A 57,671-nucleotide genomic window follows, 5' to 3' on the forward strand; every position below is an offset into this window, starting at 1 on the left:
ACTTCTTCGGCGGGTTCTCGGCGTAGGCGATGGTGCCGTCTGCGAGCACGGTGAAAAACTCGGGGTGCTCTTTCGCCCACGGGTGATCCGGCGCGGCCTGGAGCGCGAAGTCGAGGGCGACCTCGAGGCCGAGCTCGTCGGCGCGGGCGAGCAGCGCGCGCAGATCTTCCTCGGTGCCCAACTCCGGGTGGATGGCATCGTGGCCACCGTCTTTCGATCCGATGGCCCAAGGCGAACCGACGTCACCCTCTTCCGCGACGAGCGTGTTGTTCGGACCCTTGCGGTTCTTCTGGCCGATCGGGTGAATGGGCGGGAAGTACACCGTGTCGAATCCCATGGCCGCGATGCGCGGCAACGCTTCGGCCGTGGTGGCGAAGGTGCCGTGCACCGGGTGGCCGTTCCCGTCCCAGCCGCCGGTGGAGCGGGGGAACAGCTCGTACCAAGAGCTGAACAGGGCCTTCGTGCGCTCGACGAGGATCTCGCATTCCGGTCCGGCGGTCACCAGGTCGCGGACCGGGTGGCCGGCGAGCACCTCTGCAACCTCGGGGGAGAGCGCCAGTTCGAGGCGCTCGCGCAGCGGCGCGTCGGATTCGAGGGCATCGGCGGCGCGCTTGAGGGAGCCGGTGCCAGCTGCGTGTGCTCCTGCTTCGGATGCGGCGCGGCGCAGCAGCTCTGCACCGTGGGACAGGTCGTTCGCCATTTCGGCGGCGGACTGCCCGGCGGCGGACTTCTTGGTCACGGCGTTGCGCCACGTCGAGACCGGATCAGACCACGCTTCCACCCGGAAGCGCCACAGACCCGTGGTGTCCGGGGTGATGACGGCGTTGCAGTAGTCGGGGCGGTCGGTCTCCGGGGCCATGGGCACGGTGTACTCGTGGCCGTCCGGGTCCGTCACCGCAACGGTCGCCGCGATCGCGTCGTGGCCTTCGCGCCACACCAGGGCGGAAATGGGCACCACCTCGCCGACGACAGCCTTGGTGGGCAGGGCGCCGTCGGTGGTGCGGGGGCGGACATCGTCGATTCCAAGTCGGCCGATCACTGGGCTCACGTCGATACACCTCGTTGGATTGAGTGAAGTTGGATTAAGTGAAGTTGGATTGAGTGAAATTTGAACGGATGCGGTGGCCTCGCGGCGGCATCACCGGCATCTGACAAACCCCACAGTAGCGGAGGAAAGGGGGAGGGATTGGGCGGGAGAGTGAGCGCGTCAGTGAGCCGTCGTCAAGCAAAATGCGTCACAATGGGGGGCGTGACTGACCGAACTCCCGTAATTGAACCGACCGATCCCGACCTGCTGCTGGACTTCCGCGGCGTGGAATTTCGCCGCGGCGGAAAGACGCTGGTGGGGCCCATCGACTGGAAGGTAGAGCTGGATGAGCGCTGGGTGGTGATCGGCCCGAACGGTGCCGGCAAGACGTCGTTGATTCGGATGGCGGCGGCGCAGGAGTTCCCGTCGAACGGCACGGCGTTCGTGCTCGGAGAGCAAATCGGTAAGACGGACATGCGCGATCTGCGCGCCGTGATCGGTATGACCACCTCCGCGTTGGCGGACCGGGTGCCGGTGGATGAGCGCGTGGAGGACCTCGTGCTCTCCGGCGGCTACGCGGTCGTGGGGCGCTGGCGCGAGGAGTACGACGAGCAGGATTACGAGCAGGTGCACGACGCACTCGACCAGGTCGGCGCTTTCCACTTGCTCGGTCGGCGCTGGGGCACGTTGTCGGACGGTGAGAAGAAGCGCGTCCTCATCGCCCGCGCGATCATGGTCAACCCGGAGCTACTCATCATGGACGAGCCCGGCGCGGGGCTCGACCTGGGTGGCCGGGAGGATCTCGTCGCATACTTGGGTGAGCTCGCGCTCGATCCGGATGCGCCGGCGATCGTGATGATCACGCACCACGTCGAGGAGATTCCGTTCGGTTTCACGCATGCGCTGCTGCTGGACGAAGGTGAGGTCGTCGCGCAGGGGCTCATCGACGACGTGCTCACCGGTGAGAATTTGACCAAGGCGTACCACCAGCCGATCAAGCTGACGAAGGAAGACGGGCGTTTCTTCGCGCGGAGGGAGCGCCGGGGTGGGGCGCACCGTCGATAAGCGGAGGTGAACTGTGCCCACGCGTAATGAAGAGGACATGCTGGGGATCAACTACGGGCGTCTCGCGGCGACCGTGATCCTCGTGCGCGACGGCGCGGCGGGCCTCGAGGTGTGGATGCAGGAGCGCGTGCTCACGATGCGCAATTACCCGGGTATGACCGTCTTTCCGGGCGGCGGCGTGGACATCCGCGATTTCCCGCCGAATCAGGACGAGGCGAAGGAGTTGTGGTCGGGCCGTTCCGCGTCGGACCTGGCGAAGCAGCTCGATGTCAAGCCGCGGCAGGCACACGCGCTCATGTTCGCCGCCGTGCGCGAGCTGTTCGAGGAGACCGGCACGCTTTTGCTTGTCGACGACACCGGCGCCCTCCTCCGCGACGCCCGCCCCTTCCACCACGAGCGAAAACGGCTGGAAAGCCACGAGCTCTCCTTCACGGAACTGCTCGAAGAAACCGGCTTGGATGTCGACGCGACCCTGCTTAAACCGTCCGGCCGCTGGGTAGGCAAGTCGGAAAAGGGCACCTGGTTCGACACATTCACCTTTGTTGCGGAACTGCCCGTCGGCCAGGAACCCGACGTGGCCACCGGCGAGGCAAGCGACGCGAACTGGTTCCCGCCGAGCTTGCTTATCGACGGCTGGCGCCAAGGCCTCGTCCGCTTCGCCCCCTCCACGTGGGCGCAGCTGTACGACATCTCCGAGTTCTCTTCCGTCGACGAGGTGATGGAGCACGTGAAAGGCCTGCCGATCGAGGCCGTCGTGGGCGACCCCGTCGACATTCCGCGCTACGCTGAGCTTTTTGACCGCCAGCCAGTGAACCGGATGGGGAAGAAGTTTGAGCTTTAGCCCCGACGAGGTCCGCTTCCTCGCCGCCCGCGCCGACGACATCGCCCGTGTCGCCGCGAGCGGCGAGATCGCGTTGACCAAGAAATCCGCGATTTCCGACCGCACAGCACTGTCGAAGCTGTTCGGCGAGAACGCCCGCGCCGTGATGGAACTCCTGCAGGCGCGGCAGACGCTCGCTCCGAAGCTCGAGCTGCCCGCCGGTCCCGGTGCCGTCGCTGCCGGTGCCGCCGCTCCCGGTGCTGCTGCTTCCGGCGCCGCCAGTGCCGCGGTTCTCGCTGGTGCCACGGACGTCGCCGGCGCTGCGGGTTTCGCGGGGAATGCCTCGGACTGGCTGGCGGACAGCGATTCCGCACAGCAGGCCACCCCGCTCGCTGTCTCCCAGGTGCGCGCGGAGCGGATCGCCGCGGCGGGGGCTGCGCTGGTGCACGACGTGACATGCTCGATCGGCACCGAGGCACCCGCAGTGATCGCCACCGGGATGGACTGGCTGGGCACGGATCTCGACTACTCGCGGCTGCTGATGGCACGCGCGAACCTCGCGCAGGTGGGTGCGCAAGCTGGCGCGGGCGTGGTGAAAGCGGCGGCTGGGCGAGCATGGGTGGCGCAGGCCGACGCGCTCGCACCTGTGACCACCCCGGCGAGCAGCCCCGGGCCCCGGATCCGCGCGTGTTCGGGCACGGGCTCGCGTCCTGGCCGCGTCATTGTTGCGGACCCCGCGCGTCGGGCGGACGGGCGACGCATCACCGATCCCGCGAAGCTCATCCCGCCGCTACCGGACCTGGTCGACGCGCACCGTGGAGCGGCGATGGCCGTCAAGTGCGCGCCGGGCATCGACTACTCGGACTGGCACGGCCTGGTCAGCGTCGTCAGTGTCGGCGGGGGAGTGAAAGAAGCGTGCCTGTACACCCCTGACTTGGCGGAGCCGGGCCACACCCGGGAGGCAGTGGTGATCCGGGATGAGTTCACGGAGAGGGGGAGGGATGAGGGGGATGGGGTGGACGTCGATAAGCCGCGAAGCTTCATCGTCGAGCCGGACGGCGCCGTGATCCGTGCGGGGCTTGTGCAGCAGTGGGCGGCGCGGCACGACCTGAAGATGTTGGACCCGCACATCGCGTTCCTCACCGGCGACGCGCTGCCGCCGGGGTACTCCGGATTTCCATTCATTGAGGCGGTGCCGTTGAAGAAGCTTCGGCCCGCACTGCAGGCGCACGGCGCGGGGTCAGTGGAGATTCTCGTGCGCGGTGTCGATGTGGACCCTGACCAGCTGCGCAGCAAGCTGAAGCTGAAGGGGAAGCGTCCGATGGGCGTCGCCATCGCGCGCATCGGGGACAGCGCAACAGCGTTCATTTGCGATGCGCGCGTGCGCTAGGCTCGTGTGAGCGAATCTGATAGATGGAAGGTGAAACTTTTATGCCCACCATTGCCGTGCTGGTGAAGAACGTGCCGGATACGTGGTCGACGAAGTCGCTCGAGGCGGACAACACGCTCGACCGCGCGAGCGCCGACAACGTCATCGACGAGATCAACGAGTACGCCGTCGAGGCGGCGCTGCGTCTGCGCGAAGCGGGCGATTACCGCGTCGTCGCCGTCACCATGGGCCCGGAGGGGTGCGAGGAAGCGCTGCGCAAGGCGCTCGCGATGGGTGCGGACGACGCCATTTCGCTTATCGACGACGCCCTCGCCGGCTCCGACTCCATCTCCACCGCGTGGGCGCTGCACAACGTACTGAACACCATCGACGAACTGGCGTTGGTCATTGCCGGCAACCAGTCCTCCGACGGCGGTACCGGCACCCTGGCGGGACTGTTGGCGGAATACCGACAGGTCCCGGCTGTGACACAGGCGCACAACCTGCGCATCGAGGGCGGCGAGATTCTAGCCACCCGCGAGGACGAGCGCGGCACTTGGGAGATCGCGGCGCCGCTGCCAGCCGTGGTGACGGTGACCGAGCAGTCCGACAAGCCGCGCTTCCCCAACTTCAAGGGCATGAAGGCCGCGAAGAAGCACGAGATCACGCGCCTGACCATCGACCGGATCGGTGTCGAGCCGGGCCAGGTCGGCCTGGGCAACTCCGCAACATCCGTGACCAGCGCGTCCGAGGTGCCGCCGCGCGTTGCTGGCGAACTGCTCGAAGGCCCTGCCGACGACATCGCCGCCCAGGTGGTCGAGCAGCTGGCTGCCCGCAACCTTCTTTCCGACCTTCCGCAGCAGAATTAATTAAGGAGCCGATTCCTGATGCACGTATACGTACTGGCAGAGCACACCGGCTCTGAATTGAGCCCGATCACCGGCGAGCTGATCACGGCGGCGAGGGGGCTGGGGGTGGTGTCGGCGGTGGTCGTCGGCAAGCCTGGCGATGCCGAAGCACTCGCACCGTCGCTGGCGGCGCTGGGTGCCGCACAGGTCATCGACGCTTCCGCCGAGGACTACGGCGAGCGACTCGTCCTCCCCGAAGTCGACGCGCTGCAAGCGCTCGGTGCCGCGAACCCGGCTCCGATCGTGATCGCCGCGACCGTGACCGGCAATGAGATCGCCGGCCGCCTCGCCGCGCGCCTCGGTTCCGGCGTGCTCACGAACGTCGTGGGCATCGAGGACAACCGCACCGCCCACCACGAGATCTTCGGCGGCAGCTACACCACCACCGCGATCGCCGGCGGCGAGACCCCGATCTACACCCTGCGTCCGGGCTCCGTGAAGGCCGAGCCGCAGGAGGCTGCCGGCGAGATCGCTCCGATGCCGCTGCCTGCCGCGACCGAGCGCGATGTCCGCGTCACGTCGTTCACGCCGAAGGTCCGCGCCGACCGCCCCGAGCTCACCCAAGCCGCCACCGTTGTCTCCGGCGGCCGCGGTGTCGGTTCGGCGGACGGGTACAAGGAGTACGTGGAGAAGCTTGCCGACGTCCTCGGCGCCGCCACCGGCTCCACCCGCGACATCGTCGACCTGGGCTATGCCGACCCCGAGACCCAGGTGGGGCAGACCGGCGCGACCGTGTCGCCGGACCTGTACATCGCCCTCGGTATCTCCGGCGCGATCCAGCACACCTCGGGCATGCAGACATCCGGCACCATCGTGGCCGTCAACCAGGACCGCGACGAGCCGATCTTCTCCATCGCCGACATTGGAGTCGTGGCGGACATCGAGGAGTTCGTGCCCGAGCTGATCAAGGCTCTCGAGGCACGCCAGGGCTAGCGCAACTGTCTCGATGACGGACGTGACGGACCTGACGGATTCTGCTGCGGCGCGCTATTTCGACCACGCAGCCACCACGCCGATGCGCCAGGTGGCGGTGGACACGTGGGCAGAGCACGCTCACCTGCTCAACCCCGGCGGACAGTACGCGTCGGGCCGCGCCGCCAACGCCGTGCTGGCGCAGGCCCGCGAGACTGTTGCGGAGATTCTCGGCGCAGACCCCGTCGAGGTGATCTTCACCGGCTCCGGCACCGAGGCCGACAACCTCGCGCTCCGTGGCTTCGCCGGGGTGCCGGGTGCCCGCGTCATCTCCACCCCGATCGAGCACCCGGCTGTCCGCGAGACCGTCGCGGACTTGGCCACGTCCGGCGCCGATGTCGAGCTCCTTCCCGTCGGGTCCGATGGCGTCGTGAAGGCGACGGACGCTCTGGACACGCCCGCCGATGTTGCCACCTGCATGTGGGCGAACAACGAGACCGGTGCGATCCAGCCCGTCGAAGAGATCGTCGCCCGTGCTTCCGACGCCGGCACACCCGTCCACGTGGACGCGGTGCAAGTGGTCGGCCACATGCCAGTGGATTTCCACGGACTCGGAGCGACGACGCTGGCCGCGAGTGCCCACAAGTTCGGCGGCCCGCGCGGCGCGGGCATCCTGCTGGCACGGCGGTCTCCGGTGCCTGCCGCGGTACTCACCGGCGGCGGGCAGCAGCGGGGCCTTCGTCCGGGAACCGTCGACGTTGCTACGGCCGCGGCGACGGCGGCAGCATTGAAAGAGGCGGTCGCCGAGATGGATGCGGAGGCGGCGCGTCTCACGCGCCTCCGCGACATGCTTATCGACGGCGCCCTCCACTCCATCCCCAACTCCCGCCCCACCGTCCTCAGTGAATCCGCCGCCGAGCCCCAGTCCGTGCCCGGGTCCGTGTCCGGGTCCGGCGCGCGAGTGTTGCCCGGGCACGCGCACCTGACGTTCCCCGGCGCGAACGGCGACGCGATGATCATGCTGCTGGACACCATGGGCATTGAGGCATCGACGGGGTCGGCCTGCAACAACGGGGTGAATCAGCGCAGTCACGTGCTCGAGGCGATGGGGCTGCCGGACGATCACGTCGACGGGGCCCTCCGTTTCACGCTCGGCAGGACGACGACGGAGGAGGACGTTCAGTTCCTGCTCGGTAGGCTGCCGGAGGTGATTGGGAAGGCGCGGGACGTCGCAAAGCTGTGAAGCTGCGAAGCTGCGAAGGTGTGCAACGCCGAAACGCTTCAACGCCGAAACGCTGCGACGCCGAAACGTGAAAGTGGCGCGCGTGTCGCGTGTGACAGCTGTGACTAGTGTGAGTTACGGTGCGTACCATGACTCGTTCTTTGCGCCCTGCAGCCCTACTCGCGTCCGCAGCCATCGCCTTCGGCGGCATCATGGCGGCCGGCACCGTCAACGCCGACAGTCGCGCCGACTGGGTCAACGGTGTCGACGTGTCCCACCACCAGGACACTGGCGGCGAGGCCATCGCGTGGAACTCGGTGCGCGACGACAACAACCGCTTCGCCATCATCAAGGCAACCGAGGGCACGGATTACACAGACGACGCCTACGCTAAATTCGCGCAGGGCGCCCTGGATTCGGGCCTGACCGTCGGTGCGTACCACTACGCACGTCCTGCGAAGGACCCGGTGGCGCAGGCGACGAACTTCGCCAATGTGCTCAAGACCGGGCCGGCTACGACTCTGCCGCCGGTGCTCGACCTCGAAGTCGATGAAGGCCTCAGTCCCGAGGAGTTGCGCGACTGGACACGCACCTTCCTCACCGAGCTGGAGAACCAGACTGGCCGCCGCCCGATGGTGTACACCTACCGCTACTTCTGGCTCGAGCAGATGGGCAACACCGGCGAGTTCGCCGACTACCCGCTGTGGCTCGCCGCGTACCAGAACAAGGCGCCGGGCCCTGTCGGCGGCTGGGACAAGGTGGACATTTGGCAGCGTTCGGAGTCCGGGCGCGTGGCCGGCATCAACACGCCCGTCGACCTGAACCTGTTCAACGGTAACCACGGCCAGTGGGCGCGCTTCGTCGCCGGCGACCACAATGCTCCCGGCGGCCTGCTCGAGCAGTTCCAGGACAACGAGATCGAAAGCGGCATCGCCGATTCTTTGGCTGTCCTCGAGAAGAACAACAGCGCACTCGCAGCCGCCATCCTGGGGCTCGCCTCCGGTGTTCTCGCGCCGCAGCAAGTGGAGGGCGCCGCCGAGACCTTCGGCTTCGACGCCGGCGACGCGCACAACATCGCAGACACCGCACGCATCCAGATCGAGAACGGCACACTGCCTATCGACGACCTCAACAACATGATGGTCGGCGACAACTATTCCGTCGGCGACCTGCTCATCCTTTTGGACAACGCCAACAAGGCCAGTGGCGGCGCCGGCCAGGGGTCGAGCCAGTAAGCATCTGCGCCCGGGCCCGGGCCGGCTGCAGTAGCCGGCGGAGCGAGTCATGTCTGAAAATTAGCTCGCTGGCTCGTCTTGCCTCGGCGAGGCGGACGCGGCCATGTCGCGCGCCCACGCGTCGCCCTTGAAATGCGCCGGCACCCCACCCCCGAGCAACCTTCTGGTCAGCTCGGGGGTCTCGCATATCTCGGCGGCGGATCCGAGAAGGATGATGTTGCCGTAGCGCCGGCCTTTCAGCATCGGCGGGTCGGCGATGGCGGCGAGGTGGGGGAAGACTTCTGCCATTCCGGCGAGTTCCTCGCGCGCCTCCTGCAGGTCGCCGCGGGCACCGCAGTTGGCGACATAAAGGCCGTCTGACGAGAGGGAGCGGAGGCAGGAGCGGTAGAAGGGGAGCGTCGTCAAGCTGCGCGGCGTTGTCGCGGACTCGAAGACATCGCGGATGATCACGTCGCGCGATGCGTCGACGAAGCTGTCGCTGACCTCGCGCGCGTCGCCCACGCGGATCTTCACTAGCGGGGAGCGCGGGATGTCGAATTTCTCCCGCGCGAGCTGCGCCAGGTCCATGTCCCACTCGACGACTGTGTTCCGCGAATGCGGCCAGATGTGCGCAAAATAGCGCGGCAGCGAGCACCCCGCACCCCCGAGGTGCGTCAACCGCGGCTTTTCCCACGCGCGGGTCTCCTCGACGGCAGCCGCGATCCAGCGCATGTACTCGAAATCCAGCCGTTCCGGTTTGCCCGGCACGATGTGGGAGCTGGGCACACCGTTGACCATCAGAAGCATCGACCCGTCCGGCTCGTGGATGATTTCGGCGATGCCGGTGTCGATCTCGTGAATTTCACTGTCATGGGCCATAGAGGCTGAGACTACAGACGAACGTCCGTTTTCCGTAGATAGGTCACTGCCGCCAACCAGCCGACGAATGTGAACGCAGCCGAAATGAAGAGAACCTGAGCCGCTGTACCGAAGGTAAGCGCGTGGGCGTCGGCGACCGATGTACTGCCCAGCCACAACGTATCGGTCAGCAGAGCAGGTGGGAGGGTGAATCGGATAACTGGGGCTCCCGCGGCGAGTACACCGAAAGAGATAATGCTGCCGATCAAAGCGATTGCTACTGGGCCAGCGAAATTGCGGATGACCATGGACAGAAGAGACTGCCAGGCTGCAACAGCTGTTGCAGGGAGGAGCGCGAGCGCAGCCACAAGGAGGAGGTCTCGAGGCGGGGCACCGGGAAGCCCGAGTGATTTTCCTCCGACCACAGCGAAAATGACGAGTGCTGTGTGCATCGTTGCGGTGGCCAATGTGATCGCCCCGATCTTCGCAGCGATCAAACTTCCGGCGGACTGGGTCGAGGTGAGGAGGCAGAGCCAGTTGTGTCCGCGGTGCTCAACGCGCCACGCGGCAGAGGCGATGATCGCGATTCCTGCCGCCATGAACAGCATCCCGTAGAAGAGCATGATTTGGGAGAGGTAACTGTCCCAGCCTTCGGAGAGCTGTTCTCGGTTCCCGGCGTAATTTCCTGCACCGATCACAACCGCGATGAGTGGAACGAGCGTGATCACTGTCCACAGGTGCGACCGGCGAAATTTGAGCAGATCGTTGCGCAATAGCTCCATGGTTTAAAGCTCCTTCCGGTTAAGAGCGCGTGTAGCCGCAGTGAAGACTGCTGCGGAGACAAAGAGGTAGCAAGCCCACGCAATCCAATGAGGGGAGACCTGCTCTATGCCCGATTCGGCGAAAGTGAACGGGGTGAGCATGGAGAAGTAGCCGAAGGGATTGATCGCAGCCAGCCATGTCGGGGAAAGTAGCGCAGCGATGCCGAGGAAGCCTCCGACAATTCCGACTGCGAGGACAGCGATCTGGGATTCGGTCGCGGCCGCGAGCCACAGCATGACTGCGAGCATGGCGCAGCTCGTCCCCGTTGCGCCCAGGCCGAAAACGGACCAGGTTGTGAGCATGTCTGCATCAGGCGCAGCGGCTCCCGCGACGATCGGCAGGACGAGCACTGCCACGAATTCAACGATCTTGAGCGCAACCACGAACACTCCAGTCACGATGAATTTGCGCACGATCAGTGTGCCCGGCCCCGTTCCAGCAACAGCATTGAGACGCCAGCCGCCGTTCGCATGCTCGGCGTCAACTGCGCGGCTTGCGATGAGCGCCAACTGCAGGGGCGACAGAAACGCCAAGGCCATGCAGAATCCGACGAGGTGCCCACCCCACGAACCGTGCGGGTCCGCCCGGAATTCCTCGAGGTGGCCGCCCGCGAACAGATTCATGCTGGTGAACAGGATGATGCCCGCGGACAGAGCTAGTCCCAACAGCGCGACTTTCGAGTGGCGCAGTTTCGCGATTTCGACCATCATGCGCTCAGCCCCTCCCTTCCGGTCAGGCCGATGAAGATCTCTTCAAGGCTGCGGCGCTTGCGCACCACCTGGTGCAGGGGAACACCATGGCTGACGAGATGCGTGCATACTTCGGCGACCTGCTCGTCGGTCAAGCCGCTCAGCTCAACACCGCCGGCCGTCTCAGCTGGGTTCAGCGGCGCGAGCAACTCGGCAGCAAGGCGGGCAGACGGGGTCTGGATGTAGAGGTCGGGCAACTGGGCGTCGTAAAGCTGCTGCTGGGAGCCTTGGAACACCATCCGGCCGCGGTCGATGATGGTCAGGTGGGATGCCATCTTCTCAATCTCCGACAACAAGTGGCTGGAGACGAGGACAGTGCGGCCCTCATCGCGGGCGAGACTGACGATCAGCTCTCGGATCTCTTCGATGCCGGCGGGGTCGAGGCCGTTGGTGGGCTCGTCCAAAATCAAGAGGCGCGGATCACGCACGAGCGCCATGGCGATTCCCAGGCGCTGCTTCATCCCCAGAGAGTAGTTCTTGACCAGCTTGTCCATGTGGTTGCCCAAGCGCACGAGCTCGACCGCGTGCCGGGCATTTGCCGGGTCCGCGTCGAAGAGACGCGACGCAATCTTCATGTTTTCCGCGCCTGTCAGGTGCGGGTACGCGGAAGGGGCCTCGATGAGCGATCCGACACCGGCGAGGACTTGTGCGCGTGTATCGCGGTTCATCGGGTGCCCGAGCATGCTGATCTCGCCGCTGGTGGGAGTGACTAGCCCCAACAGCATCTTCATGGTGGTGGATTTGCCTGAGCCATTCGGGCCAAGCAGACCGTGCACGGTGCCCGCCGCGACGTCGAGGTCGAGCGAGTCGACGACGGTGGTCTTGCCGTAGGTCTTAGTCAACCCTGTGGTCCTGATTATCGATGGTGTGTCCATGCCTTCGAGGTTCCCGCAGGGTGGGGGCAGTTCGCGTCGCCGTCGGGAATGATTTCTGGACTGGTACCCGGGTTTGACGTCAGGGCGCGTTCCAGCTAGGAATCAAGCAAATCCGACCGCTCAACGAGCCCGGTGCGGTACGCGAATAAGGCGGCGTGCACCCGGTCGCGAGAATTCGTTTTCGCGAGAACTCGTCCGACGTGGGTTTTGACCGTGGGCATCGAGATGAACATTCGCTCAGCGATCTCCGTGTTCGTCCATCCGCGGCCGACAGCGACGAGGACCTCAGTTTCCCGCTCGGTCAGTTCGTCCAATGCGAGACGATCGGCGGGGGAGACTGGCACGGTTTGTTCAGGGGTCGAGCTCAGCTTTGCCACGATCCGGTTCGTCGCCCGCGGCGAAATCACTGCATCGCCGGCCGCGACGGTGCGGATCGCCTCGAGAAGCGTGTCGGGCTCAGCGTCTTTGAGTAGGAACCCACTCGCCCCGGCGCCGAGACCGCCCATGACATAGTCTTCGTCATCAAAAGTGGTCAAAATGATCACCCTCGCGCCGGGGAAGCGCTGGGTGAGCTGGCGGGTAGCGGCGATGCCGTCGAGCACCGGCATCTGAATGTCCATGAGCACGATGTCGGCTGGCTCGCTGTTCATGGCGTCGAGTGCATCTGAACCGTTTGCGGCGAGCCAGCAGACCTCCAAGTCGGGTTGAGAGTCGATCACCGCGCGAATGCCGTGAAGGAATAGCGGCTGGTCGTCGGCCAGTCCCACCCTGTGCATGGTCATGGCTCGACCCTATCGTTTCGGTGCAGGGGCAACCGTGCTTCAGTCACCCAGGTGTGGTTGTTGGAGGGTGCGGCGGTAACGGAGCCGTCGATAAGCGATGCGCGTTCCTGCATGCCGTGCAGACCGTGGCCTGGGTGCAGTGAGCGCTCGGAGCCCGGCGCGAAGCAATTGGACACGCGGAGTAGAACTTCATGCGGTCTCCAGTCCACCGCGAGCTCGGCGTGTCCGTTGCCGTGCTTGAGGGCGTTGGTCAGTGCTTCTTGCACGATGCGATGAATGGTCAGCGTCGTGCCGGCATCCAGGACATCAGGTTGAGCTCCGCGGACCTCGTATTCGATGTCGAGCCCGCCCGCGCGACTGTTGGCGATCAACGAATCGATGTCGAGCTCGGCCACCAGCGGCTCGACTGTGCGGGACTCAGGTCCCCGCAGAAGACCGACGACGCCGCGCATTTGGCGTAAGGATTCGCGGCCGACCGTGCTGATTGTGCGCAGTGCCTCGTCGGGCGAGGAACCGTAACGTGCGCCGTCGGCCTGGGCGACAATGACCGTGAGCGAATGGGTGACAATGTCGTGGATCTCCCGCGCCAAGTGAGCGCGCTGTTCCGCCGCGGCGCGTTCGAACTCCTCGCGTTGACGCTCCAGCTGCTGACGTACTTCCTTTGCGGCTGTTTCCTCCGCGCGTCGGCGCAGCTCGCCGGTGAGGAATGCGACCACGAGCAGTGTGACGCTCCAGGCGATATACGGTGCACGTTGGGCCATAGGCAGGGCTGACAGCGTCGGGTTGATGAAGGTCGTCGCCACGACATCGCCTGCGAAGAGGACGGCTGCGGCAAGGTAGCGCATGGGCGACCGCACATGCCGGGTGAGCACGTAGGCGGAAAGCATTGCGATTCCGATGGCCCCAGTCGGAAGGGTCGTTGCAAGAGCACTGGCTGCGAGCACAATTGCACAGACCGCCACCGTCGCGAGCGGCCACCGCCTGCGGGTGAATGGTGCGGCGATGGAGCACGCAATGAGAGCCGCGTCGATAGCGCTGAATCCCGCCGCGAGCGGGCTGAACAGGCTGAAAACCACGAGCGCGCACGCCATACCCGCGTCTCGGTACACGGCGGAAGAGGCGCGTACGCGGGTACCTAGTTCATCACTCATGACTGGCAAGGGTAATTTCTGGGCGGAGGAAATACGTCGTACCGGGGTATCACTGTTGCCGTGCCGAAGACGCATTTTCCGTCCTCGGCTTCCACGACTACACTCACGCCACGTGCGAGTTCTGGCAGCAATGAGCGGCGGCGTCGATTCCTCTGTGGCGGCGGCGCGTCTTGTCGATGCCGGCCACGACGTCGTCGGCGTCCACCTCGCCTTGTCGAAGGACGCGCAGCAGACCCGCGAGTCCGCGCGCGGATGCTGCTCGCTGGAGGACTCCGCCGACGCGCGCCGCGTGTGCGACAAGCTGGGCATTCCGTTCTACGTGTGGGATTTCTCCGACCGCTTCAAAGAAGACGTCATCGACGATTTCGTGGACAGCTACGCGCGCGGCGAGACCCCCAACCCGTGCTTGCGCTGCAACGAGAAGATCAAGTTCGCGGCACTGCTCGAACGCGCCGTCACGCTCGGCTTCGACGCGATCGCGACAGGGCACTACGCGCTTATCGACGACGCCGGCAACCTCCGCCGCTCCACCGACTCCAACAAGGACCAGTCCTATGTTCTCGGTGTGATGACTCGCGACGAGCTGGACCGCTGCATATTCCCGGTGGGCGACACCGAGAAGCCGCAGATCCGCGAGGAAGCCGCCGCCCATGGTTTCTCCACCGCGTCGAAGCCGGACTCCTACGACATCTGCTTCATTCCGGACGGCAACACCCAGGCGTTCCTGGGCAAGTCGATTGGGCTGCGGCCCGGCATGATCGTCGATCAGGACGGTGCCGAACTCAAGGAGCACGACGGGGCATTCCAGTACACGATCGGCCAGCGCAAGGGATTGAACATCCGGGTGCCCGCTGCCGACGGCCAGCCGCGCTACGTCACGGACATCGACGCAGCGACCGGCACTGTCACAGTCGGGCCGCGCGCCGCGCTCGACGTGACCACGATTCACGCCGACCGCCTCAAGGTTCTCCACCCCGCGATGGACGGCGACTTCGACGCGCACGTGCAGATCCGCGCTCACGGCGGAGTCATGTCGTGCCGTGCACGCGTCGACCGTGACTCCGACAACGGTGGCTCGATGACGCTGGAACTCTCCGAGCCGCTCTCCGGCGTCGCCCGCGGCCAGGCTGCTGTGCTGTACCTCCCGGACCCGGACGGCCAAGGAGACATCGTCCTGGGGTCCGGCACGATCTGCGGCACTGATTAGTAGTGAGCAGTACTGGGCTGTACTAGGCAGGACGAAGTAGTTCGGCGCGGCGCGCCCGCTATCATCGCTGACGTGAACGAGCACCTCACCTGGACCAACCCATTGGCGCTGCCGTGGCGTATCGGGCTGCTCTGTGTGGTTGCGCTCATCGCTGTCGGCGTCGTGGCAGGGATGGCCACGGGCGGCGTGCACACGTGGATCGGTATTCTCCTGCTCTTGGTCATTGCGGCGGCGACGACGGTGGTGCACCGGATCGGCACCTTCATCATGGTCTCAGGCGACACGCTGCGTTTCGGCCGGTACCCGCACCCGCAGCACGAGGTCCCGCTTGGGAACATCACCGCCGTCAGTGTCGAGGAACTGCCGGAGCACCACCGCACCGCGCGTCCCTTCGGCGCACTCGCCGACGCCGCAGATCCCACGACGTCCGTCGTGGACGTGAATGGTTCCGCTCACGCTGTGACGCTTTCGCTTACCGACGGCCGCACCGTCAAGATCGGCACCGGCCCCCACCTCGCGAATGCCGAGGGGTTCGTGGCCGCACTCCGGAAGAAGCACAGGGGGATTCGTGGCTGATTCGACCACTCGCGAGCCGTATCCGCCGACGGCCTTCGGACTCGGACCGCTTCCGGGGACGGATCTCACCGCTGCGGCGGACGTCGTGCTCTCCGAAAGTCCGGTGCCCCACATTCCGCAACTGCCCGCACGTGGCGCGGGTTCGGACCTCATCGGGCGGACAGCCGCGTTGCTGCCGCTCAATCTCGATATCGGCCCGCGCTCGTGGCGAGTCACCCGCCGCCCGCAGTTGGCCACCATGCGTGCCCGCGACCAGTTCGAACGCGACCTAGACGCGCTCGAGGAGCTGTGGGCGGGAAAGCTCGCAGCGGATTCGGTGCTCAAGGTGCAGCTCGTCGGGCCGTGGACGCTCGCAGCCCAACTGGAGATGGGAAACGGCCACCGCATGCTCACCGACAGGGGAGCCACGCGGGATATCGCCGAAGCCCTGGAGTATGCGGTGGGGGAGCATCGGAGGGACGTCGAGAAGCGGTTCGGAGTGAATACGCTGTTGCAGCTCGACGAGCCGTCGTTACCCGCCGTGCAACGCGGCGACGTGAAGGGCGCGACCGATTACGAGGAGATTCCCTCGGTGCCCGACGAGCGTGTGCTGGAGGTGCTCGGGCAGTTCGGCGGCCACCTGCTGAACAGTCCGGAGCCGCTATACGGCGCCGACTGGTTCACTGTGGACCCTGCCGGTTCGATCGACCTCGACGCATTCGCAGGCGCGCTCGACCGGGGTGCCCGCATCGCCGTGCCCGTCATGGAGCCGCGCGAGGTGTTCGACCTCTTCGACAGACTGCAGATAGACCCGGCGGAGACCACGATCGACGTGTGCGCGCAGACCGGGCCGACGCTCATGGCTACGGCTAGAAACTACCGCGCCGCGGCAGAAATGGCAGATGCCTTGAAGTCCGATAGCTAACCCTTATTTCACCTAGGCTGGGGGTATGAGCACTGGTGACCGAGAACTGAAGTGGGAGAAGAAAAACAACACGTGGTGGCTGTCCCTACTCGCCGCAGTGATGATGGCGGTGGCGATGTCGTTCATCTTTGAGGGGGCACTCGGCATCGCGATCGGCATCAGTCTCGGCATCCCGTTCCTCTTCCTCGGTGAGACCTATTCTGCGGCCATTGACGGGGAGACTCTCGAGTACCGCGACGGGGAGGACCCGGCGACCATGCCGCTGGCAGAGGTCGCGGCAATGACGCAGGAGCCGGCGTCCGGCGCTCTCCTCATCGAGCGCACCGACGGAGCGACGCTGACTATCGGCTCGGCAGGGGACAACGACGGCGTCGCGGACTTCGTTTCACAGGCGCAGAAATTCGTGCACCACGTGTAACGGCACGCCCGGTAGAGACGGTCTAGCTGATCATCGGCCAGGCGGTGGCGATGCCGGATGTGTCGCGGCCGCGGGATTCGCAGTATTTGCGGAAGTCCGTCTGAATCTCAAAATTCTTGACGGCTTGGAATTCCATCAGTTCGTCGAGCTCCTTCTCGGCGAGCTCGGGCCAGACCTTCTTCACCTGCTTCCACGCGATGCGGGCGGCGGCCATGGCATCGGCGGTGGCTTCGTGGGCGTTTTCCAACTGGACACCGTAATAGTCGGACAGCGCACCCAGGTTGCGCTTGCCGCCTTTGCGGTAGCGGTCCATGGCGCGGTCGATGAGGAGGGGGTCGTACACAGGCCCGGTCACAGTGAAATCTCCGGTCAAGGCACGCAGCACAGTCAGGTCGTACGGGGCGTTGAACACGATCAGGGTGAAGCCTTCGTCCCACGCCTGCTTGATGGTCTCCACGGTCTCCCGCAGGACGTCGTCGTGCGGGCGGCCTTCGGCGCGGGCTTTCTCGGTGGAAATGCCGTGGATCGCGGCGGCCTGTGGCGGGATCTCCACACCGGGGTCGGCGAGGTGCTCGGTGGCGGAGACAGAGGAGCCGTCGATACGCACGAGTGCCGAGGTCACGATGCGGGCCTCCCGCGGGTTCGCCGACGTTGTCTCCAGGTCGAAGGAGAGCATCCGGGAGGCGTCGAAAGTTGGCATGCCCATCATTCTAATGAGCACCGCGACACGTCTTCGCGCAATGTGCTTGACCTTGCCCCGACGGCAACGTTCACACTGTGAGCATGGGCGATTACACGATCGGAGAGGCCGCCGCGATGCTCGGAGTGACCACTAAGGCACTGCGGCATTGGGAGACGCTCGGCTTGCTCGAGCCGCGGCGCACGTCGGCGGGATACCGCACGTACGGCGACGCCGATATCGAGCGTGGGGCGGCGATCGCGCTTTACCGCGGCGTCGGTGTCCCACTCGATACCATTGCGCGGCTTATCGACGCCCCCTCCCACACCCTCCGCACCGCCCTCGCCCGTCACCGCGCCGAACTGGCTGCGCAACTGCATGCAGTGGCCGAGCAGCTCGACGTGGTGGATGCCTTGATAGAGCAGACTGAGAAAGGACACATCGACATGGACGCGATGAAGAAGTACCTCGGCGACGAAATGCCGGAATACCAGGCGGAAGCCGAAGAGCGCTGGGGCGATACCGCTGAGTGGGCGCAATCCCAGGAGAAGCTCGCGCACATGGGGGAGGACGACTTCGCCCAGCTGCAGCGCGAGCAGGATGCGTTCGCCGATGACCTGGTTGCCGCGCGCGATGCCGGGGTCGAGGCCGGCTCGGACGAAGCCGAGGCACTGGTTGCACGCCACCGCGAGATGATCGGGCAATGGTACGACGTCACCCCAGCCCGCCAGCTCATCCTGGCGCGCATGTACGTCGGAGACGAGCGTTTCCACGATGCGTACAACGGGGCGCAGGAGTACTTGCTGGGGATCGTCGAAAAGCATGCTGCTGCCCAGGGGGTGGATACTGCGAATCCGCAGTGGTGATGCCGCTGTCCTCTAAAGTGGGGCAGCGTGACTGAGAACAACGGCAGCATCGACAAGGACCTGCTCCGCGAGTGGACCGACCTGGCCAAGGACGTCCGCCACCACCGGGACCTGTACTACAACGGCGATCCGGTGATCACCGACGCGGAGTTCGACGAGATGTTCCGCGCGTTGCAGAAGCTGGAGGACGAGCACCCTGAGCTCGCGGTGCCGGATTCTCCGACGAAGGAGGTCGGCGCCCCGCCGACGAGCGCCGGGTTCGCGGACGTGGAACACCTCGAGCCGATGACCAGCCTGGACAACGTCTTCTCCGCCGACGAGCTCGCCGAGTGGCTGGCCAAGACACCGGGGCCGTACCTGACGGAGCTGAAGATCGACGGGCTGTCGATCGACCTGGTGTACGAGAACGGCACGCTCACCCGGGCTGCCACCCGCGGCGACGGGCGAGTCGGCGAGGACATCACCGCCAACGCGAAGGTGATCGAGGATATCCCGCACCAGCTGACGGGAGACGCGCCGGCGCTGCTCGAGGTCCGCGGCGAGGTGTTCATCCGCCCCGAGGACTTCCCGGAGCTCAACGAGCTGCGCCAAAAGGAGGGCGGAAAGCCGTTCGCTAATCCGCGCAACACGGCGGCGGGCGGTCTACGGCAGAAAGACCCGGAGGCTGTGCGCAAGCGCAAGCTCCACATGATCTGCCACGGCATCGGCGCGCGCGAAGGCGTCGAGTTCGACTCGCAGCACGACGCGTACGAGAAGCTCGCCGCGTGGGGCCTGCCGGTCAGCGAGTACACCAAGCGCGCGGAGACAGCCCAACAGGTGCAGGAGGCCGTGACTTACTGGGCGGACCACCGCCACGACGCGGTCCATGAGATGGACGGCGTGGTGATCAAGGTCGACGACTTGGGTGCGCAGCGTCAGCTCGGGTTCACGTCGCGGGCGCCGCGCTGGGCGATCGCGTACAAGTACCCGCCGGAAGAAGTGACCACGAAGTTGCTGGACATCGAGGTCTCCATCGGCCGCACGGGCCGCGCGACGCCGTACGCGATCATGGAGCCGGTGTTCGTGTCCGGTTCGACGGTGTCGATGGCCACGCTGCACAACCAGACAGAGGTCAAGCGCAAGGGCGTGCTCATTGGCGACACGGTCGTGGTGCGCAAGGCTGGCGAGATCATTCCGGAGGTGCTCGGTCCCGTGGCCGATCTGCGCGACGGAACGGAGCGCGAATTCGTCTTCCCCGAGAACTGCCCGGCGTGCGGCACGACACTCGCCCCCGCGAAGGAAGGCGACGCGGACTGGCGTTGCCCGAACACCCGCTCGTGCCCGGCGCAGCTCGGCGCGCGCTTGGAGTACATCGCATCGCGCGGGGCGTTCGACATCGAGGCGCTCGGCGAGAAAGGCGCGCACGACCTCATCGCGTCGGGCGTGCTTATCGACGAATCCACCCTCTTCGACCTCACCCCCGAAGACCTGGAAAAATCCAGCGTCTACACCACCCAGAAGGGTGCGGTGAATGCTTCCGGCAAGAAGCTTCTGAGCAACTTGCAGGAGAAGAAGAACACCGAGTTGTGGCGGGTGCTGGTGGCGCTGTCGATCCGCCACGTCGGACCGACAGCTGCGCGCGCGTTGGCGGCCCGCTACAAGTCGATGGACGCGCTTCGCGCCGCCACGGTCGAAGAGCTCGCGGAGACCGACGGAGTGGGCACCATCATCGCGGAGTCTTTCAAAGACTGGTTCGGGGTGGACTGGCACGCGGAGATCGTGGATAAGTGGGCTGCTGCAGGCGTGACCATGGAGGACTCGGCTGAAGACGCGGCACCCCAGACCCTCGACGGGCTCACTGTCGTGGTGACCGGCACGCTGGAGAATTTTTCCCGCGACAGCGCCAAGGAAGCGATTCTGTCGCGCGGCGGAAAAGCGTCGGGCTCGGTGTCGAAGAAGACCGATTACGTCGTCGTCGGCGAGAACGCCGGTTCCAAGGAACAAAAGGCCCGGGACTTGGGCATCACGATTCTGGACGAAGCCCAGTTCGAGCAGCTGCTCGAGACCGGGGAAGTCTAGCCGGAAAGTCCAGTCGGGAAGTCCAGCCGGGGAGCTACCGCACGAGGGCACCGACAATCGTGCCCAGGTCGCCGATGTGGGTGACCTCCGAGGCCAAGAAGTCGGGGCCACCGGTGCGGCCGACGACCATGTACAGGCCGGTCGTGCCTAGGGGAGTGACGGCCAAGGTGGAATCGAGGAGCCACCAGGCTTCGGGCACCCACGTATCGGAGTCGTCGCGGAGGATGCGGGCCTCGGAGACGTCGATAAGCTTGGGTGCGGAACCGTCGTCTCCGGGTGCTGCCTGGGATGCGGCGACGCGCTCGCTGCCCTCGCCCGTGTCGCGGAGCACGACTGCCCACGAGGAAGTCAAGGCCAGCGGCATGACGGAGACGAGCTCCTGCATCGCGGCGGGGAGGTCGCGGACCTGGTTGGCCACGCGGGCGAGCATCTGCACTTGCTCGCGGCGGTCGACCCGGCCGGTGAACGGGCGGATCGAATCGACCTCGACTCCCTCGACGGACGCGGCTGCGGTGATCAGCGAATCGACCATCGTGCCGGTGGGCAGCTCAACCACAATGTCGTCGGTGACCATTGCTCCGTCATCGGTGAACGTGGTCTCCACGATGTCCACCGACTGAATATTCGCGTCGACCATGCCGAACGCCTCGGCGAGCTCACCGAGGCTGCCGGGGGTGTCGGGAAGGACCACGCGGATCAGGTAGGACATCTCGTCTCATCTCGTTGAAAGTCGTTGAGTGTGCTGCCGTAGTATAAGGGCGTTGAAGACTGTACCCAAGGATTTTAAGAAGGTGGGACAACGTGGCTGAAGCCTCAGGAATCTCCCGTGAGGAGGTCGCGGGCATCGCGCGGTTGGCGCGCATCGCCGTCAGCGACGAGGAACTGGACCAGCTCGCAGGTCAACTGGACACCATCGTGGAGGCTGTCTCCGCGGTGCAGGCAGTGGACACGGACGGCATCGAGCCGATGAGCCACCCGCACAGCGTCGAAGCCGCAATGCGCGAGGACGTGCAGCGCACCACCCTCACCCAGGAGCAGGCGCTCGACCAAGCGCCCGAGGTTGAGGACAACCGCTTCATGGTTCCGCAGATCCTGGGGGAGGAGGACTAATGACCGACTACACCATTCCCGCAGACGGGCTGACCAGCCTGCCGGCGCACGTGCTGGCGGAGAAGATCCAGGCCGGTGAGGTGACCTCCCGCGAGGTCACCCAAGCGTTCCTGGACCGCATCGCGGAGACTGACGAAACGATCGGCGCGTTCCTCCACGTCGGCGCCGAGGAGGCGCTGAAGACAGCAGACGAGGTGGACAAGCAGGTCGCGGAGGGTCACGAGCCCGCGTCGCCGCTGGCGGGTGTGCCGCTGGCGCTGAAGGACCTCTTTGTCACCACCGACGCACCGACGACCGCCGCATCGAAGATGCTCGAGGGCTACATGAGCCCCTACGACGCGACGATCGTGACCAAGATCCGCGAGGCCGGCATTCCGATCCTGGGCAAGACGAACCTGGACGAATTCGCCATGGGTTCCTCGACGGAGAACTCCGCCTACAAGGTCACCCGCATGCGCGAGAGATCGGAAGAGCGTCGTGTAGGGAAAGAGTGTAGATCTCGGTGGTCGGCGTATCATTAAAAAAGATAAATACCTCGCGGGCAAGGACGAGGTCGAGCACGTGAACTTCGCGGGCCTGCCGGATTCGCCGCACTACGCGACGAAGGAGAAGCTCGGCCTGAAGTACACCGGTNCCTGGACCAGTGCGGCCCCTGCGCGAACAACGTGCTGGATACCGCGCTGCTGCACGAGGTCATCTCCGGCCACGACGAGTTCGACGCCACCAGCGTCGACCGCCCGGTCAGCCCCGTTGTCGCCGCGGCCCGCGAGGGCGCGTCCGGCGACCTCACGGGAGTGAAGGTAGGCCGCGTGAAGCAGTTCGGCGGGGAGGGAACGCAGGACGGGGTGGCGGAAGCCGTCGATAAGGCGATCGCGCAACTGGAATCCCAGGGCGCGGAGATCGTCGAGGTCGACTGCCCGAATTTCGCGCACGTCATGGGCGCGTACTACATCATCCAGACCTCCGAGGTCAGCTCGAACCTCGCGCGTTTCGACGGCATGCGTTACGGCCAGCGCGCCGGCGACGACGGCAAGCACTCCGCTGAGGACGTCATGGCGCTCACCCGTGGCGAGGGCTTCGGCGACGAGGTGAAGCGTCGCGTCATCCTGGGCACCTACGCCCTGTCCGTCGGCTACTACGACGCGTACTACCTGCAGGCTCAGCGCATCCGCACCCTCGTGGCGCAGGACTTTGCCCAGGCCTTCGAGCAGGTGGACATCATCGCTGGCCCTGCGACGCCGACTACGGCGTTCAAGCTCGGCGACAAAGTCGACGACCCGCTGGCAATGTACAACTTCGACCTGTTCACGCTGCCGCTGAACCTCGCTGGCCTGCCGGGCATGTCCGTTCCGGCGGGCACCGCGTCCGACACGGGTCTGCCGGTCGGCCTGCAGCTCATCGCACCGGCGTTCGCCGACGAGCGCCTTTACCGCGTGGCCGCCGCTTTTGAAGCCCGCCGTTAACCCTTGGAATACCCTCGCAGCCCTCGCTGCAGGGTATTTTCTGGTTCTGATCGACCAGGGCTTCATGCCCGTGATCACGCCGCTGCTGCCTTTCGACGTCGGCAACGCCGTCTGGCTCACCAGCGTGTACCTGCTGTGCACCGTCGCCCCCATGCCGGCGACCGGCAGGCTCGGCGATGCCTTCGGGCAGCGCCGCGTTTTCCTCATCGGGCTGGCCGTTTATGTTGCGGCGCTCGTGTTCGCGGGCGCGTCGTGGTCGTTCGGCTCTCTGGTTGCGGCGCGCGGCCTGCAGGGCTTCGGCGCGGCTGTGTTCCTGCCGCAGGCCTTCGGACTCATCCCGCGGGTGTTCGGCGAGGACACACAAGGCCGTGCCTTCGCGGCGTGGGGCGTGATTGGATCGGTGGCATCCCTCATTGGACCTGTCGCCGGCGGCGCCATCGCGGATTTCTCCGGGTGGCGCGCGGCGTTCTTCGCTCAGGCCGGTCTCGGTGCGGTGGCGTTGGCTGCAGGCCTTGCCGCGCTACCGCAGCTCGCGACGGGGGAGCAGCGCGTGCACCTGCTGCCGGTCCTGTTGTCCTTCGGCGGACTGGGGTGCCTCGTGTACGGCATCCAGTTCGGGCAGTGGCTCAGCATTGTGCTGGGCGTGATCTTCCTCGCTTTGCTGGTTACCGCGGCGCGCAACGGCGAGGACCACGGTTTCCTGCCCCTCGAGCTCGTCCGCGACCGTTCCTTCGCGCTCGGCGCCGTGGGTGTCGCCGCAATGGGCTTCACCGTGGCGTCCATGTTCATCCCGTTGATGTACTGGCTGCAGACAGTGGCCGGTGCGTCGCCGACGGCATCCGGTCTCGTCACTGCGCCAATGTCAGTGTTCGCGCTGCTGCTCACCCCTGTAGCCGGCTATCTCACGGACCGCCGGGACCCTGGGAAGCTGTGCGTCGCCGGTTTCGCGGTGTGCGCGGCCGGGCTAGGCCTCGCCATCGCACTCATCGCGGCGGACGCGGGCGTGTGGTGGTTCACGGCTGTCACGTCGCTCCTCGGCATCGGCGGCGCGTTCGTGTGGGCACCGAATGCCGCAGTGACTATGCGCGGCATCGCGGAGAGCCAGACCGGCGCAGCGTCGGGCCTGTACAACACCGCACGGCAAGTGGGCAGCGTGCTCGGCGTTGCGCTGGTGGGCACGGTGTTGGCAGCCGGGCCGATCGAGGCGACCGCGGGCACCGCGCTCGCGCTGCCGCTGGGTGCGATGCTCGTCGGCGCAGCTGCGTCGGTGCCGCTGCGGGCCCGCGTCGCGGCTGTCTGAAGCCTCCCTGAACGCACGCGCGAACCTGCGACTCCGGACAGCGTCACGCAATCGCGCTAGTCTGGGAGACATGCGTCTTGCCACACTCACCTCCGGCGGCGATTGCCCCGGCCTCAACGCTGTCATCCGCGGCATCGTCCGCACCGCGAGCTCCGAGTACGGCTCCACGGTGGTCGGGTACCAAGACGGCTGGGTGGGTCTCATGGAGGACCTGCGCCAGGACCTGTACGACGACGCCTTCATCGACTCGATTCTGCTTCGCGGCGGCACCATCTTGGGCACGGGCCGTTTGCACCCGGACAAGTTCAAGAGCGGTATCGACCAGATCAAGGCGAACCTCGAGGACGCCGGTATTGACGCGTTGATTCCGATCGGCGGCGAGGGCACCCTCAAGGGCGCGAAGTGGCTCTCCGACAACGGTATTCCCGTCGTCGGTGTGCCCAAGACGATCGATAACGACGTCAACGCGACGGACTACACCTTCGGCTTCGACACCGCGGTGTCGGTGGCCACCGACGCGATCGACCGCCTGCACACCACCGCCGAGTCCCACAACCGCATCCTCATCGTGGAGGTCATGGGCCGCCACGTCGGCTGGATCGCGCTGCACGCGGGTATGGCTGGCGGCGCGCACTACACGGTCATCCCGGAGGATCCCTTCGACATCGAGGACATCTGCAAGGCCATGGAGCGCCGCTTCCAGATGGGCGAAAAGTACGGCATCATCGTTGTCGCCGAGGGCGCGGTGCCGAAGGAAGGCACGATGGACGCGGGTCTCGGGAAAGAAGACGAGTTCGGCCACAAGACCTTTACGGGCATGGGCCAGATCATCGGCGACGAGATTCACCGTCGCTTGGGCTACGACGTGCGCACGACGGTGCTCGGCCACACACAGCGCGGCGGAACGCCGACGGCGTACGACCGCGTTTTGGCCACCCGTTACGGTGTCCACGCGGCGCACGCCGCGCACGAGGGCAAGTTCGGCACCACGGTGGCGCTGCGCGGCGAAGACATCACCCTTGTTCCGCTTGAGGACGCAGTGGAGAACTTGAAGCGCGTTCCGGACTACCGGATCAAGACCGCGCGCGCCATGTTCGGTTAAAATCTCCGCGTGCGCACTCTCGTCACCGGCGGTGCCGGCTTCATTGGTTCCCATCTCGTCGATCGGCTCATCGAGGAGGGCCATGACGTTGCCGTCGTGGACAACCTCAGCAGCGGCCATGTGGAGAATCTCAGCCACCAGCCGTCGGTGGAGTTCGTCGAGGGGGATATCGGGGGCGAGGGGATGGCGGGGGTCGTCGATAAGCTTGCCCCCGAAGTGATCTTCCACCTCGCCGCCCAGATCGACGTGCGGAAGTCCGTCGAGGATCCGGTTGCGGACGCGGAAGCCAACATTGTGGCCACGATCAAGCTCGCAGAGGCCGCGCGGAAAGCAGGCGTGCGCAAGATCGTGCACACCTCATCCGGCGGTTCGATCTACGGCACGCCGAGCACGTTCCCAGTCGACGAGTCTTTCCCCGTCGATCCCCATTCGCCGTACGCGACGTCGAAGCTCGCGGGGGAGCAGTACCTGGGCACATTCCGCCACTTGTACGGAATACAAGCCAGCTTCATCGCGCCCGCGAACGTGTACGGGCCGCGTCAGAATCCGCACGGGGAGGCCGGTGTCGTAGCGATCTTCGCGGAGAACCTCCTGCGCGGAAACCCGACGAAGATCTTCGGCGGCGGCACGAACACCCGCGATTACGTCTACGTCGGCGATGTGGCCCGCGCCTTCGTCCTCGCGGCGGGGGAGGTCGGCGACGGGCAGCGCTTCAACATCGGCACCTCCGTTGAGACGACCGACCGCGCGCTGCACAGCTTGGTGGCCAAGCACGCGGGTGCGCCGGATACGCCCGACGATTTCCCGCCGCGGCTTGGCGACGTCCCCCGTTCCTCCCTTTCCTACTCCCGCGCCCAGGAGGTTCTCGGTTGGGAGCCGACTGTCACGCTCGACGAGGGCGTGGCCCTAACCGTCGATTATTTCCGGAGGATACAATGAATTTTTGCGACAACCCCACCCTGAGCAATCAGTGGGTGACACTTGAGCCGCTGAGCCTCGAGCACGCCGAGTCTCTGGCCGCCCACGTCGGCGACCTGTCTGACCTGTGGTACCAGGACCACATTCCGACGCCCGAGGGGGTGCCCGAATACATCGAGGCTAACCTCGCCGATCAGGAGCGCGGCGAGCGTGCCCCGTGGGCGATCGTCGACCCGGCTGGCAGCGCTATCGGCGTGACCACGTTCCTGCACCCCGACCCGGTAAACCGCAGCATCGAGATCGGCTCGACGTGGATCACCAAAGACGCCCAGGGAGCGCCGTTCAACAAGGCCGCGAAGCTGCTCATGTTGCAGCGCGCGTTCGAGGACCTTGAGTGCCTGCGCGTGGAGATCCGCACGCATTTCATGAACCGCCAGGCGCGCGCGGCGATCGAGAGCCTCGGCGCCAAACTCGACGGAGTGCTGCGCCGCCACAAGATCCTCAAAAGCGGTCTCGTGCGCGACACGTGCGTCTACTCCATCCTCGACACCGAGTGGCCCGAGGTGAAGACCTCGCTCGAGGCGCGGCTGGGAGCTTAGGGCCGCTGCCCGGTTGCTCGGGCTGAAACGTCCTCAACGGCCGGTGCGGAAGCTCCATGCGCGGCGGCCCCATTCTGCTGAGCCGTTTCCGCGATGTCCCGGCGGCCGATTTTCCGGGTGCGCAGGTAGAGCCAGGTTCCGCCGATCCAGGTGAACGCAATGACCGCGATCAACGTCACCAGCGGGGCGATCTCGCCGGGTAGTTCGGTCGAGGCGTTGAAAATTGAGTGCGTGGCAAAACCGAGGAAGTACCAGATGACCAGTTGGCCGATGCGCCAGCCGAGGGATTTGTCCGTGCGGCACAAGAAGGCGCCGAGGCCCCATGCCGAGAGACCGGCGTAGAGCGAGTGGCCCCACGGCCCAGGGACGGTCCGGGCGGCATACCCCATGAGCGAGCCCTCGACATCGGAATTGAGGTTGTCGAGCGCCGCTTTCAGGATGTAGGTGGCGTTTTCCAGCGCCGCGAAGCCGAAACCGACGGCAATGGCGATGGTCACGGCCTCAATGGGGCGGCGGATGCGGAAGATCATGGTGCTCAGGATGAACACCGTGGCGAATTTGAATAGCTCCTCGGCTGTGGGGGTCAGCAGAGTGAATTCCAAACTGCCCAAACCCAGCCAGTCCTTGAAGGCGATGATGGATTCATTCGTGGTCACCGAAGGGGCGCACAGCGCCATACCTGAGACGAACCCCGCGAAGATGAAAGCGGGGGACGATTGAACAGGACGGCCCGGGTGGTTGCGCAGCAGAAGCCACGCGAGCAGCAGCCACAGCGCCAGGTGCAACGCGCTCATTGCTGCGATCGTCACATTGAAGGGGAGTTGGCTGAAGTAGATCGTCGTCCAGACCGCGGAGGCAAGGAGAATCAGGATCCCCGTGATGCGGAGGATGAGGTTCATTTTGTTAGTCACTTGTCGCCCTCCGTTTCCTCGGATTCGTCAGCGGAACTATCGGTGTTCACGTCGGCGGAGTCGATCAACCGCTTAGCGAGCTCTTCGGCGTCGTCCCCGCCGAAAGAGAAGTAGCGGGTGGTCTGCCCGTCGGCTATGGAGACGGCTACAAGCGTCCGCTCGGCGTTTGCGTCGGTGCGCTTCACGTGCACGCCTTCGCGCGGAGACTCGACGTTGCTGGTCTCAACGTTTCGGGCGAGTGTCACTCTGCGGTAGAAGCGGGCGAGGGCTTTCCCCGCGTTTTTGGGTGCGGGTTCGGAGCGGCCGAGAATGCGCGTCGAGTCGCAATCCCAGGTCTTCGTGCTTTCCGCGAAGCCCGAAGGGTTGCTGCACACGAGCTGCCCGCCGTTCTCGTCGGGCACGCCGATGCTGCCCAACTCCACTGGGTTGTCGGGCACCTGGGACTCTTCGGGGGTGGTGGTGGCGTCGACGACGCGCGGGAAGACTAGCGCGGCGGCGACCAGGACAAAAAGAATGAACCCGAGCACGACGGGTGCCCGGGAGGATTTCAGATGATTCATAACGCCGATCACGATACATGACGGCGGCTATCAGTTCGGGTCGGCATCCAATCCGATGTCGAGGATGGTCACCGAGTGTGTGAGCGCGCCGACCGCCAGGAAATCCACGCCGGTTTCGGCGTAGGCGCGGGCGACGTCGAGCGTCAACCCGCCCGAGGACTCCAGCTTCGTTCCAGGCGACATCGCATCGCGCTTATCGACGGCCTCCCGCGTCCCCTCCACCCCGAAATTATCCAGCATCACTAGATCCGGGGAGAACGCCAGGACTTCTTCGAGCTGGGCGAGGTCGTCTACTTCGACCTCGGTGGGGAGCTCCGGGAAGGCAGCGGTGGTGCGTCGATACGCTTCTACCACGGAGCCGACGCTGGCGACGTGGTTGTCCTTGATCAGCACGGCATCGCCCAGGCTCATCCGGTGGTTGACACCGCCGCCGCACCGCACCGCGTACTTGGCTAGGTCGCGGTAGCCGGGCAAGGTCTTGCGGGAGTCGCGGACTTTGGCTTTAGTTCCCGCGAGCTCTTGGGTCCACTCGTGGGTGAGGGTGGCGATGCCGCTGGCGTAGGTGAGCAGGTTCAACGCCGTGCGTTCCGCCGACAGGATTGCTCGTGCCGGGCCTTGGATTGTGACGAGGCGGTCACCCGGCGCGACGCGGTCGCCGTCGGAGGCGTGGACTGTCACGTCGATGGCAGGGGAGACCTCGTGCATGGTCCACACGACGGTTTCCAAGCCCGCGACAACGCCGGGCTGGCGCGGGACTACGTGGGCGGTCAGCATGGCGGCGGCGTCGACAGTCGCTTCCGACGTGGCGTCGGGTCCGTGCGCGAAGTCCTCCTCGAGGCCGAGACGGATGAGACGCAGCGCGGCGTCGAAGTTCAACGGTGCATTCATGCTGCTCACTCCCCGCTGCCCGGGTTGCCGATGGCGATCATGCGCTCCAGAGACTGCCGCGCCTTCGCGGCGGTGTCCTCGGGCACGGTGACCTCGTCGCGCATGTCCCGGAGACTAGCCACGAGCTTTTCCGGGGTGATCATCTTCATGTACTTGCAGGAGGCCTGGGGGTTGACGGGCTGGAAGTCCGCCAGCGGCGACTTCTTCTGCAGCTGGTGGAGCATGCCCACTTCGGTGGCCACGAGGACGGTGCCGTGCGTGTCCCGGTCCGCTTGGTCCAGCATCCCGCCGGTGGAGAGCATGTGGACGCGCTCAGGCGCGATGACGCCTTCGCTGGCCAGATAGATCGCCGAGTTGGCGCAGCCGCACTCCGGGTGGATGTACAGGGGAGCGTCCGGGTGCGCGGCTGCCTGGTCGGCGAGTTCCTTGCCGTTGATGCCGGCGTGAACGTGGCATTCCCCTGCCCAGATGCGGATGTTGTCGCGGCCGGTCTGGCGCTTGACGTGGGCGCCGAGGAACTGGTCGGGGCAGAAGAGGATCTCCCTGTCCGGGTCGATGGAGTTCACTACGTCGACGGCGTTGGAGGACGTGCAGCAGATATCAGTCAGTGCCTTCACGTCCGCTGTGGTGTTGACGTAGCTGACCACTAGCGCGTCCGGGTGCTCGTCTTTCCATTCCTGCAGCTGGTCGGCGGTGATGGAATCAGCCAGGGAGCAACCGGCGGCCTCGTCCGGAATGAGCACGGTCTTGTCCGGGCTGAGAATCTTCGCGCTCTCCGCCATGAAATGCACGCCGCAGAAGACAATCACATCTGCATCCGTGTCCGCGGCGATGCGGGACAACGCCAGCGAATCACCGGTGAAGTCCGCGATGTCCTGGATCTCCGGGATCTGGTAGTTGTGCGCCAGGATGACGGCGTTTCGTTCCTGCTTGAGCTGTTGCACTTCATCGGTCCACATACGTTCAATCTAGCGCTCGGTCCTGGCTGTACTACTGAAATTCCGCGCTATGGTCGGAAAAATGCACGACCGAATTCCTCATCCCTGCCGGCTGCTCATCGTGGGCATCAACCCGGGCACGCTGTCCGAGGAAATGGACGCGCCGTTCGCGCACCCCGGCAACCGTTTCTGGCCGGCGCTCGCCACTGCCGGAATCACGCCGTACCGGGTGAATGCGAGCGCGGGATTGTCGGAGGAGGATTCGGCGATGCTCGCGGAGCGGGGCATCGGCTTCACCAACCTGGTCGCCCGGATGACACCCAGAGCCTCTGACCTGACCAAGGACGAGTTGGTGGAGGGAGGAGAGAGGTTGAGGGGGATCGTCGATAAGCATCGCCCCGCCGCTGTGATGTTCGCTGGCGTGGGTGCGTACCGCGACGCGTACGGGAGGCGGAAAGCCGGTCGGGGGCTGCAACCTGAGACGATCGCTGGCGTGCCCGTGTGGGTGGTGGGAAATCCGAGCGGGCTGAACGCGCACGAGACTGTCGAGTCGCTGGCGGCGAGCTACCGCGAAGTGTGGGATGCGACGGGGTAGACCCCGTGAAAGTGTCCCGCAGGGTGGGCACTATAGTCCACAGTATGGAATCGACGGCTACCGCACAGAACAATCAAGCGGAAGAACATTCCGCATTCGTTGCCACCCTCGGCTTCCCGCTCTTGGTGATCGCCGGCGGAGTGATCGGCTTTGCCGCGCCGGCCGTCGTGGAGCCGATTTCGGGCTGGACGACCTGGCTGCTCGGCATCGTCATGTTCGGCATGGGACTCACCTTGACGGGCAGTGACTTTGTGTATGTGGCTAAAAAGCCGCTCCCCGTCGTGATCGGTGTCGTCGCGCAATTCGTCATCATGCCCCTGGCGGCCGTTCTGCTCACGTGGATGCTGCATCTTCCGGCAGAAATCGCCGCCGGCGTGATCCTCGTTGGTTGCGCGCCGGGTGGAACGTCGTCCAACGTCGTGTCGTACTTGTCCCGCGGCGATGTCGCGCTGTCGGTGACCATGACATCGGTGTCGACGCTGCTCGCGCCTATCCTCACCCCGCTTCTGACCCTGTGGCTGGCCGGTGAGCACATGGATGTCAGCGCCGGCCCGATGGCGTGGTCGATTGTGAAGATGGTCGTTGTCCCTGTCGGCCTCGGGCTCCTGGTCCGCCTGCTCGCCCCGCGCTTCGTCGCGGCAATCCTGCCGGCGCTGCCATGGGTCTCCGTCATCGCGATCGCGACCATCGTGGCCATCGTCGTGGCCGGATCACGGGACAAGCTGGCGCAGGCGGGACTCATCGTCCTGGTCGCCGTCGCTTTGCACAACATCATCGGCTACACCCTTGGCTATGTCACCGGCAAAGTGACCGGCCAACCGGAGGCAGCTTCGCGCACGATGGCCGTGGAAGTGGGCATGCAGAACTCCGGCATGGCCGCAACACTGGCCACAAACTACCTCAGCCCGCTGGCTGCCCTGCCGGGCGCCGTGTTCTCCGTCTGGCACAACCTTTCCGGTGCCGTCCTCGCCCTGGTTTTCCGCGGGAAGGACCGCAGGGCGAAGGTGGGGACGCAACCGGGGCCGGAGCCTGTGTCGCAGTAACCGGAGCTATCGTCTCGGCTACCGTGCACGGGCACTACACTTGGCAAGCATGACTGCGTACGACCTGATGGATTACAGCGACGTCCTGGACAAGTACGACCCGGTGATGGGTCTTGAGGTGCACGTGGAGCTGGCCACGGAGACCAAGATGTTCTCCACTTCGTCGGCCCATTTCGGCGCTGAGCCGAACACCAACATCGACCCGGTGTCGCTCGGCCTGCCGGGCGCACTCCCCGTGGTCAACGCTAAGGGCGTCGAGTGGGCCATCAAGATCGGCCTTGCACTGAATTGCAAGATCGCGGAATCCTCCCGCTTCGCGCGCAAGAACTACTTCTACCCGGACCAGCCGAAGAACTATCAGATTTCGCAGTACGACGAGCCGATCGCGTACGACGGATACCTCGACGTTGTGCTTGATGACGGCACTGAGTGGCGCGTCGAGATCGAACGCGCCCACATGGAGGAAGACACCGGCAAGCTGACGCACCTGGGTTCCTCCACGGGCCGCATCTCGGGTGCGACCGCGTCCCTGGTGGACTGCAACCGTGCCGGTATTCCGCTCATCGAGATCGTGACCAAGCCGATCGAGGGCGCCGGCGAGCGCGCTCCTGAGGTTGCACGGGCGTACGTCGGTGCGCTGCGCGAGCTGGTCAAGGCGCTCGGTGTCTCCGATGCCCGCATGGACCAGGGCTCCATGCGCTGCGACGCCAATGTGTCGCTGCGCCCGAAGGGCCAGGAGAAGTACGGCACCCGCACTGAGACCAAGAACATCAACTCCCTCAAGTCCGTCGAGCAGGCGGTCCGCTACGAAATGCAGCGCCAGGCAGGCGTGCTCGACGGCGGCGGTGAGATCGTGCAGGAGACCCGCCACTACCAGGAGGCGGACGGCACCACCTCCAAGGGCCGCCCGAAGGAGGAGGCGAGCGAGTACCGCTACTTCAACGATCCGGACTTGCCGCCCGTGATCGCCAAACCGGAATGGGTCGAGGAGATTCGCGCGACGCTGCCGGAGCTGCCGTGGGTGCGCCGCGCACGCATCCAGGAGGAGTGGCAGCTGCCGGAGAAGGAATTCCGCGATCTGGTCAACGCCGGTGCACTCGACCTCATTGTCGAGACCGTCGAAGCTGGCGCCACACCGGGTGAAGCCCGCGCATGGTGGGTGTCCTACATCGCTGGTAAAGCCAATGAGCTGGGCCGCGATCTCGACGCGCTCGGTGTCACCCCGGCCGACGTCGCTCGTGTCGTTGAGCTGGTCAAGGACGGAAAGCTCACCACCAAGCTCGGCCGCCAGGCCATCGACGGTGTCATTGAGGGAGAGGGCAACGTCGACGAGGTCGTGGCACAGCGCGGCCTCGAGGTCGTGCGTGACGACGGCGCCATCGAAGCAGCCGTCGACGAAGCCCTCGCCGCCAACCCGGACATCGTGGAGAAGTACAAGGCCGGCAACACGAAGGTCACTGGTGCCATCGTCGGTGCCGTGATGAAGGCCACCCAGGGCAAGGCTGACCCGAAGTCCATCAACGAGATCATCGCGAAGAAGCTCGCCGACTAGATCCGGCGGGCCGAGCCCAACCAACGAGAACTGCCCCCGGTCAGCGAGACGGCTGGCCGGGGGCAGTTTCTATTGCGTCGATAAGCGACGGCGCTACTGCTTCTCGGGCTTGACGGCGGGGAACTCGCCGGTCTTGTACATCTGGTCGTAGGACTTCCAGTTGATCTCGTCGCCCGCGGCGTCGGGAGCGCCGTCGTAGGAATCGGACTCGGGGTCGAGAGCGGGGACGTCCTTCAAGCTGAAGTCGTTGGAATCATCCGCGTCGAGGTCCGCGGCGACCTCCTCCTGCACGGAGTGCCACAGGTTCTGGTCGCTGATATTGGAGTCGGAGGTGAGCTCGTCGACCTCTGCGCGCTCCTGCGAGGACAGGTCCTCAGTCTCGGGGTGGAGCTGGGTCTCGGCGAGTTCGGCGAGGCGCTCGCGGCGGCCAGTCTCGTCCTTGATGTTCTGGCGGTCGCGGAACCAGGCGACACCCATGACAATGCCGAGGATCAATCCCAAGTATCCCAGGACTGGGTAGACCCAGCTCACCAGGTCAGCGAAGCCGATGAAGGACAGGGCGAAACCGACGGCAACGACGACGAAGTAGTACGGGCGGAACTTGCCCGGCTTGTCGTGGCTGAGACGGCGGCCGAGGGCGTAGAACAGGCCGACGGCGGTGTTGTAGATCATCAGGTAGATCACGATGGACACTGCCGTGCCCACGGCCGGGTGCATCGTGTCGAAGACCATGAGCAACGGCAGGTCGCTGTCCAGGATGTGCTCCATGTTGAAGAACAGGATGAACACCAGGATCATCAGCAGGACGGCGAACATGATGCCACCGAGCAGCCCGCCTTTGCCGGTCTGTGCCGGGTTCATGTGGGAGCCGGCGAAGACGAGCATCATGGAGCAGTCCATGATCATCACCAGGGTGGCGTAGTTCAACGCGGTGACCAGCCAATTGCCGAAGGTGCCGGAAGCATGCGGGTTGGTCTGCGCGAGCTCATTGAGTTCGCTGAGATTGTCCGGCATGTTCATCAGTGTGATCACAAAGGCACCGAGGATGCAGACGATCAGCAGCGGCGTGATCAAGGAAATGACGTTGGTCAGTTTGTCGATGTCGAGGAAGCCGGAGAGCACCAGCAGAACCACCATGATCGCGGAACCGACCCAGGTGGGGAACCCGAACTGCTGCTCCATGTTGGAACCGGCACCGGCAACCATGACGAAGCCGATGCAGAACAGCGTGAACATGGTGGTGATGTCCATGTACTTGGCCAAAAACGGCCGGGACACGCTCTTGAACACCGCGCTGTGGTCTTCAGCGAGGTAGTAGGAACCGAGCTGGTAGACCCACCCGCTGAAAACCGCAATGGTGATGCCTGCCACCGCGGCACCGACAATGCCCCAGTAGCCGAAAGAGAGGAAGTATTGGATGACTTCTTGTCCGGAGGCGAAGCCGGCGCCGACTGTCAGGCCGACGAGAGCCATTGCCACCTTCAGAGTTTTCTTCATGGGAGAACTTTCTTCTCTAGAAAATCATGAGCGGATCGAGGGTAACAGAACTGTGGCACAATGGGCGGGCATGGATGCTTACACCCCTGCTCAGGACCGCTATGAGAGCCAACATGACGGCTGGTTCCGCCGCGTTGGCAATTCTGGATTGAAGCTGCCGCGGGTCTCTTTGGGTTTTTGGCACAACTTTGGTGACGACAAGCCGATTGAGACACAGCGGGCGATTATGCGCCGCGCTTTCGACCGGGGTGTCACGCATTTCGACTTGGCCAATAATTACGGTCCGCCGGCGGGTGCGGCGGAGAAGAACGCCGGCCGGATTCTGGCGGAGGATTTCGCGGCCCACCGCGACGAGCTGATCATTTCGTCGAAAGCCGGTTGGCACATGCATGACGGCCCGTACGGTTTCGGCGGTTCCCGGAAATGCCTGATGTCGTCCCTGGATCGTTCGCTGGAGCGGCTGGGGCTCGACTACGTGGACATTTTCTACCACCACCGCCCGGATCCGGATACGCCGCTGGAGGAGACGATGTACGCGCTGCGCGACATCGTGGCGTCGGGGAAGGCCCTCTACGTGGGCATTTCCTCTTACGGTCCGGAGCTCACCGCGGAAGCGGCCGAGATCATGGCGGGGGAGGGTTGCCCGCTGCTCATTCACCAGCCGAGCTACTCCATGGTCAACCGTTGGGTGGAGGAGCCAGGCGAGGACGGTGCGTCTCTGCTGCAGTCCGCGGCGGAAAGTGGCCTCGGTGTCATCGCGTTTTCGCCGCTCGCGCAGGGGCTGCTCACCGACCGCTATTTGGACGGAATCCCGGCCGGGTCCCGCGCGGTCGCAGGCAAATCCTTGAGCGAGGAGATGCTCAGTGAGCGCAACATCGGCATGGCGCGCAAACTCAACGACGTGGCAAAGCAACGCGGGCAGTCCCTCGCCCAGATGGCCATCGCGTGGGTGCTGCGCGACCAGGAGGATCAGACTGTCACAAGCGCTCTCATCGGTGCGTCGAGCGTCGAGCAGCTCGACGACAACATTGATGCCGCGCGAAATCTCGACTTTTCCGCCGAAGAGCTGGAGCTTATCGACGGCATCGCCCACGACGCCGGCATCAATATCTGGGCCGGTGCAACAGCCTCCCGCACCCGCGGCTAGAGCAGTTCTCCCAGCGTGGCAGCCGGAATGTGTGCTCCGGCTGCCTTAAATTTGGGGGCATGACTGACAAAGGCAGCAAGAAGCCCCTCACCAACCTCGAGGACGTGACTGAGCTCGACGACCTCGATGTGCCCACCACGAACGTGTACACCCGCACCGGTAAAGCCGCCCCGACGGAGGTCCTGCCGGCGGCGCCGAAGGCGGATAAGGCTGATAAGGCTGATAAGGCTGATAAGGCTAATAAGCCCGACAACGTTGGAAAGGTGGACCGCGTCGCAAAATCGGACGGCGATGACGACCTGCCTTCAACGGATGTGCCCTCCAAGAGAAGAGAAGTGAAAGTGGGCAAAGCGGCCAAGCGTAAACCTGTGGACATCGAGGTCGAGCGGGTAGATGATCCGACTCCTGCAGCCGGGACAACTGCGACGGGTGCGACCGCCGCGGTAGAAGAGCCTGTCGCTGCCAGCACTGTGAGTACTGCGGGCACGCTGCACACCACTGAGGCCGCCGAAAGCCTGAACGCGGAGAGCTCCGAGACCCCCGACACCACAGCGGATGCACCTCAGGCCCCGATTGGCCGCGGCACGATCGATGTGGGCCTGCTCATTTTGCGGCTGGTCTTGGGGGCTGTCCTGATCATCTCCTCACTGGCGATCCTGTTCCAGCTCGGGGGCAACGCCGGGTTGGCGGGTCTTGAGGATCGGCTTTCCGATTACTCGTACCCGCGTGCGCTCGCGATTGCACTGCCGACGATGGGCTTGGCCTCCGGGGTGTTCCTCGTGCTCGGTCTGCTCACACCGGTAGCAGCAATGATCGCGGTCGCGGCTACCGGCTTTGGGGCGCTTCACGCCGTGACCACCGTCGAGAATGCCTCTAATCTCTTCGCTTGGGATCCATCTGTGTGGCTCTCGATTTCGCTGTTCGGAATGGCGCTAGCGGTGCAGTTCACCGGTCCGGGAATCTTTGGCGTCGACTTCAGCCGCAGCTGGACGCGACGGCCGATGGTCAGCTCCTGGATGTGCGCTGCGATCGGTATCGCCGCCGCCGTCCTCATGTGGTGGTTCGCTTAACGTATCCGCGCTGAGGCGCCCGCCGAAGCAGAAAATCAGGTAGCCCACGAATATCGCGAGGCCCATCAGGCCGATGATGTTGCTGTTGAACCACAGCGGCCACGCGAATTCCTGGGCTTTTTCTTCTGCCACGAGCTCGTAACCGGGAACGATCCACGCCCCAGCGGCCACGGCGAGCAGGAAACGGAGGCCTTGCTCCTTCACTGTGAAGATCAGCGGGAGGGCGAGCACGATGCCGACCCAGTGGTGGGAGACAGCGAACGGTCCGCCGAGGGAGATCCCCAACACCACGATGAGAAGAGCTTCGACGCTGCGGCCGCGCTGCTCCAACCGGTAGGCGATGAAGATTGACGCCGCGGCGAACAGGATGAGAATTACGGGCGCTAGCTTCTCGACGACTCCTGCATCCACCAGTCCCCGCGACAGCATTCCCCCGAGACCCTGGTTGGGCGGGTAGTAGACGTCGCCGCCGCGATCGGTGGCGAAGAACTCTTCCGTCCAGAAATAGAGCGACTCACGCGGACGGAAAATGAAGCCGATGACGGCGGTGAGCAGGAAGAAACCGGCGGAGCGGGCCACTGACCACCAGTCTTTTCGGACGAGGAAGATGACGCCGTAGGCGGCAGGTGTGAGTTTGATGCCGGCCGCAATTCCGATCCCGATGCCGCGCACGGCCTTCGGCGTATACCCGAGAACATCCGCTGCCACCAGTAGGACCAGGAAGATATTGATCTGGCCGTAGTAGAGGTTGGACGACATCGTGTCCAGGCAGGTGGCAAAGCCCGTCAGGGCAGCTGCCCAGGCCCACCACGGACGTAAGCCCAAACGGTGGCACGCCATCGCCATGATGCCGAACAGTGCCGCAACGATGGAGCAGTTCCACAGAATGTCCATAGTCAGCTCCGACACCCACGTCAGCGGGACAAAGAGCAGAGCCGCGAACGGCGGATAAATGAACGCGAATCCGCTGCGTGTGGGGAAGCCTTCGTACAACGGGTCGCCATTTACGAATGCGGCGCCGGCGTCGCGGAACACCCCGACGTCGAGAAGCGTTTCGTGCGCGGCGAAAAACAGACTTTGGCCGAGATTGAGCGCGCCGAGCACGGCGCCGAGCAGCAGAAGAAGCGGCATGTCCTCATCCTGGTTCGATCACGTGAAAGGGTCGAACCAGGAGCTTAGTCGACGCGGCGGACAGCTCCCTTGTCGGCGGACGTAGCCATCTTGGAGTAGGCGCGCAGAGCCTTGGTCACGTGGCGGGTGCGGTTCGGCGTGAACGGGTTGTCGCGCTGCTCCATCTCGGCGCGGCGGCGGTCCAGGATCTCGTCGTCGACCTCGAGCTGCAGCTTGCGGTCGCGGACGGAAATGTGGATCGTGTCACCGTTTTCGATCAAGCCGATCAGACCGCCTTGTGCCGCCTCGGGGGAGATGTGGCCGATGGACAGGCCGGACGTGCCGCCTGAAAAACGTCCGTCGGTGATCAAGGCGCAGACCTTGCCCAAACCGGCGCCCTTCAGGAAGGAGGTCGGGTGCAACATCTCCTGCATGCCCGGGCCGCCGGCGGGACCCTCGTATCGGATGACCACGACATCTCCCGGCTGAACCTCGCGGGCCAGAATCATGGAGACTGCCTGCTCCTGCGAATCGACGACGCGGGCCGGGCCCGAGAACTCCCAGAGCTCTTCTTCAACACCCGCGGTCTTGAGGATCGCTCCGTCTTCAGCCAAGTTTCCGCGCAGCACGACGAGGCCGCCGTCGGAAGTGAAGGGGTGCTCGAAATCGTGGATGACGCCGTTCACCGGATCTGTGTCCAGCTCGTCCCAACGGTTGGATTGGGAGAACGCCTCGGAGGAACGAACGCCGCCGGGAGCTGCGTGGAAGAGTTCAATGGCTTCGTCGGTAGCTTTGCCGCCCCGGATGTCCCAGTCGTCCAGCCACTCCTGGAGGTTCGAGTAGGCGACGGAGTGGACCTCGGTGTTGAGCAGGCCAGCGCGGTTCAATTCGCCCAGGATGCGGGGGATGCCGCCAGCGCGGTGGACATCCTCGATGTGGGCGTCGCCGTTCGGAGCGACCTTGGAAATGCAGGCGATCTCGTGCGACAGCTCGTCGATGTCCTTCAGGTCGAAGTTCACTTCGCCCTCTTGTGCAGCGGCGAGCGTGTGCAGGATCGTGTTGGAGGATCCGCCCATGGCCATGTCGAGTGCCATCGCGTTGCGGAATGCGTCGCGGGTGGCGATGTTGCGCGGCAGGACCGACTCGTCGCCCTCGCCGTAGTAGCGGCGGGCGATGTCCATGATTGCCTCGCCGGCCCGTTCGAACAGGCGGCGGCGGGCAGTGTGGGTGGCCAGGGTCGTGCCGTTGCCCGGCAGCGACAATCCCAGCGCCTCAGTCAGGCAGTTCATGGAGTTAGCGGTGAACATGCCTGAGCACGAACCGCAGGTGGGGCAGGCGGACTCGACGATGCGGTCCAAGTCGGCGTCCGAGATCGCGTCATTAGCAGAGCTGGACATGGCGTCCACGAGGTTCGTCTTCGTTCCAGTCTGTGCGACGCCGTCGATGACGACGGCCTTACCGGCCTCCATCGGGCCACCGGAGACGAAAACAGCCGGGATATTCAGGCGCATTGCCGCATTCAGCATGCCGGGTGTGATCTTGTCGCAGTTGGAGATGCACACCATGGCATCCACCGTGTGGGCGTTGACCATGTACTCGACAGAGTCGGAGATGATCTCGCGGCTCGGCAGCGAGTAGAGCATGCCTCCGTGACCCATTGCAATTCCGTCGTCGACTGCGATCGTGTTGAATTCCTTGGGAATGCCGCCGGCCTCGCGGACGGCCTCGGCGACAATATCGCCGACATTCTTCAGGTGCACGTGCCCCGGAACGAACTGCGTGTAGGAGTTGACGATGGCAACGATCGGGCGGCCGAACTCGTTGTCCTTCGTGCCGGTGGCCTTCCACAGCGCACGGGCGCCAGCTGCTTGGCGGCCAACTGTGGTGACGCGGGAACGGAGCGGGATTGAGTTAGGCATGTGGTCGTACTCCTTGTTAATTACTGTGCGGTGATTTGAATAGTGTCGAACACTGATTAATAGGCGCCAGTCTTACTGCCCGTTGTCGTGGGCAGTATCCCTGCGAATGCGGGAGAGCTTCTCGCCGGCGGCGGTCCGTTCCTTGTACTCCTCGGGCGTGACTAGGATGGAATCACCGTGCTGGTCGGTGACCTCCATCATTCCGTCAGCGGCTTCGGAGGCCTGTGTGATCACATCGGCGATCCGTCCGGACGATGCTTCGGCGAGGTCCGGCAACGAGTTGAACGTTACTCCGGGCAACGTGTACTCCCTGCCGTCTACGGTGGCTACTTTCGCACTGGAACCCTCGAATCCGATGCCGCGAAGCTGGTCCCACGGCAGTTTCACGTTCTTCTTGAACAGGTAGGACACGCTAATACCGTTGTCATTTACGACAGTCTTGGCGGTGAGCACCCACGCGATGAAAATAATCGGGAAAATCAGGAGCCACCCGAGCTTCAAGGGAGCCCAGGAGATACCGATGAGTGCGATGCCAGTCATGAGCACCGCGGCGATAACGTGGGTGCGGTCCGGGGTGAACGTCATGGTGTCATGCTATCGGGCTTGCGCTCGGGCTCTGTTTCGGGGTGGACGCAGGCCCTGGAGCCTCCGGGCTCGCGGGCCCGTTGGTGGCGCTGGGGACGCTGGAGCCGGAGGGCTGATTCGCTGGCTGGCGTTGGTCGGAGTTCTTCGGCGATGGCGCTGGCGCGGGTGACTGAGTACCGGAGGACGCGGGCTGCTCCGGCTCAGACGTGGCGCGCTCGGTCGGGCTGGCGGAGGCGGGTTCGGAACGATTTCCGCTGCCCGGAGCAGGAGAAGATTCCGTGGAGGATGTGGAGGAACGCGGCGGGGCGAGGATACCGGACCTGGCTTCGCTCGCGTCGCCGGCATCCATGGTCAAGCCTCGGAGGATGAGCAGACCTAGAAGGAGAGTGATGAGCAGGCCTGTCGACGCCCTGATTCGCCCGCCGAACGTGCCGATGCCGGGCTTTTCTTCACCAGGATCCGGTGCCGCCGCCGGGTCTTCCTCAGCCGGCACTTCCTCCATGTCATTCAGCTCAGGATCAGAGTTGGTGCCCACAACATTGCTGCCGTGGGTTGAACTGCCGGCCGGAAGAGTCGCCGTCGTAGGGGCACTGGTGTCAGCAGCTGTGCTTGCGTTCCCATTCCAGGAAGTGGTCCCGGTCTCGTCGTCGAGCTCGTACGAGTCGCTCCAGCCGGTCTTGTACCGGCCGGGGGAAACAGCGGGGAAGGACTGCGTGGCGGCGTCGTCAAGCATGGGCGTTGCTGTCTCAGAACCGTATTCGTCGAAGAATTCCTCGAGGATGTGCACGCGTAGAGCACGCTCGATGGGGAACTGGTCGCCGGGGGAGCAACGGACCATGAACCTGATGTCCAGAGTCCACGGCATGCCCACGGTATTCGGCGGGTTGATCTCGATGCCGGGCTGCGACATGAGCTCGCCGCGGATGAGAGGCGCGATCTCCGGGTTGGCCAGAGCCTTGCGGGCCGCACGCTCAGCGCGGGCGATCACCTCATCCACGTCGTGCGAGCGCGCAAGTGGAACTGGAACCACGACGAGGGCCCGCGACCATACGTTGGAGTTATTGATGCACACCTGTGCCGTCGAGTTCGGAATGGTCACTGTGTATTGCTCGAGCGTGCGCACCTGCGTGGCGCGCATAGTGATCTGGATGACGTCGCCGGTGATTTCGTCGCCGCCGATCTTGAACGTGACCAGGTCGCCGACACCGTACTGCTTTTCCGAAAGAATGAAAAAGCCCGCAACGAAGTCCGCGATGATGTTCTGCGCGCCGAAACCGACTGCGGCCGAGACGACGGTGGCGGGGATCGCCGCGCCAGCGAGGGAGAACCCGACTTGCTGGAGGAAGAAGACCAGGATGAGGAAGTAGGCCAGCAGCTGGACGATGTAGATCACCACACCAGCGATAGCCAGGGACGATTTGCCCTCGTCCGGGTCCTTGGCATCGGCGACTTGGCGTTCTACGTACCGGTTGGCCAGGCGCCCAGCACGCGGAACCAGCATCGCCAAAACGATGAGAAGGGCGAGGTTAATGCCGGTGTCGGCGAACCAGCGCCACATGTGTTCGAGAATGAGAGTGAAAGGCATAACAGTGCCAAGAGTAGCCCCTAATGCACGTTAGATTCCTGAGAGATGTGTATGATCTAGGCATGATCTTGAATGGCCTAGTAGCAGTAATTCGCGCGGCGCTTGTCTCACGCGCGACGTACTCGTCTATGTAGCCGTCGCAAAGCAAGCGCCCCCGTCTCAGGTTGTAGAGCGGGGGCGCTTGTCATAGGAAAACAGGATCACCCAGAGTGCTGACAACTCACCAAAAGGAGTTCGGAGAATAGTGGCAGCGTCACAAAAGAAACAGGCGGAGCGGATGACAGGCGCGGAAGCCATCGTCCGCAGCCTCGAGGAGCTGGGCACCGAGGTCATCTTCGGCATTCCAGGGGGTGCGGTTCTGCCGCTTTACGACGCCCTGTTTGCCGCTAAGAAGCTGCGCCACGTTTTGGTGCGCCACGAGCAGGGCGGCGGCCACGCCGCTGAGGGATATGCTCAGGCGTCCGGAAAAGTCGGCGTGTGCCTGGCTACCTCGGGTCCCGGTGCAACCAACCTGGTCACCGCTTTGGCCGATGCGTACCTCGACTCGGTGCCAATCGTGGCCATCACCGGTCAGGTGGGCACACCCCTGCTGGGCACCGACGCGTTCCAGGAGGCAGACATTCGCGGCATCACCATGCCGATCACTAAACACAGCATCATGGTGACGGATCCGGAGGAGATCCCGCAGGCGTTGGCTGAGGCCTTCCACCTTGCAAGCACCGGCCGCCCCGGCCCGGTCCTCGTGGACTTTCCTAAGGACGTCCAGAATGCCGAGATCGATTTCCAGTGGCCGCCGGTTGTGGACCTGCCGGGCTACAAGCCAACGACGAATCCGCACGGCCGCCAGATCACGTCCGCCGCGAAGATGATTTCCCAGGCTGAGCGCCCGGTGATCTACGCTGGCGGCGGCATCATCAAGGCCAATGCTTCGAAGGAGCTCCTCAAGTTCGCCGAGGCTACTGGCGTTCCTGTGGTGACCACGCTCATGGCGCTTGGCGCCTTCCCGTCGCACCACCCGCTCAACATGGGAATGCCGGGCATGCATGGCACCGTTCCCGCCGTCGCTGCTCTGCAGAAGGCTGACCTTCTGATCACTATCGGCGCGCGTTTTGATGACCGTGTCACCGGTGACCCCGAGCACTTCGCTCCCGACGCAAAGGTGATCCACGCTGATGTGGACCCCGCCGAGATCGGCAAAATCCGTGCCGTCGACGTGCCGATCGTCGGCGATGCCAAGCAGGTCTTGCGCGAGCTGACCGAGCCGTTCCAGAAGGGAAAGAAGATCTCCGCCCCCGAAATCGGCGAGTGGAAGGACTACCTCGCCGACATGAAGGAGCGTTTCCCGCGCGGTTACGAGAAGCACGCAGACGGCACGCTGTCCCCGCAGTTCGTTATTGAGACCTTAGCTAAAGAGGTGGGGCCCGAGGCGATCTACGTCGCCGGCGTTGGCCAGCACCAGATGTGGTCCGCGCAGTTCCTCGACTTCGAGCATCCGCGTACTTGGCTGAACTCCGGTGGCCTGGGCACCATGGGCTACTCCATCCCGGCGGCTCTCGGCGCAAAGGCCGCGTGCCCGGACAAGGAAGTCTGGGCCATCGACGGCGACGGCTGCTTCCAGATGACCAACCAGGAGATCACCACCGCCGCCGTGGAGGGCTTCCCGTTCAAGATCGCCCTGATCAACAACGGCAACCTGGGCATGGTCCGCCAGTGGCAGACGCTGTTCTACGACGGCCACTATTCGCACACCAAACTGCACCAGGATGAGTCGTACATTCCGGACTTCCTCGCCCTTGCTGGTGCGCTCGGTGCCGAAGCCATCCGCGTAACCACTGAGGAAGAGGTCCTGCCCGCCATCAAGCGTGCACGCGAGATCAACGACCGACCAGTGCTCATCGACTTCGTTGTCGGCGAGGACGCCCAAGTCTGGCCCATGATCTCCGCTGGAAGCTCCAACTCCGAGATCCAGTACGCGCGCGATCTGCGCCCGCTTTTCGACGAAGACATGTCCGCCGGCGAATCCCCAGCCGACATCCACGAGACTGTGGCCGAATCAAAGAACGAATCTGCGGCTGAAGCGGAGGAAAAATAATGATGAACAACAACGAGATCTTCGACGATGTCACCCGTAGTGTCCTCTCCGTTCTGGTGGAGGATGTCGACGGCATTATCACCCGCGTTACCGCGATGTTCACCCGCCGCGGCTTCAACCTAGTTTCGCTGACTTCAGCTAAGACGGAGACACCGGGCATCAACCGTCTCACCGTCGTGGTCGACGCGTCCGAGCATGCAGTGGAGCAGCTGACCAAGCAGTTGAACAAGCTGATCCAGGTGATCAAGGTGGTCCGCCTCGAGGAGGAGAACACGATCGCGCGGTCGCTCATGCTGGTCAAAGTCAACGCCAACAACAGCAACCGCCCGCAGGTAGTCGACGCCGCCAACATTTTCCGTGCCCGCGTGGTGGATGTCGCCCCGGATTCCGTGGTGATCGAGGCGACCGGTACGCCGAGCAAGCTGCTCGCGTTCCTCGAAGTGCTCGAGCCGTTCGGCATTCGCGAACTGGTGCGCTCCGGCCAGGTCGCACTGAACCGCGGGCCAAAGACAATGGCACCGTCCAAATAGGTGCCCTCATCCCACAATGGACGACAAGCGTCCCGTATAGTGAAACTTGTCGCCCAACATGCGGGACGCGTTCCGGCCCCATAAGCCCTTTGCGTGTCAACCGCATGTTCAAGGCGCTTAAAGTGCGCAGATACAAAGAAAGGTGAGTGCTCAGCTCATGGCAATTGAAGTTTTCTACGACGACGACGCTGATCTGTCCATCATCCAGGGCCGCAAGGTCGCAGTCATCGGCTACGGCTCCCAGGGCCACGCGCACGCTCAGAACCTGCGCGAGTCCGGTGTTGAGGTGGTCATCGGTCTGCGTGAGGGCTCCAAGTCCGCGGAGAAGGCACGCGAAGCTGGTTTCGAGGTCAAGTCCAACGCGGAAGCATCCAAGTGGGCCGACGTGATCATGCTCCTGGCTCCGGACACCTCCCAAGCCGAGATCTTCACAAACGACATTGAGCCCAACCTGAACGAGGGCGATGCCCTGTTCTTCGGCCACGGCCTGAACATCCACTTCAAGCTCATTGATCCGGCCGACAACATCACCGTCGCCATGGTTGCCCCGAAGGGTCCGGGTCACTTGGTCCGCCGCACCTTCGCTGACGGCAAGGGCGTTCCGTGCCTCATCGCCGTCGAGCAGGACCCGTCCGGCAACGGCCAGGCCCTCGCTCTGTCTTACGCGGCAGCGATTGGCGGTGCCCGTGCCGGTGTCATCCCGACCACGTTCGAAGCTGAGACCGTCACCGACTTGTTCGGTGAGCAGGCGGTTCTCTGCGGTGGCCTGGAAGAGCTGATCATGAACGGCTTCGACGTCCTCACCGAAGCCGGTTACGAGCCGGAGATGGCGTACTTCGAATGCCTCCACGAGATGAAGCTCATCGTGGATCTGATCTACGAAGGCGGTATTGCCAACATGAACTACTCCGTCTCTGACACCGCTGAGTTCGGTGGCTACCTCTCTGGCCCGCGTGTTGTCGATGAGGGTGCCAAGGACCGTATGCGTGAGGTGCTCAAGGACATTCAGTCCGGTGAATTCACCAAGCGTCTGATCGCAAACGTTGAGGGCGGCAACAAGGAGCTCGAGGGCCTGCGCGAGAACATTGCCCAGCACCCGATCGAGAAGACCGGTGCCCAGCTCCGTGACATGATGAGCTGGGTCCAGAACCCGCTCAACGACACCGCCCGCTAAGCCATCCCGGTACGGCCCGGGCAGTACAAGCCCGCGGTAGAAAATAGACCAGCCGCCCAGAGCCATCGTGGTTCTGGGCGGTTTCTCTATGCCCGCTTTAGCGCCCAGCAGAGAGCGAACGGTAACGATCGACCGTAACCACCGACGTGTATGTCTGCGCAGTTTGGCATACGGGCCATTTCAGCGAAGTTCCCGTTCGATTGTTGCCGATCAGGTTCGCGCTACTCAGGCTGTGGATGCTTCTGCCCTTGCTCGCCTTTGCACCGGTCTTCCTCCGGTTCGTCTGCCAGCGCCGGTCCTCCCATTGCCCCGGCGCCAGCCGCCTGCCGTGCACTTTGGCATTAACTGGTTGGCATGAACTGAGAAGACGACTCCCAAGCCTGACGGGACTGTCAATGGGTGAATGCGCCATCACGGATATGTGTGACGCGGTCGAAAAGGGCTGAACGGGGTAGGGGACGGCTCAGTTCCTGACCGCGGCGTGGCGGCGGTGGCGCAAACTGGCACAGTCAAGGGGTGTGGAGGCGATGGTGCCGGCCACTGCCGATGTGTGAGAAGAGTGAGCACAGGAAAACCCCGCATCCCTGTGCGGGAATGCGGGGTGAGTGGCTGCCGTGTGGTCCGGCGATAACCGGACTTAACGGCGAGCGACTAATTAGTTGGTGGCGTTCTGAACGGCCTCGCCAGCGTTGCCGGCAGCATCGCCTGCAGCGTCGGTGGCGTTGCCTGCAGCGTCGCCGATGGCGTCGCCAGCGTTACCGGCTGCATCGCCTGCGGCGTCGGTGGCGTTGCCAGCTGCATCGCCAGCAGCGTCGGTGGCATCGCCTGCGGTACCGGCGGCATCAGCGGAAGCGGTGGCTGCCTCGGTGGTGGTGACATCGACAGTGGTGGTGCCGGTGACGGAGGTGGAGTCGGTGGACTCGTCGTCGCCGCCGCTGACCAGGGACCAGATCAGCAGGCCCAGCAGGACCAGAGCCAGCAGGCCGAGCAGCCACTTCCACCAGCCGTTGCCGCCCTCGCCCTCTTCAGCGACTGTGGAGCCGCCGGTGGTTGCCGGACGGGTCTCGGTGCGGACCTCGCGGGTAGCGGTGGTGTCGGCCGGCTTGATGCGCTCCTCGTTGACGCGGGTCTCGTTCAGCTTGTCGTGAACGCGGGTCTCGTCAAGGTTGTCGGTGACGCGCTCGCCGTGGCCGAGACGGTCAGCAGCTTCCTTGGGCAGGTTGTTCGGATCGTTCGGGGTCTTGCTGGTCATAATGCGACCACCTTTCTAAGTAAGGTTTCCTAAGTAATAGACCGGTTAATCAGTCAGCGCCCCACAGTAACAGGATTTTCAGAGTCGCGACGCGGAGCTCTCATGGCGGTCTTGCGCGGCCAACGAGGGAAACCAAGGTCTATGCAGGTGAGCGAAGTGGTGTTGAGGCGCGGCATTTTCAATAAGGTTGCATTAAGCGCCAATTTGTTATAGAGTGGTGACCATGACGGAACACGCGCACGGTCGCCACGCCCCCCACGGGCACGGTCACGCGCACGATCACCACGATCACCACGATCACAGTGTGGGCGACGCGCCGTTTTGGGCGTTGGGCACTGCGCTCGGCATCACTGCGGTGGTTTTCTTTGCGGAGCTGATCGGTGGATGGCTGTCGGGATCGATGGCGCTCATGGCCGACGCGATGCACATGCTTTCGGACGCCACTGGTCTGATCATCGCGCTCGTGGCGGTGTCGCTGGGGCGCAGGCCGGTGTCGCAGTACGCGACATTCGGGTACCGGCGTGCGGAAGTGCTGGCTGCGGCGGTCAACGCTGTAACGGTGGCGCTTATCTCCGTGTGGATCGTGGTGGAGGCGGTCCAGAGGATTGGTAGGCCCGAGCCCATCGACACCCGGACGATGATCATTGTGGCCGTGATCGGTTTGGTAGCTAACGCTGCATCGGCAGCTGCTCTGCAAGCTCAGCGGAAGCAGTCGATCAATATCGAGGGCGCTTTTCTGCACGTTTTAGTGGACCTGCTCGGATCGGTCGCTGTGATCATTGCCGGCGTGGTCATCGCCGTCACTGGATTCACCGGGGCAGATCTGGTGGCCTCGCTGATCATCGCCGGGTTGGTGTTGCCAAGGGCGTGGGGGTTGCTGAAGACGTCGATAAGCGTGCTCTTGGAACGCGTCCCAGATGGTGTCGACCCGGAAGCGGTCGGGGACGAGCTGGTGGCGCTCGAAGGCGTGGATGCGATCCACGACCTGCATCTGTGGTCCGCGGGCGGAACGGATGTGCTGTGCACCGTGCACCTTATTACTACGGCCGATCACGGAGTTCTGCTCGATCGGGCGCAGGGGCGGTTGAGGGAACTTGGGATCGAGCATGCCACCATTCAAATCGAAGGTCCGGGGCACTACGAGCACGAGGTTTACTGTGCTCCTCGTGACGGCGGAGTCTGATCTAGACTCGGAGCCATGGGGTTTACAACGCCTAGCTACTCCTTGACCGACCTATTCGCCCGCGCTGAGCGCGGCGAACTCCAAACTCCGGACTTCCAGCAGACTTACCTGTGGGATGTCGACCGGACCCGGACGCTCCTGTCCGCGGTGCTGCGCGGCTACCCGGTGGGCACGCTGCTGGCGCTGGACACGCGCAACGAACCGATGAGATTCCGGCCGCGACCTCTCCCGGGCGCACCGGAGACGGACGAACAACCGGGACTGCTCTTGCTGGACGGCCAGCAAAGGCTGTCGTCGCTGTACCTGACGCTGCAGGGCGACGGGCGCATCGAGGTGCTCGACTTCCGGGGCAGGAGCATCTTCCGCCGCTTTTTCGTGGATGTGCGCGCGGCTGTCGCGAGTGACCCGATGCCGTCGGAAGCGATTTTCGCGGTTGACGACGACGGAGTGGTGCGCTCCCACTTCGGTCCGGACATCGAGGGCGGCATCACGGACCGCCAGACAATGGTGGACAACTACGTGGTGCCCGTTTCTGCGCTGCTGTGGGAAGAAGGCAACGACCTTCTCTTCGATATGGCGGCGAACACCGATGATCCCGCCGTGCGTGAAGACGTGAAGGAATTCCACCGGCGCGTTCTGCGTCCACTGGCAGCCTACGACGTGCCGATGACTCGTCTTGACCGCGGGACCTCCCAAATCGGTGTCGGCCAAGTCTTCGCCCAGGCCAATTCCACGGGCGTGTCCATGGACGTCTTTGAGCTGCTCACCGCGGTGTTCGCGCTCGAGGACCCTGGCTTCTCCCTCGCGGCGCACTGGGACGAGTGCGAGGCCGTGCTCCGTGCTCACCCAGCTCTCGACGAGATCGACCGTGTCCGCTTCCTGCGCGGTGTGTCCCTTCTAGTCACCAGCACCCATGGGTCGGCCCGGGGACACCGCGGCGACATCCTCAACCTCAGTCTCCACGACTACTTGTGGGCTTCCCGCGATTTGCTCAGCGGCTTCATCCGCGCGGCCGATTTTCTGTCGGACCGGTGCATCTTCTCCGTTGATCAGGTGCCGTATTCCCACCAGCTGGTCCCGCTTGCCGTCATTCTTGCCCGCCTGTCCTGGGAGGAAGGCTGCCTGGAGCAGACAAGTACCTGGGACCGGATCAACCAGTGGTACTGGAACGGTGTGTTCGGCGAGCTCTACGGAGCGCACGCACCGTCGATCCGGGCAGGTTCCGACGTGGATCAGGTCACTCCCTGGGCGAAGGGCGACACCGACGTTGTGCCGAAGACGGTCCAGGACGCCTCCTTCAACGAGTCTCGGCTCATTACCGCCCGCGCTGACTCCGGTGTTTACCGCGGTCTTTTCTCCCTGCTGATGGCGCGCGGTGCCCGCGACTGGCGCACCGGGAAGACGTTCACAGCGGCGACGGCCGCGGAGCTTAGACCGGGGTTCCATCAAGTCTTCCCCGACGGGTTCTGCCGGGTGCACGGTGTGAAGCCAGAGCTCGCCCAGTCAGTGCTCAACCGCACCCCGCTTGGCAAGCGCACCGAGGCTGTGATCGAGGATGCGGATCCGAAGCGTTACTTGTCGCGCCTGCAATCCAAGGCAATCATGGAGGACGAGGAGTTCGATGCCGTCCTGTCCACCCATGAACTTGAGCCGGAGTACCTGTTCACCTCGAACTGGCAGGCGTATTTCATCGACCGCCGCGACCGGATGGTGGGCATCATCGAGTACGCGATGAATAAGCAGGTGGTCCGCGATGTGAACGAGGACGTCAGCGACGTCATCGCGCAGGTCTCTGACCACGAAGGCAGTGGAGACGTGAACGAAGGCGCCGAATGACAGGAGCTGCCCAATTCAAGCAGCTGACTGCAGTTCTCGCGAGCGCCGCGCTTCTGCTCACCGGGTGCACGGGGGAAGGAGTAGAGGAAAAGCCGCAAGAAGACCCGGTCCTGCAGGAAGCGCGCACCGTCAACCAGTCGCGCCATGTGTCGGACCGCTTCGAGGAGCAGCCGGTGGTGATTGACGACCCGGACGGTTTTGCCACCAGCAAGCTTTTCTTCCCGGCATCCGAGGTGCTCATCCTCGCCGACGACACTCCCGCATCGCAGCTCCGTGCGGCATCGCTCGCAGTGGTTGTCCACGCCCCGATGATCATTTATCACAGCGCCCAGCACGCGGAGGTCATCCGTGAGATCGAGCGCATGTCCACACACACCGTCTTTGCGGTGGGGGATGTGCCGGTGCTGGGCTACACGGAGCAGCTTCGGGTGATTAAAGATCCGGGCGGACTTGAGGCTCTGGAGAAGGCGACAGCACTGCGCTTTCAAGAGCGGGAAGTCTCACGGCCCGCAGATGCTGCTGCGGCGGTGGCTGATTTGAAGGAGATGGAACCGACGTGGCTGAATGCCACGTACGGGCCGCCCCAGCATGTCAGTGCCGGTGCAGAATCCGGTGTGGTTCCAGTGCGGTCGCGCCAGGATGCAGAGATGGCTCCGCAGGTCATCGCTCTGCCGTCCACATCCATCGCGTCGATAGCCACGGCTCGGGCGTTCGGCGCAAGCGTTTTCGTGACCGACCAGCCGGATCCGAGGGTGAGCGAGCGCACTCTGGTCCTCACCGCGGGATTATCTGAGAAGCCTTTGGTGGCGCTCGGCCGTTTCGGGACCGCGGAGAAGCTGGCGGAGCGCATCCGCGAGGCGGAAGCGGCGGTCGCGCCGGGCGACTTGGATAATATTTCCTCGCTTCCTCAGATGCCGGATTAAGGTTTAATGAATCAATATCCGCCAACCACTACGCCGTAGGAGATGAGCACCGTGACCGCATCCGTGTCCAACCCCGAAGCCAAGCCCGTTGTCCTCATTGCAGACAAGCTCGCCCAGTCGACCGTCGACGCCTTGGGCGATTCCGTGGAGGTGCGGTGGGTCGACGGCCCCAACCGCGAGGAACTGCTCGCGGCCGTGCCCGAGGCGCAGGCTCTTCTCGTCCGTTCCGCGACGACAGTGGACAGTGAAGTCCTTGAGGCAGCACCGAACCTCCGGATTGTGGGCCGTGCAGGTGTCGGTTTGGACAACGTCGACGTGGACACGGCAACGCAGCGCGGCGTGATGGTCGTCAACGCGCCGACGTCGAATATCCACTCCGCGTGCGAGCATGCAATCGCGCTCCTTTTGTCCACCGCACGCCAGATCCCGGCCGCCGACAAGACTTTGCGCGACGGCGAGTGGAAGCGTTCCGCATTCAAGGGTGTGGAGATCTTCGGCAAGACCGTCGGCATCGTGGGCTTCGGCCACATCGGCCAGCTCTTCGCCCAGCGCCTCGCAGCATTCGAGACCGAGGTCATCGCTTATGACCCGTACGCGAACCCGTCACGCGCCGCACAGCTCGGTGTAGAGCTCGTGGAGCTGGAGGAGCTCGTCTCCCGCGCGGACTTTGTCACCATTCACCTGCCCAAGACCAAAGAGACACAGGGCATGTTCAACGCGGAGCTGCTGGCCAAGGCGAAGGAAGGCCAGATCATCATCAACGCCGCGCGCGGAGGGCTTGTCGACGAGCAGGCGCTTGCAGACGCCATTGTGAACGGCCCCATCCGTGGCGCCGGCTTCGACGTGTACGCCACCGAGCCCTGCACGGATTCTCCGTTGTTCGCTCTCGAGGAGGTTGTGGTGACGCCGCACCTCGGGGCGTCGACAAGCGAGGCGCAGGACCGTGCGGGCACTGATGTCGCTGGTTCTGTGCTGAAGGCGCTGGTGGGCGAGTTCGTGCCCGACGCCGTCAACGTCGTCGGCGGTGCCGTCGGCGAAGAGGTGGCTGTGTGGCTGGAGCTGGCACGCAAGCTCGGCCTTCTCGCGGGCAAGCTGCTTGACGACGCCCCGGTGTCCCTCCGCGTCACCGCCCGCGGCGAGCTGTCCACCGAGGACCCGTCGACGCTGGCTCTGTCGGCTGTGCGCGGCTTGTTCTCCGGCATCGTGGAAGAGCCTGTGACCTTTGTCAACGCCCCGGCGATCGCGGAAGCTCGCGGCCTAGAGGTCGAATCTGGTGTGGCCAACGAGTCCCGCGACCACCGTTCCGCCCTCGAAGTGCAGGTCGTGTCCGCCAACGGCGAGACTGCGACCGTGGAGGGTGCCCTGACCGGCCTGGAGCGCGTGGAGAAGATCGTGCGCATCAACGGCCGTGGCGTGGACATGCGCGCACAGGGCCGCAACCTGTTCCTTTCCTACACCGACAAGCCGGGCGCTCTCGGCCACGTCGGTGCCCAGCTGGGCAACGAGGGCATCAACATCGAGGCTGCCGCCCTCACACAGTCCGCTAAAGGCGACGGTGCTTTCCTCATTCTCCGCGTCGAGTCCGAGGTCCCGCAGGAGCTCGAGGATGCAGTGGCTCAGTCGATCGAGGCCGACTGCATTCAGCTCGACCTCGACTAAATTTCTCCCGCAGTAGGAGTGAGCCCCGGATGAGAACGTCATCTGGGGCTCACTGCATGTCGCCCCCGGGCATGCGCCCCGTCACGATCCGGAAGGCGCGTTGGACGCACCAAGAGGCGAATCCGTTAAGCCGTTGTTGTTAAGCTGAAGCGCATGAAAATTGCGGTGATTGCAGGGGACGGCATTGGTCCCGAAGTAATGGAAGAGGGACTGAAGGTCCTGCGCGCGGTGCGCGACGACGTGGAGCTGACCGAGTACGACCTCGGCGCCCGACGCTATCTGCGCAACGGCGAATTGCTTACGGACGATGACTTGGCCAGCCTTCGCGAGCACGACGCGATCCTGCTCGGGGCCATCGGTGATCCGGAGCGCGTTCCTGCCGGTGTCCTCGAGCGCGGCCTGCTGCTGCCGCTGCGCTTCAAGCTCGATCACTACGTCAACCTGCGCCCGTCGAAGCTGTACCCGACGGCGGTGAGTCCTCTGGCTAACCCGGGCGAGATCGACTTCGTGGTTGTTCGCGAGGGCACCGAGGGACTCTACGCCGGCAACGGCGGAACCCTGCGCCAGGGCACCCCGGCGGAGGTCGCGTGCGAGGTCTCCCAGAACACCCGCTACGGTGTCGAGCGCCTGGTCCGCCACGGTTTCGAGACAGCGATGGCGCGCCGCAAGAAGCTCACCCTCGTGCACAAGACCAACGTGCTGACCAACGCGGGCGCTTTGTGGCAGAACACGGTCAATGATGTCGCGGCCGAGTACCCGGAAGTTGAGGTCGACTACAACCACATCGATGCCGCAACCATTTACATGGTCACCGACCCGAGCCGCTACGACGTGATTGTCACTGACAACCTCTTCGGCGACATTCTCACCGACCTGGCCGGCGCCGTTGCCGGCGGCGTCGGTCTCGCGTGCTCGGGCAACATCGACGCCTCCCGCACCAACCCGTCCATGTTCGAGCCGGTGCACGGTTCCGCCCCAGACATCGCAGGCAAGGGGCTAGCTGACCCGACCGCGATGATTCTTTCCGTCGCGATGATGCTCCGCTGGCTTGACGACGAAACCGGAGCCACCCGCATCGAAGATGCCGTCGCCGCAGATGTCTCCGCCCGGCGCGACACCGATTTCTCTGTCGGCTCTACCTCTGAATCGAATTTCACGCAACAGGTCGGAACACGCATAGCGGAAGCCCTGAAGTAGGGTTCTTCCCATGCGTTTTAGATCCCGGCCCATGACAGTCGCCGCAGTTGCGGTATCCACCTCGATGCTGATTTCCGGGTGCTCGGTTTTCGGCGGGGAGGGGACTGGGAGCTCGGGCTCTGCCGAGAGCTCAATCTCGGCAGAGGACAACAGTTTCGCGGCTTCTCTGGTCAAAGACGGCTCCCAGGTGATCGCCGATCCGGACGGCAGCGGTGCAGAGGTGTCGCAGAAATTCTTCCCCGAATCCGACACCGTTGTCGTCTCAGCTCCCGACAGGGAGAACCGCCTTAAGGCCGCCGCTATCGCGGTGGATCTCGGTGTACCGATGCTGACCAGATTCTCGGCACCTCAAGCAGCCGCGGCTGTCGACGAAGAGATACGGCGTTTAGGCGCGACCCGCGTTATTCACGTGGGTGAGAAAGCGGGTGCGGAGACGGAGCCGGAAGATCTGCAGCTGATTACGGACACCCAACCAGTGACGGCTGAGAAAGATCAGGAAATCACTGCGATTGTGGAACGCGCCCGTAACGCTGGCGGGGCACCGCAGGAGAACGGGAATGTCCCGATTTTCGCCACCGAGCTGACGTCCTTCGCGGCGGCGGCCACAGCGGCGGCATCGAAGCTCCCTGTCACTGTGCTGTCCTACGCTGATCCGAGGGTGACAAAGGAATCGATGGACCAGGTCACGGACAAGAAGGCCCTCGCCTTGGGCCGGCAGTTCGGCAGCACTGAGCGCTTCCGCTCCACCATCGAGCTGGCCAAGAACGGGGAGCTGCCGGGCGGCGGCGGTCTTGTGTTCCCAGGGCGGCGCATGATCGCCACCTACGGTCACCCCTCCGGGCCCGCATTGGGTCAAATGGGGGAGCAGCCCCCTGCTGAGGCGGTCAATGTGGTCAAAGAATGGGCGCGCCAATACCAGGAGCTCACCGATGAGAAGATCATTCCGGCATTCGAGGTAATTGCCACTGTGGCCTCGTCCGAACCCGGCGACGACGGCAACTTCACCAACGAGTCGGATCCCGCGGAGCTGGAACCGTACATCGACGCGATCACAGAAGCTGGCGGGTATGCCGTCATTGATCTGCAGCCGGGGTTGACTACGTTCAAGGAACAGGCAGTACGCTATGAGGAACTGCTCAAGCGCCCTAATGTGGGTCTCGCACTCGATGCCGAATGGAAGTTGCAGCCCGGTCAGCAGCCGGCAGCACAGGTTGGGTCATCGTCCGCCGCTGAAATCAACGAGGCGACGGAATGGTTGGCAAACCTCACGCGCGAAAATGGCCTGCCGCAAAAAGCGCTGATTATTCACCAGTTCCAGTTAGCCATGTTGCCGGATCGGGAGAACATCCAGACATCCGCACCCGAGCTCTCTTTCATCCTGCACGCGGACGGTCACGGTACGGCAGAGCAGAAGTTTGAGACATGGAATGTGATGCGCCAGGACCTTCAGCCGCAATTCTTCATGGCATGGAAGAACTTCATCGACGAGGACATGCCGATGTTCACTCCTGAACAGACGTACAACATGGTGCAGCCGCGTCCGTGGTTCGTGAGCTATCAATAGCGCTATCAATAGACCAGAATTGATCGGCTAACCCTACGCGGTGGGGTAGGCCCGTGGCGTATGCTCGTGGGCATGCGTTTTGGACGAATTGCGACACCTGAGGGAATGACATTCGCGGTCATCGACGACGATGCGACCACCGCGAAGCAGATCAAAGGGACCCCATTCACGGATCCCGAGTACACGGGCAAAGAGTGGGCCCTAGAAGACGTGCGCCTGCTCGCCCCGATGCTTCCCAGTAAGGTAGTTGCAATCGGCCGCAACTACGCCGACCACGTTGCGGAGGTGTTCAAGCAGTCCGCAGAGCACTTGCCGCCGACCCTCTTCCTCAAGCCCCCGACCGCTGTGATCGGGCCGGAAGCACCGATCAAAATCCCGGAGTTTGCCACCCGAGTCGAGTTCGAAGGTGAGCTGGCATTGGTGATCGGCGTTCCGTGCAAGAATGTCAAGGCAGAAGACTGGAAATCTGTCGTGCGCGGAGTGACTATCGTCAACGATGTGTCGTCCCGCGACCTCCAGTTCTCCGACGGACAGTGGGCGCGCGCCAAGGGCATCGACACGTTCTGTCCGCTTGGTCCATGGATTGAGACCGATCTGGACAAATTCGACTTTGATGATCTGCCCATCAAGGCTCACCTGACTCACGAGGGGACCACGGAGACGAAGCAGGACTCCAACTCCAACCAGATGATTTGGAAGCTGGGCACCATCATCGAATTCATCACCTCTGCCTACACCCTGCTGCCGGGGGACGTCATTTGCACCGGTTCACCGGCTGGAACCGCGGAGATGGTTCCGGGCGACACGATCGAGGTGGAGATCGGCGGCATCGGCACACTGAAGAACCCGGTCGAGCGCGCCTAAAATCCGCTTCACCCATCCCCGCCAATTGTGCGCTGCGCGATTACGGCGGGGAGTTTTTTCATTTCCGGGGCACTTAGAAGTACGGTCACAAGCCCAGCGCACGCTGGATGGTGCGCAGCTTAGCGGTGGTTTCCGCCAGTTCCTGCTCTGGGTCGGAGGCTGCGACGAGCCCGCCGCCGGCCCAAGCGCGGGCGAATGTTCCGTCGCCGTCGACTTCGGCGCACCTGATCGAGACCATGTATTCACCGTCGCCGCTGCTGTCGCACCACCCGACGGTTCCCGCGTAGAAGGACCTGTCCGATTCGGCGGTGGTGATCAGGGCTTCCGCGGCGTGCTGCGGAGAGCCGCACACCGCCGGGGTGGGATAGAGGCGTGCGGCAAGGTCGAGCGCGGTCGGTGCAGGGGTGCGCAGCGTGCCTGAAATCGGGGTGGCTAGGTGCCACATCTCGTTCGTTTTGGTCAGCACTGGTCGATCCGGGATGGTGAGCTCCTCGCACAACGGTTCCAGTACGGATCGGATGTGCTCGACCACGTAAGAGTGCTCGTCAAGGTCCTTTGCGGAGTGCGCGAGCGCTTCGCCGGCTGCGGCATCAGCGGCTGGGTCGTCGAAAATGCGTGCTGCTGATCCGGCAAGGGGATAGGAGGAAATTGTCAACCCTCGCCGCTTGATTAGGAGCTCAGGCGAAGAGCCGACCAGCATGTGTCCGGGCTTCCCGGCGGGGGTGAGATCGGCGATGAAGCCGTCGCGGGTGCGGGAGAGGTCGATGAGGCGGGCGGCGACCAGTCGGGCGTCCACAGGCGGATCAAATGCGATGTCCACGGCGCGGGCGAGAACAACTTTGTTCAGCAATGAGTCCTCGATGGTGGCGACGGCAGCCTCAATGCGGCGGAGATGCTCGTGCGGCTCGGGGTCGTATCCGGTGACGTGGGCGGAGAGCTGGGCACCTTCGCCGACCCGGTAATATGCGTGCGGTTCGAGCGGTCCGGGTTCCCGGATGATCGTTTCGGGGACGGTGAGCGCGG

52 protein-coding genes and 3 pseudogenes (2 of these 55 running past the window's edge) are annotated in these 57,671 nt (G+C 64.3%); 35 read left to right on the forward strand and 20 right to left on the reverse strand.

All coding sequences use genetic code 11. From position 1 onward, the window contains the following. On the reverse strand, positions 1–1,039 hold the 5' portion of the coding sequence (locus CZ338_RS02210) for a maltotransferase domain-containing protein (RefSeq protein ID WP_087116628.1). 989 nt of this gene lie to the left of the window's left edge; only the first 1,039 of its 2,028 coding nucleotides appear in the window; the start codon lies at positions 1,037–1,039; its stop codon lies beyond the left edge, outside the window. Positions 1,040–1,240: 201 nt separating this feature from the next. Here CZ338_RS02210 and CZ338_RS02215 point away from each other — a divergent pair, with 201 nt between their 5' ends. The 7 genes from CZ338_RS02215 to CZ338_RS02245 all read left to right on the forward strand — a co-directional run bounded on the left by CZ338_RS02215 (position 1,241) and on the right by CZ338_RS02245 (position 8,558). After that, positions 1,241–2,092, forward strand: a complete 852-nt coding sequence (locus CZ338_RS02215; RefSeq protein WP_087116629.1) for an ABC transporter ATP-binding protein — start codon at positions 1,241–1,243, stop codon at positions 2,090–2,092. A gap of 13 nt (positions 2,093–2,105) precedes the next feature. Next, positions 2,106–2,933, forward strand: coding sequence for an NUDIX hydrolase (locus CZ338_RS02220; RefSeq protein WP_235839394.1), 828 nt, complete (start codon positions 2,106–2,108; stop codon positions 2,931–2,933). Next, on the forward strand, positions 2,923–4,302 hold the full coding sequence (locus tag CZ338_RS02225) for a THUMP-like domain-containing protein (protein WP_235839395.1): 1,380 nt from the start codon (positions 2,923–2,925) through the stop codon (positions 4,300–4,302). The genes CZ338_RS02220 and CZ338_RS02225 overlap by 11 nt, the downstream gene beginning before the upstream one ends. 41 nt (positions 4,303–4,343) lie before the next feature. After that, a complete protein-coding gene (locus CZ338_RS02230; protein ID WP_087116633.1) occupies positions 4,344–5,150 on the forward strand; it encodes an electron transfer flavoprotein subunit beta/FixA family protein in 807 nt (268 codons plus the stop codon). Positions 5,151–5,165: 15 nt separating this feature from the next. Beyond that, on the forward strand, positions 5,166–6,122 hold the full coding sequence (locus CZ338_RS02235) for an electron transfer flavoprotein subunit alpha/FixB family protein (RefSeq protein WP_087116635.1): 957 nt from the start codon (positions 5,166–5,168) through the stop codon (positions 6,120–6,122). A 13-nt stretch (positions 6,123–6,135) separates the two neighbouring features. Next, entirely contained in the window at positions 6,136–7,344 is a 1,209-nt protein-coding gene (locus CZ338_RS02240) for a cysteine desulfurase family protein (RefSeq protein WP_087116637.1), read from the forward strand. A 128-nt stretch (positions 7,345–7,472) separates the two neighbouring features. Continuing rightward, positions 7,473–8,558 carry a glycoside hydrolase family 25 protein gene (locus tag CZ338_RS02245; RefSeq protein WP_087116640.1) on the forward strand — a complete coding sequence of 362 codons (1,086 nt, stop codon included), beginning with the start codon at positions 7,473–7,475 and terminating at the stop codon, positions 8,556–8,558. A gap of 60 nt (positions 8,559–8,618) precedes the next feature. Here the strand turns inward: CZ338_RS02245 and CZ338_RS02250 are convergent, their stop codons facing one another. From CZ338_RS02250 to CZ338_RS02275, 6 genes are all read right to left on the reverse strand, one after another. Then, on the reverse strand, positions 8,619–9,416 hold the full coding sequence (locus CZ338_RS02250; RefSeq protein WP_087116641.1) for a spermidine synthase: 798 nt from the start codon (positions 9,414–9,416) through the stop codon (positions 8,619–8,621). Between the two features lie 11 nt (positions 9,417–9,427). Then, entirely contained in the window at positions 9,428–10,177 is a 750-nt protein-coding gene (locus CZ338_RS02255; RefSeq protein WP_087116643.1) for an ABC transporter permease, read from the reverse strand. A 3-nt stretch (positions 10,178–10,180) separates the two neighbouring features. Further along, the gene (locus CZ338_RS02260; protein ID WP_087116645.1) at positions 10,181–10,927 is read right to left on the reverse strand and encodes an ABC transporter permease; all 747 of its coding nucleotides are present in this window, start codon (positions 10,925–10,927) and stop codon (positions 10,181–10,183) included. Further along, on the reverse strand, positions 10,924–11,808 hold the full coding sequence (locus CZ338_RS02265) for an ABC transporter ATP-binding protein (protein ID WP_235839396.1): 885 nt from the start codon (positions 11,806–11,808) through the stop codon (positions 10,924–10,926). The genes CZ338_RS02260 and CZ338_RS02265 overlap by 4 nt, the downstream gene beginning before the upstream one ends. A 128-nt stretch (positions 11,809–11,936) precedes the next feature. Further along, positions 11,937–12,623, reverse strand: coding sequence for a response regulator (locus CZ338_RS02270; protein WP_204211817.1), 687 nt, complete (start codon positions 12,621–12,623; stop codon positions 11,937–11,939). Continuing rightward, complete coding sequence (locus CZ338_RS02275) at positions 12,620–13,774, reverse strand: histidine kinase (protein ID WP_162287289.1); 1,155 nt, start codon at positions 13,772–13,774, stop codon at positions 12,620–12,622. Before CZ338_RS02275 ends, CZ338_RS02270 begins: the two co-directional genes overlap by 4 nt. A gap of 112 nt (positions 13,775–13,886) precedes the next feature. Between CZ338_RS02275 and mnmA the strand changes: the two genes are divergently transcribed. The 4 genes from mnmA (at position 13,887) to CZ338_RS02295 (ending at position 16,879) form a co-directional block, all read left to right on the forward strand. Then, positions 13,887–14,981, forward strand: coding sequence for a tRNA 2-thiouridine(34) synthase MnmA (gene mnmA / locus CZ338_RS02280; RefSeq protein ID WP_087116651.1), 1,095 nt, complete (start codon positions 13,887–13,889; stop codon positions 14,979–14,981). 72 nt (positions 14,982–15,053) lie between these two features. Continuing rightward, positions 15,054–15,557 (forward strand): hypothetical protein, encoded by a 504-nt coding sequence (locus tag CZ338_RS02285; protein ID WP_087116653.1) that lies wholly within the window; start codon positions 15,054–15,056, stop codon positions 15,555–15,557. Next, positions 15,550–16,461, forward strand: a complete 912-nt coding sequence (locus CZ338_RS02290) for a uroporphyrinogen decarboxylase/cobalamine-independent methonine synthase family protein (protein ID WP_087116655.1) — start codon at positions 15,550–15,552, stop codon at positions 16,459–16,461. Before CZ338_RS02285 ends, CZ338_RS02290 begins: the two co-directional genes overlap by 8 nt. Before the next feature lie 25 nt (positions 16,462–16,486). Next, on the forward strand, positions 16,487–16,879 hold the full coding sequence (locus CZ338_RS02295; protein WP_087116657.1) for a hypothetical protein: 393 nt from the start codon (positions 16,487–16,489) through the stop codon (positions 16,877–16,879). Between the two features lie 22 nt (positions 16,880–16,901). On the opposite strand, the gene CZ338_RS02300 is transcribed toward CZ338_RS02295, so the two are convergent. Further along, complete coding sequence (locus CZ338_RS02300) at positions 16,902–17,579, reverse strand: 3'-5' exonuclease (RefSeq protein ID WP_087116798.1); 678 nt, start codon at positions 17,577–17,579, stop codon at positions 16,902–16,904. Positions 17,580–17,662: 83 nt separating this feature from the next. Between CZ338_RS02300 and CZ338_RS02305 the strand changes: the two genes are divergently transcribed. Together CZ338_RS02305 and ligA are read left to right on the forward strand one after the other, a co-directional pair. After that, positions 17,663–18,424: a MerR family transcriptional regulator gene (locus CZ338_RS02305; RefSeq protein WP_087116659.1), complete on the forward strand. Its 762-nt coding sequence runs from the start codon at positions 17,663–17,665 to the stop codon at positions 18,422–18,424. Between the two features lie 48 nt (positions 18,425–18,472). Next, positions 18,473–20,482, forward strand: coding sequence for an NAD-dependent DNA ligase LigA (gene ligA, locus CZ338_RS02310; RefSeq protein WP_087116799.1), 2,010 nt, complete (start codon positions 18,473–18,475; stop codon positions 20,480–20,482). Positions 20,483–20,516: 34 nt separating this feature from the next. Here the strand turns inward: ligA and CZ338_RS02315 are convergent, their stop codons facing one another. Next, the gene (locus CZ338_RS02315) at positions 20,517–21,191 is read right to left on the reverse strand and encodes an ACT domain-containing protein (protein WP_087116661.1); all 675 of its coding nucleotides are present in this window, start codon (positions 21,189–21,191) and stop codon (positions 20,517–20,519) included. 92 nt (positions 21,192–21,283) lie between these two features. Between CZ338_RS02315 and gatC the strand changes: the two genes are divergently transcribed. From gatC to CZ338_RS02345, 7 genes and pseudogenes are all read left to right on the forward strand, one after another. Beyond that, positions 21,284–21,592, forward strand: coding sequence for an Asp-tRNA(Asn)/Glu-tRNA(Gln) amidotransferase subunit GatC (gene gatC, locus CZ338_RS02320; RefSeq protein ID WP_087116663.1), 309 nt, complete (start codon positions 21,284–21,286; stop codon positions 21,590–21,592). Then, positions 21,592–22,044: pseudogene (locus CZ338_RS11355) on the forward strand (amidase family protein); the annotation flags it as partial. The gene gatC and the pseudogene CZ338_RS11355, both read left to right, overlap by 1 nt. A 180-nt stretch (positions 22,045–22,224) precedes the next feature. Then, a pseudogene (locus CZ338_RS11360) lies at positions 22,225–23,055 on the forward strand (amidase family protein); the annotation flags it as partial. Further along, positions 23,039–24,355, forward strand: coding sequence for an MFS transporter (locus tag CZ338_RS02330; protein WP_087116665.1), 1,317 nt, complete (start codon positions 23,039–23,041; stop codon positions 24,353–24,355). The pseudogene CZ338_RS11360 and the gene CZ338_RS02330, both read left to right, overlap by 17 nt. A 70-nt stretch (positions 24,356–24,425) precedes the next feature. Continuing rightward, a complete protein-coding gene (locus CZ338_RS02335) occupies positions 24,426–25,457 on the forward strand; it encodes an ATP-dependent 6-phosphofructokinase (protein ID WP_087116667.1) in 1,032 nt (343 codons plus the stop codon). 9 nt (positions 25,458–25,466) lie between these two features. After that, the gene (locus tag CZ338_RS02340) at positions 25,467–26,396 is read left to right on the forward strand and encodes an NAD-dependent epimerase/dehydratase family protein (RefSeq protein ID WP_087116669.1); all 930 of its coding nucleotides are present in this window, start codon (positions 25,467–25,469) and stop codon (positions 26,394–26,396) included. Next, entirely contained in the window at positions 26,393–26,974 is a 582-nt protein-coding gene (locus CZ338_RS02345; RefSeq protein ID WP_087116671.1) for a GNAT family N-acetyltransferase, read from the forward strand. Before CZ338_RS02340 ends, CZ338_RS02345 begins: the two co-directional genes overlap by 4 nt. Here CZ338_RS02345 and CZ338_RS02350 read toward each other — a convergent pair. From CZ338_RS02350 to nadA, 4 genes are read right to left on the reverse strand one after another with little or no spacing between them, the layout of a single operon-like run. Continuing rightward, a complete protein-coding gene (locus CZ338_RS02350) occupies positions 26,971–27,885 on the reverse strand; it encodes a PrsW family glutamic-type intramembrane protease (RefSeq protein ID WP_087116673.1) in 915 nt (304 codons plus the stop codon). The two genes, CZ338_RS02345 and CZ338_RS02350, sit on opposite strands and share 4 nt — an antisense overlap. Then, positions 27,882–28,445 (reverse strand): hypothetical protein, encoded by a 564-nt coding sequence (locus tag CZ338_RS02355; RefSeq protein ID WP_143341234.1) that lies wholly within the window; start codon positions 28,443–28,445, stop codon positions 27,882–27,884. The genes CZ338_RS02350 and CZ338_RS02355 overlap by 4 nt, the downstream gene beginning before the upstream one ends. A 30-nt stretch (positions 28,446–28,475) precedes the next feature. Continuing rightward, positions 28,476–29,333, reverse strand: a complete 858-nt coding sequence (gene nadC / locus CZ338_RS02360; RefSeq protein WP_087116678.1) for a carboxylating nicotinate-nucleotide diphosphorylase — start codon at positions 29,331–29,333, stop codon at positions 28,476–28,478. A 5-nt stretch (positions 29,334–29,338) separates the two neighbouring features. Continuing rightward, complete coding sequence (gene nadA / locus CZ338_RS02365; protein WP_143341235.1) at positions 29,339–30,292, reverse strand: quinolinate synthase NadA; 954 nt, start codon at positions 30,290–30,292, stop codon at positions 29,339–29,341. Between the two features lie 61 nt (positions 30,293–30,353). Between nadA and CZ338_RS02370 the strand changes: the two genes are divergently transcribed. The 3 genes from CZ338_RS02370 to gatB are packed head-to-tail and all read left to right on the forward strand — an operon-like array spanning position 30,354 to position 33,461. Then, on the forward strand, positions 30,354–30,866 hold the full coding sequence (locus CZ338_RS02370; protein WP_087116800.1) for a mismatch-specific DNA-glycosylase: 513 nt from the start codon (positions 30,354–30,356) through the stop codon (positions 30,864–30,866). Between the two features lie 44 nt (positions 30,867–30,910). After that, the gene (locus CZ338_RS02375) at positions 30,911–31,909 is read left to right on the forward strand and encodes a bile acid:sodium symporter family protein (protein ID WP_087116682.1); all 999 of its coding nucleotides are present in this window, start codon (positions 30,911–30,913) and stop codon (positions 31,907–31,909) included. 49 nt (positions 31,910–31,958) lie between these two features. Beyond that, entirely contained in the window at positions 31,959–33,461 is a 1,503-nt protein-coding gene (gatB, locus tag CZ338_RS02380; protein ID WP_087116684.1) for an Asp-tRNA(Asn)/Glu-tRNA(Gln) amidotransferase subunit GatB, read from the forward strand. A 93-nt stretch (positions 33,462–33,554) separates the two neighbouring features. On the opposite strand, the gene CZ338_RS02385 is transcribed toward gatB, so the two are convergent. Then, a complete protein-coding gene (locus tag CZ338_RS02385) occupies positions 33,555–34,958 on the reverse strand; it encodes a YkvI family membrane protein (RefSeq protein WP_087116685.1) in 1,404 nt (467 codons plus the stop codon). A gap of 70 nt (positions 34,959–35,028) precedes the next feature. On the opposite strand from CZ338_RS02385, the gene CZ338_RS02390 reads away from it, so the two are divergent. Both CZ338_RS02390 and CZ338_RS11045 read left to right on the forward strand, forming a co-directional pair. After that, a complete protein-coding gene (locus CZ338_RS02390) occupies positions 35,029–36,105 on the forward strand; it encodes an aldo/keto reductase (RefSeq protein WP_087116686.1) in 1,077 nt (358 codons plus the stop codon). 59 nt (positions 36,106–36,164) lie between these two features. Beyond that, on the forward strand, positions 36,165–37,175 hold the full coding sequence (locus CZ338_RS11045) for a DoxX family protein (protein ID WP_087116687.1): 1,011 nt from the start codon (positions 36,165–36,167) through the stop codon (positions 37,173–37,175). Between the two features lie 294 nt (positions 37,176–37,469). Here the strand turns inward: CZ338_RS11045 and CZ338_RS11050 are convergent. The 4 genes and pseudogenes from CZ338_RS11050 to CZ338_RS02415 all read right to left on the reverse strand — a co-directional run. Beyond that, positions 37,470–38,306, reverse strand: a pseudogene (locus tag CZ338_RS11050) (glycosyltransferase 87 family protein); the annotation flags it as partial. Positions 38,307–38,350: 44 nt separating this feature from the next. Then, positions 38,351–40,204 (reverse strand): dihydroxy-acid dehydratase, encoded by a 1,854-nt coding sequence (ilvD, locus tag CZ338_RS02405; RefSeq protein WP_087116689.1) that lies wholly within the window; start codon positions 40,202–40,204, stop codon positions 38,351–38,353. A gap of 72 nt (positions 40,205–40,276) precedes the next feature. Then, entirely contained in the window at positions 40,277–40,789 is a 513-nt protein-coding gene (locus CZ338_RS02410) for a PH domain-containing protein (RefSeq protein WP_087116690.1), read from the reverse strand. A gap of 4 nt (positions 40,790–40,793) precedes the next feature. Then, the gene (locus CZ338_RS02415; RefSeq protein ID WP_087116691.1) at positions 40,794–42,374 is read right to left on the reverse strand and encodes a mechanosensitive ion channel family protein; all 1,581 of its coding nucleotides are present in this window, start codon (positions 42,372–42,374) and stop codon (positions 40,794–40,796) included. Between the two features lie 244 nt (positions 42,375–42,618). Here CZ338_RS02415 and CZ338_RS02420 point away from each other — a divergent pair, with 244 nt between their 5' ends. From CZ338_RS02420 to ilvC, 3 genes are all read left to right on the forward strand, one after another. Then, positions 42,619–44,466 carry an acetolactate synthase large subunit gene (locus CZ338_RS02420; RefSeq protein WP_407919353.1) on the forward strand — a complete coding sequence of 616 codons (1,848 nt, stop codon included), beginning with the start codon at positions 42,619–42,621 and terminating at the stop codon, positions 44,464–44,466. A gap of 2 nt (positions 44,467–44,468) precedes the next feature. Beyond that, complete coding sequence (gene ilvN, locus CZ338_RS02425; protein ID WP_087116801.1) at positions 44,469–44,996, forward strand: acetolactate synthase small subunit; 528 nt, start codon at positions 44,469–44,471, stop codon at positions 44,994–44,996. Positions 44,997–45,153: 157 nt separating this feature from the next. After that, the gene (gene ilvC / locus CZ338_RS02430) at positions 45,154–46,170 is read left to right on the forward strand and encodes a ketol-acid reductoisomerase (RefSeq protein WP_087116693.1); all 1,017 of its coding nucleotides are present in this window, start codon (positions 45,154–45,156) and stop codon (positions 46,168–46,170) included. A gap of 655 nt (positions 46,171–46,825) precedes the next feature. Here ilvC and CZ338_RS02435 read toward each other — a convergent pair. Further along, entirely contained in the window at positions 46,826–47,422 is a 597-nt protein-coding gene (locus CZ338_RS02435) for a hypothetical protein (RefSeq protein ID WP_087116694.1), read from the reverse strand. A gap of 223 nt (positions 47,423–47,645) precedes the next feature. Here CZ338_RS02435 and CZ338_RS02440 point away from each other — a divergent pair, with 223 nt between their 5' ends. The 7 genes from CZ338_RS02440 to CZ338_RS02470 all read left to right on the forward strand — a co-directional run bounded on the left by CZ338_RS02440 (position 47,646) and on the right by CZ338_RS02470 (position 56,648). Next, positions 47,646–48,605, forward strand: a complete 960-nt coding sequence (locus tag CZ338_RS02440) for a cation diffusion facilitator family transporter (protein WP_087116802.1) — start codon at positions 47,646–47,648, stop codon at positions 48,603–48,605. 15 nt (positions 48,606–48,620) lie between these two features. After that, a complete protein-coding gene (locus CZ338_RS02445; RefSeq protein WP_087116695.1) occupies positions 48,621–50,441 on the forward strand; it encodes a DUF262 domain-containing protein in 1,821 nt (606 codons plus the stop codon). Continuing rightward, a complete protein-coding gene (locus CZ338_RS02450; protein ID WP_087116696.1) occupies positions 50,438–51,364 on the forward strand; it encodes a hypothetical protein in 927 nt (308 codons plus the stop codon). The genes CZ338_RS02445 and CZ338_RS02450 overlap by 4 nt, the downstream gene beginning before the upstream one ends. 42 nt (positions 51,365–51,406) lie before the next feature. Continuing rightward, a complete protein-coding gene (gene serA, locus CZ338_RS02455) occupies positions 51,407–53,023 on the forward strand; it encodes a phosphoglycerate dehydrogenase (protein WP_087116697.1) in 1,617 nt (538 codons plus the stop codon). Positions 53,024–53,176: 153 nt separating this feature from the next. After that, positions 53,177–54,220, forward strand: coding sequence for a 3-isopropylmalate dehydrogenase (locus CZ338_RS02460; RefSeq protein WP_087116698.1), 1,044 nt, complete (start codon positions 53,177–53,179; stop codon positions 54,218–54,220). A 31-nt stretch (positions 54,221–54,251) separates the two neighbouring features. After that, entirely contained in the window at positions 54,252–55,784 is a 1,533-nt protein-coding gene (locus CZ338_RS02465) for a cell wall-binding repeat-containing protein (RefSeq protein ID WP_235839398.1), read from the forward strand. Between the two features lie 72 nt (positions 55,785–55,856). Further along, positions 55,857–56,648: a fumarylacetoacetate hydrolase family protein gene (locus tag CZ338_RS02470; RefSeq protein WP_087116803.1), complete on the forward strand. Its 792-nt coding sequence runs from the start codon at positions 55,857–55,859 to the stop codon at positions 56,646–56,648. Positions 56,649–56,733: 85 nt separating this feature from the next. Here the strand turns inward: CZ338_RS02470 and CZ338_RS02475 are convergent, their stop codons facing one another. Further along, a protein-coding gene (locus CZ338_RS02475; protein WP_087116700.1) for an isochorismate synthase crosses the window boundary here: on the reverse strand, positions 56,734–57,671 show its 3' portion. Its footprint extends 178 nt past the window's final position; 938 of the gene's 1,116 nt are visible here — the last part of the coding sequence; its start codon lies beyond the right edge, outside the window; the stop codon is at positions 56,734–56,736.

The sequence above is a fragment of the Corynebacterium urinipleomorphum genome, from assembly GCF_900155535.1.
In the GTDB taxonomy this organism is placed as follows: domain Bacteria; phylum Actinomycetota; class Actinomycetes; order Mycobacteriales; family Mycobacteriaceae; genus Corynebacterium; species Corynebacterium urinipleomorphum.

Coding starts and splice junctions, on each gene's coding strand:
- CZ338_RS02215 (WP_087116629.1), top strand. CDS start 1,241: ATGGGGGGCGTGACTGACCGAACTCCCGTAATTGAACCGACCGATCCC.
- CZ338_RS02230 (WP_087116633.1), top strand. CDS start 4,344: ATGCCCACCATTGCCGTGCTGGTGAAGAACGTGCCGGATACGTGGTCG.
- CZ338_RS02240 (WP_087116637.1), top strand. CDS start 6,136: ATGACGGACGTGACGGACCTGACGGATTCTGCTGCGGCGCGCTATTTC.
- CZ338_RS02245 (WP_087116640.1), top strand. CDS start 7,473: ATGACTCGTTCTTTGCGCCCTGCAGCCCTACTCGCGTCCGCAGCCATC.
- CZ338_RS02250 (WP_087116641.1), bottom strand. CDS start 9,416: ATGGCCCATGACAGTGAAATTCACGAGATCGACACCGGCATCGCCGAA.
- CZ338_RS02255 (WP_087116643.1), bottom strand. CDS start 10,177: ATGGAGCTATTGCGCAACGATCTGCTCAAATTTCGCCGGTCGCACCTG.
- CZ338_RS02260 (WP_087116645.1), bottom strand. CDS start 10,927: ATGATGGTCGAAATCGCGAAACTGCGCCACTCGAAAGTCGCGCTGTTG.
- CZ338_RS02270 (WP_204211817.1), bottom strand. CDS start 12,623: ATGACCATGCACAGGGTGGGACTGGCCGACGACCAGCCGCTATTCCTT.
- CZ338_RS02275 (WP_162287289.1), bottom strand. CDS start 13,774: ATGAGTGATGAACTAGGTACCCGCGTACGCGCCTCTTCCGCCGTGTAC.
- CZ338_RS02295 (WP_087116657.1), top strand. CDS start 16,487: ATGAGCACTGGTGACCGAGAACTGAAGTGGGAGAAGAAAAACAACACG.
- CZ338_RS02300 (WP_087116798.1), bottom strand. CDS start 17,579: ATGCCAACTTTCGACGCCTCCCGGATGCTCTCCTTCGACCTGGAGACA.
- CZ338_RS02305 (WP_087116659.1), top strand. CDS start 17,663: ATGGGCGATTACACGATCGGAGAGGCCGCCGCGATGCTCGGAGTGACC.
- CZ338_RS02315 (WP_087116661.1), bottom strand. CDS start 21,191: ATGTCCTACCTGATCCGCGTGGTCCTTCCCGACACCCCCGGCAGCCTC.
- CZ338_RS02335 (WP_087116667.1), top strand. CDS start 24,426: ATGCGTCTTGCCACACTCACCTCCGGCGGCGATTGCCCCGGCCTCAAC.
- CZ338_RS02345 (WP_087116671.1), top strand. CDS start 26,393: ATGAATTTTTGCGACAACCCCACCCTGAGCAATCAGTGGGTGACACTT.
- CZ338_RS02355 (WP_143341234.1), bottom strand. CDS start 28,445: ATGAATCATCTGAAATCCTCCCGGGCACCCGTCGTGCTCGGGTTCATT.
- nadC (WP_087116678.1), bottom strand. CDS start 29,333: ATGAATGCACCGTTGAACTTCGACGCCGCGCTGCGTCTCATCCGTCTC.
- nadA (WP_143341235.1), bottom strand. CDS start 30,292: ATGTGGACCGATGAAGTGCAACAGCTCAAGCAGGAACGAAACGCCGTC.
- CZ338_RS02370 (WP_087116800.1), top strand. CDS start 30,354: ATGCACGACCGAATTCCTCATCCCTGCCGGCTGCTCATCGTGGGCATC.
- CZ338_RS02375 (WP_087116682.1), top strand. CDS start 30,911: ATGGAATCGACGGCTACCGCACAGAACAATCAAGCGGAAGAACATTCC.
- gatB (WP_087116684.1), top strand. CDS start 31,959: ATGACTGCGTACGACCTGATGGATTACAGCGACGTCCTGGACAAGTAC.
- CZ338_RS02385 (WP_087116685.1), bottom strand. CDS start 34,958: ATGAAGAAAACTCTGAAGGTGGCAATGGCTCTCGTCGGCCTGACAGTC.
- CZ338_RS02390 (WP_087116686.1), top strand. CDS start 35,029: ATGGATGCTTACACCCCTGCTCAGGACCGCTATGAGAGCCAACATGAC.
- CZ338_RS11045 (WP_087116687.1), top strand. CDS start 36,165: ATGACTGACAAAGGCAGCAAGAAGCCCCTCACCAACCTCGAGGACGTG.
- ilvD (WP_087116689.1), bottom strand. CDS start 40,204: ATGCCTAACTCAATCCCGCTCCGTTCCCGCGTCACCACAGTTGGCCGC.
- CZ338_RS02410 (WP_087116690.1), bottom strand. CDS start 40,789: ATGACGTTCACCCCGGACCGCACCCACGTTATCGCCGCGGTGCTCATG.
- CZ338_RS02415 (WP_087116691.1), bottom strand. CDS start 42,374: ATGCCTTTCACTCTCATTCTCGAACACATGTGGCGCTGGTTCGCCGAC.
- ilvN (WP_087116801.1), top strand. CDS start 44,469: ATGAACAACAACGAGATCTTCGACGATGTCACCCGTAGTGTCCTCTCC.
- ilvC (WP_087116693.1), top strand. CDS start 45,154: ATGGCAATTGAAGTTTTCTACGACGACGACGCTGATCTGTCCATCATC.
- CZ338_RS02435 (WP_087116694.1), bottom strand. CDS start 47,422: ATGACCAGCAAGACCCCGAACGATCCGAACAACCTGCCCAAGGAAGCT.
- CZ338_RS02440 (WP_087116802.1), top strand. CDS start 47,646: ATGACGGAACACGCGCACGGTCGCCACGCCCCCCACGGGCACGGTCAC.
- CZ338_RS02445 (WP_087116695.1), top strand. CDS start 48,621: ATGGGGTTTACAACGCCTAGCTACTCCTTGACCGACCTATTCGCCCGC.
- CZ338_RS02450 (WP_087116696.1), top strand. CDS start 50,438: ATGACAGGAGCTGCCCAATTCAAGCAGCTGACTGCAGTTCTCGCGAGC.
- serA (WP_087116697.1), top strand. CDS start 51,407: ATGAGCACCGTGACCGCATCCGTGTCCAACCCCGAAGCCAAGCCCGTT.
- CZ338_RS02460 (WP_087116698.1), top strand. CDS start 53,177: ATGAAAATTGCGGTGATTGCAGGGGACGGCATTGGTCCCGAAGTAATG.
- CZ338_RS02465 (WP_235839398.1), top strand. CDS start 54,252: ATGACAGTCGCCGCAGTTGCGGTATCCACCTCGATGCTGATTTCCGGG.
- CZ338_RS02470 (WP_087116803.1), top strand. CDS start 55,857: ATGCGTTTTGGACGAATTGCGACACCTGAGGGAATGACATTCGCGGTC.